The sequence below is a fragment of the Desulfuromonas sp. TF genome, from assembly GCF_000472285.1.
In the GTDB taxonomy this organism is placed as follows: domain Bacteria; phylum Desulfobacterota; class Desulfuromonadia; order Desulfuromonadales; family ATBO01; genus ATBO01.
Map to the genome: position 1 here is coordinate 181167 of NZ_KI421413.1, position 57671 is coordinate 238837.

General features: G+C 59.5%; 53 protein-coding genes and 2 tRNA genes (1 of these 55 only partly in view). 10 read left to right on the top strand and 45 right to left on the bottom strand.

What is annotated here, in order from left to right:
* Together DTF_RS27035 and DTF_RS0103375 are read right to left on the bottom strand one after the other, a co-directional pair.
* The coding region (locus DTF_RS27035) for a YHS domain-containing protein (protein ID WP_035055579.1) at positions 1–884 on the bottom strand (884 nt) is incomplete at its 3' end.
* 22 nt (positions 885–906) lie between these two features.
* Positions 907–2376, bottom strand: a complete 1470-nt coding sequence (locus DTF_RS0103375; protein WP_027714174.1) for a vitamin K epoxide reductase family protein — start codon at positions 2374–2376, stop codon at positions 907–909.
* A gap of 145 nt (positions 2377–2521) precedes the next feature.
* Here DTF_RS0103375 and DTF_RS21685 point away from each other — a divergent pair, with 145 nt between their 5' ends.
* Positions 2522–4378: a glycoside hydrolase family 15 protein gene (locus DTF_RS21685; protein ID WP_051360823.1), complete on the top strand. Its 1857-nt coding sequence runs from the start codon at positions 2522–2524 to the stop codon at positions 4376–4378.
* Between the two features lie 75 nt (positions 4379–4453).
* On the opposite strand, the gene DTF_RS25115 is transcribed toward DTF_RS21685, so the two are convergent.
* Positions 4454–5125, bottom strand: a complete 672-nt coding sequence (locus DTF_RS25115; RefSeq protein WP_027714175.1) for a TIGR04211 family SH3 domain-containing protein — start codon at positions 5123–5125, stop codon at positions 4454–4456.
* A 260-nt stretch (positions 5126–5385) separates the two neighbouring features.
* Here DTF_RS25115 and DTF_RS0103390 point away from each other — a divergent pair, with 260 nt between their 5' ends.
* A complete protein-coding gene (locus DTF_RS0103390; protein WP_027714176.1) occupies positions 5386–5739 on the top strand; it encodes a cupin domain-containing protein in 354 nt (117 codons plus the stop codon).
* Positions 5740–5762: 23 nt separating this feature from the next.
* Here DTF_RS0103390 and DTF_RS0103395 read toward each other — a convergent pair whose 3' ends face one another.
* A complete protein-coding gene (locus tag DTF_RS0103395) occupies positions 5763–7070 on the bottom strand; it encodes an OmpP1/FadL family transporter (protein WP_027714177.1) in 1308 nt (435 codons plus the stop codon).
* Positions 7071–7285: 215 nt separating this feature from the next.
* Here DTF_RS0103395 and DTF_RS25120 point away from each other — a divergent pair, with 215 nt between their 5' ends.
* Positions 7286–9865: an ATP-binding protein gene (locus tag DTF_RS25120; protein ID WP_051360826.1), complete on the top strand. Its 2580-nt coding sequence runs from the start codon at positions 7286–7288 to the stop codon at positions 9863–9865.
* 5 nt (positions 9866–9870) lie between these two features.
* Here the strand turns inward: DTF_RS25120 and DTF_RS0103405 are convergent, their stop codons facing one another.
* From DTF_RS0103405 to DTF_RS0103420, 4 genes are all read right to left on the bottom strand, one after another.
* Positions 9871–10386 (bottom strand): PCYCGC motif-containing (lipo)protein, encoded by a 516-nt coding sequence (locus tag DTF_RS0103405; RefSeq protein ID WP_027714178.1) that lies wholly within the window; start codon positions 10384–10386, stop codon positions 9871–9873.
* A gap of 17 nt (positions 10387–10403) precedes the next feature.
* A complete protein-coding gene (locus tag DTF_RS21700) occupies positions 10404–11450 on the bottom strand; it encodes a cytochrome b N-terminal domain-containing protein (protein WP_051360828.1) in 1047 nt (348 codons plus the stop codon).
* A 61-nt stretch (positions 11451–11511) separates the two neighbouring features.
* Positions 11512–12009, bottom strand: coding sequence for a ubiquinol-cytochrome c reductase iron-sulfur subunit (locus tag DTF_RS25125; RefSeq protein ID WP_193352682.1), 498 nt, complete (start codon positions 12007–12009; stop codon positions 11512–11514).
* Entirely contained in the window at positions 11966–13666 is a 1701-nt protein-coding gene (locus DTF_RS0103420) for a c-type cytochrome (protein ID WP_027714179.1), read from the bottom strand. Before DTF_RS0103420 ends, DTF_RS25125 begins: the two co-directional genes overlap by 44 nt.
* 726 nt (positions 13667–14392) lie before the next feature.
* Here DTF_RS0103420 and DTF_RS0103435 point away from each other — a divergent pair.
* Positions 14393–15019, top strand: a complete 627-nt coding sequence (locus DTF_RS0103435; protein WP_027714180.1) for a class I SAM-dependent methyltransferase — start codon at positions 14393–14395, stop codon at positions 15017–15019.
* 62 nt (positions 15020–15081) lie between these two features.
* Here the strand turns inward: DTF_RS0103435 and DTF_RS0103440 are convergent, their stop codons facing one another.
* From DTF_RS0103440 to DTF_RS21715, 4 genes are all read right to left on the bottom strand, one after another.
* Positions 15082–15594, bottom strand: coding sequence for a hypothetical protein (locus DTF_RS0103440; RefSeq protein WP_027714181.1), 513 nt, complete (start codon positions 15592–15594; stop codon positions 15082–15084).
* A 62-nt stretch (positions 15595–15656) separates the two neighbouring features.
* On the bottom strand, positions 15657–18908 hold the full coding sequence (locus DTF_RS0103445) for an efflux RND transporter permease subunit (protein ID WP_027714182.1): 3252 nt from the start codon (positions 18906–18908) through the stop codon (positions 15657–15659).
* Between the two features lie 53 nt (positions 18909–18961).
* Positions 18962–20461, bottom strand: coding sequence for an efflux RND transporter periplasmic adaptor subunit (locus DTF_RS21710; protein WP_051360832.1), 1500 nt, complete (start codon positions 20459–20461; stop codon positions 18962–18964).
* A 17-nt stretch (positions 20462–20478) separates the two neighbouring features.
* A complete protein-coding gene (locus DTF_RS21715) occupies positions 20479–21780 on the bottom strand; it encodes a TolC family protein (protein ID WP_051360834.1) in 1302 nt (433 codons plus the stop codon).
* Positions 21781–22068: 288 nt separating this feature from the next.
* Here DTF_RS21715 and DTF_RS26815 point away from each other — a divergent pair, with 288 nt between their 5' ends.
* Positions 22069–24162 (top strand): M1 family metallopeptidase, encoded by a 2094-nt coding sequence (locus DTF_RS26815; protein WP_027714183.1) that lies wholly within the window; start codon positions 22069–22071, stop codon positions 24160–24162.
* Between the two features lie 4 nt (positions 24163–24166).
* Complete coding sequence (locus tag DTF_RS0103470; protein WP_027714184.1) at positions 24167–25030, top strand: ChaN family lipoprotein; 864 nt, start codon at positions 24167–24169, stop codon at positions 25028–25030.
* Here the strand turns inward: DTF_RS0103470 and DTF_RS0103475 are convergent, their stop codons facing one another.
* Entirely contained in the window at positions 25031–25681 is a 651-nt protein-coding gene (locus DTF_RS0103475) for a general secretion pathway protein GspB (protein WP_027714185.1), read from the bottom strand.
* Positions 25678–27390, bottom strand: a complete 1713-nt coding sequence (locus DTF_RS25940; RefSeq protein WP_081702776.1) for an ExeA family protein — start codon at positions 27388–27390, stop codon at positions 25678–25680. Before DTF_RS25940 ends, DTF_RS0103475 begins: the two co-directional genes overlap by 4 nt.
* Positions 27391–27601: 211 nt before the next feature.
* Between DTF_RS25940 and glgP the strand changes: the two genes are divergently transcribed.
* Entirely contained in the window at positions 27602–29314 is a 1713-nt protein-coding gene (glgP, locus tag DTF_RS0103485) for an alpha-glucan family phosphorylase (protein WP_027714186.1), read from the top strand.
* A gap of 4 nt (positions 29315–29318) precedes the next feature.
* On the opposite strand, the gene DTF_RS26920 is transcribed toward glgP, so the two are convergent.
* The 5 genes from DTF_RS26920 to DTF_RS0103510 all read right to left on the bottom strand — a co-directional run bounded on the left by DTF_RS26920 (position 29319) and on the right by DTF_RS0103510 (position 32346).
* Complete coding sequence (locus DTF_RS26920) at positions 29319–29492, bottom strand: hypothetical protein (protein WP_193352677.1); 174 nt, start codon at positions 29490–29492, stop codon at positions 29319–29321.
* Positions 29493–29541: 49 nt separating this feature from the next.
* The gene (gene tesB / locus DTF_RS0103495; RefSeq protein WP_027714187.1) at positions 29542–30408 is read right to left on the bottom strand and encodes an acyl-CoA thioesterase II; all 867 of its coding nucleotides are present in this window, start codon (positions 30406–30408) and stop codon (positions 29542–29544) included.
* A 52-nt stretch (positions 30409–30460) separates the two neighbouring features.
* Positions 30461–31279 carry a Rossmann-like domain-containing protein gene (locus DTF_RS0103500; RefSeq protein ID WP_226989142.1) on the bottom strand — a complete coding sequence of 273 codons (819 nt, stop codon included), beginning with the start codon at positions 31277–31279 and terminating at the stop codon, positions 30461–30463.
* Between the two features lie 155 nt (positions 31280–31434).
* The gene (locus DTF_RS0103505; RefSeq protein WP_226989144.1) at positions 31435–31764 is read right to left on the bottom strand and encodes a zinc ribbon domain-containing protein; all 330 of its coding nucleotides are present in this window, start codon (positions 31762–31764) and stop codon (positions 31435–31437) included.
* Between the two features lie 348 nt (positions 31765–32112).
* A complete protein-coding gene (locus tag DTF_RS0103510; protein ID WP_027714190.1) occupies positions 32113–32346 on the bottom strand; it encodes a hypothetical protein in 234 nt (77 codons plus the stop codon).
* A gap of 145 nt (positions 32347–32491) precedes the next feature.
* On the opposite strand from DTF_RS0103510, the gene lexA reads away from it, so the two are divergent.
* The 3 genes from lexA to DTF_RS0103525 all read left to right on the top strand — a co-directional run bounded on the left by lexA (position 32492) and on the right by DTF_RS0103525 (position 37376).
* The gene (lexA, locus tag DTF_RS0103515) at positions 32492–33094 is read left to right on the top strand and encodes a transcriptional repressor LexA (RefSeq protein ID WP_027714191.1); all 603 of its coding nucleotides are present in this window, start codon (positions 32492–32494) and stop codon (positions 33092–33094) included.
* A gap of 15 nt (positions 33095–33109) precedes the next feature.
* Positions 33110–34264: a DNA polymerase IV gene (locus tag DTF_RS0103520; protein WP_226989146.1), complete on the top strand. Its 1155-nt coding sequence runs from the start codon at positions 33110–33112 to the stop codon at positions 34262–34264.
* Positions 34265–34370: 106 nt separating this feature from the next.
* The gene (locus DTF_RS0103525) at positions 34371–37376 is read left to right on the top strand and encodes a DNA polymerase III subunit alpha (protein ID WP_027714193.1); all 3006 of its coding nucleotides are present in this window, start codon (positions 34371–34373) and stop codon (positions 37374–37376) included.
* Between the two features lie 89 nt (positions 37377–37465).
* Here the strand turns inward: DTF_RS0103525 and DTF_RS0103530 are convergent.
* From DTF_RS0103530 to glyA, 26 genes are all read right to left on the bottom strand, one after another.
* Positions 37466–37542: transfer RNA gene (locus tag DTF_RS0103530), tRNA-Arg, on the bottom strand.
* A 63-nt stretch (positions 37543–37605) separates the two neighbouring features.
* Positions 37606–38121 (bottom strand): adenine phosphoribosyltransferase, encoded by a 516-nt coding sequence (locus DTF_RS0103535; RefSeq protein WP_027714194.1) that lies wholly within the window; start codon positions 38119–38121, stop codon positions 37606–37608.
* Between the two features lie 41 nt (positions 38122–38162).
* The gene (locus DTF_RS21725) at positions 38163–39158 is read right to left on the bottom strand and encodes an RNA polymerase sigma factor RpoD/SigA (protein ID WP_035055583.1); all 996 of its coding nucleotides are present in this window, start codon (positions 39156–39158) and stop codon (positions 38163–38165) included.
* A 64-nt stretch (positions 39159–39222) separates the two neighbouring features.
* A complete protein-coding gene (locus tag DTF_RS0103545) occupies positions 39223–39954 on the bottom strand; it encodes a peptidoglycan DD-metalloendopeptidase family protein (RefSeq protein ID WP_051360836.1) in 732 nt (243 codons plus the stop codon).
* A gap of 122 nt (positions 39955–40076) precedes the next feature.
* The gene (locus tag DTF_RS0103550) at positions 40077–40670 is read right to left on the bottom strand and encodes a YqaA family protein (protein ID WP_027714196.1); all 594 of its coding nucleotides are present in this window, start codon (positions 40668–40670) and stop codon (positions 40077–40079) included.
* Complete coding sequence (locus tag DTF_RS0103555) at positions 40667–41323, bottom strand: protein-L-isoaspartate(D-aspartate) O-methyltransferase (RefSeq protein ID WP_027714197.1); 657 nt, start codon at positions 41321–41323, stop codon at positions 40667–40669. The genes DTF_RS0103550 and DTF_RS0103555 overlap by 4 nt, the downstream gene beginning before the upstream one ends.
* Positions 41324–41326: 3 nt before the next feature.
* Positions 41327–42106 carry a 5'/3'-nucleotidase SurE gene (surE, locus tag DTF_RS21730; protein WP_051360838.1) on the bottom strand — a complete coding sequence of 260 codons (780 nt, stop codon included), beginning with the start codon at positions 42104–42106 and terminating at the stop codon, positions 41327–41329.
* Between the two features lie 47 nt (positions 42107–42153).
* Complete coding sequence (locus DTF_RS0103565) at positions 42154–42516, bottom strand: MerR family transcriptional regulator (protein ID WP_027714198.1); 363 nt, start codon at positions 42514–42516, stop codon at positions 42154–42156.
* A 33-nt stretch (positions 42517–42549) separates the two neighbouring features.
* The gene (locus DTF_RS0103570) at positions 42550–42831 is read right to left on the bottom strand and encodes an integration host factor subunit alpha (protein ID WP_027714199.1); all 282 of its coding nucleotides are present in this window, start codon (positions 42829–42831) and stop codon (positions 42550–42552) included.
* An 83-nt stretch (positions 42832–42914) separates the two neighbouring features.
* The gene (gene pheT / locus DTF_RS0103575) at positions 42915–45329 is read right to left on the bottom strand and encodes a phenylalanine--tRNA ligase subunit beta (RefSeq protein WP_027714200.1); all 2415 of its coding nucleotides are present in this window, start codon (positions 45327–45329) and stop codon (positions 42915–42917) included.
* Positions 45330–45389: 60 nt separating this feature from the next.
* Positions 45390–46406 (bottom strand): phenylalanine--tRNA ligase subunit alpha, encoded by a 1017-nt coding sequence (gene pheS / locus DTF_RS0103580; protein ID WP_027714201.1) that lies wholly within the window; start codon positions 46404–46406, stop codon positions 45390–45392.
* Between the two features lie 122 nt (positions 46407–46528).
* A complete protein-coding gene (rplT, locus tag DTF_RS0103585) occupies positions 46529–46885 on the bottom strand; it encodes a 50S ribosomal protein L20 (protein ID WP_027714202.1) in 357 nt (118 codons plus the stop codon).
* Between the two features lie 105 nt (positions 46886–46990).
* Positions 46991–47188, bottom strand: a complete 198-nt coding sequence (gene rpmI / locus DTF_RS0103590) for a 50S ribosomal protein L35 (RefSeq protein ID WP_027714203.1) — start codon at positions 47186–47188, stop codon at positions 46991–46993.
* 77 nt (positions 47189–47265) lie between these two features.
* Positions 47266–47781, bottom strand: coding sequence for a translation initiation factor IF-3 (gene infC / locus DTF_RS0103595; protein WP_027714204.1), 516 nt, complete (start codon positions 47779–47781; stop codon positions 47266–47268).
* An 11-nt stretch (positions 47782–47792) separates the two neighbouring features.
* Positions 47793–49709 carry a threonine--tRNA ligase gene (gene thrS / locus DTF_RS0103600; protein ID WP_027714205.1) on the bottom strand — a complete coding sequence of 639 codons (1917 nt, stop codon included), beginning with the start codon at positions 49707–49709 and terminating at the stop codon, positions 47793–47795.
* 70 nt (positions 49710–49779) lie between these two features.
* Positions 49780–49854 (bottom strand) — tRNA-Val (locus DTF_RS0103605).
* Between the two features lie 155 nt (positions 49855–50009).
* The gene (locus DTF_RS0103610) at positions 50010–51320 is read right to left on the bottom strand and encodes a homoserine dehydrogenase (protein ID WP_027714206.1); all 1311 of its coding nucleotides are present in this window, start codon (positions 51318–51320) and stop codon (positions 50010–50012) included.
* Positions 51321–51361: 41 nt separating this feature from the next.
* Positions 51362–51853, bottom strand: a complete 492-nt coding sequence (locus DTF_RS0103615) for a M17 family peptidase N-terminal domain-containing protein (protein WP_027714207.1) — start codon at positions 51851–51853, stop codon at positions 51362–51364.
* Complete coding sequence (nusB, locus tag DTF_RS0103620; RefSeq protein WP_027714208.1) at positions 51850–52323, bottom strand: transcription antitermination factor NusB; 474 nt, start codon at positions 52321–52323, stop codon at positions 51850–51852. The genes DTF_RS0103615 and nusB overlap by 4 nt, the downstream gene beginning before the upstream one ends.
* A gap of 8 nt (positions 52324–52331) precedes the next feature.
* Positions 52332–52796, bottom strand: coding sequence for a 6,7-dimethyl-8-ribityllumazine synthase (gene ribE / locus DTF_RS0103625; RefSeq protein ID WP_027714209.1), 465 nt, complete (start codon positions 52794–52796; stop codon positions 52332–52334).
* Between the two features lie 30 nt (positions 52797–52826).
* Positions 52827–54032, bottom strand: coding sequence for a bifunctional 3,4-dihydroxy-2-butanone-4-phosphate synthase/GTP cyclohydrolase II (locus DTF_RS0103630; protein ID WP_027714210.1), 1206 nt, complete (start codon positions 54030–54032; stop codon positions 52827–52829).
* 33 nt (positions 54033–54065) lie between these two features.
* The gene (locus DTF_RS0103635) at positions 54066–54716 is read right to left on the bottom strand and encodes a riboflavin synthase (protein ID WP_027714211.1); all 651 of its coding nucleotides are present in this window, start codon (positions 54714–54716) and stop codon (positions 54066–54068) included.
* Positions 54701–55810, bottom strand: coding sequence for a bifunctional diaminohydroxyphosphoribosylaminopyrimidine deaminase/5-amino-6-(5-phosphoribosylamino)uracil reductase RibD (gene ribD / locus DTF_RS0103640; protein ID WP_027714212.1), 1110 nt, complete (start codon positions 55808–55810; stop codon positions 54701–54703). Before ribD ends, DTF_RS0103635 begins: the two co-directional genes overlap by 16 nt.
* Positions 55811–55856: 46 nt before the next feature.
* Complete coding sequence (gene nrdR, locus DTF_RS0103645; RefSeq protein ID WP_027714213.1) at positions 55857–56330, bottom strand: transcriptional regulator NrdR; 474 nt, start codon at positions 56328–56330, stop codon at positions 55857–55859.
* A complete protein-coding gene (locus DTF_RS0103650; protein ID WP_027714214.1) occupies positions 56327–56803 on the bottom strand; it encodes a cytidine/deoxycytidylate deaminase family protein in 477 nt (158 codons plus the stop codon). The genes nrdR and DTF_RS0103650 overlap by 4 nt, the downstream gene beginning before the upstream one ends.
* A protein-coding gene (glyA, locus tag DTF_RS0103655; RefSeq protein WP_027714215.1) for a serine hydroxymethyltransferase crosses the window boundary here: on the bottom strand, positions 56800–57671 show its 3' portion. It continues 379 nt past the right edge of the window; only the last 872 of its 1251 coding nucleotides appear in the window; its start codon lies beyond the right edge, outside the window; it ends in the stop codon at positions 56800–56802. The genes DTF_RS0103650 and glyA overlap by 4 nt, the downstream gene beginning before the upstream one ends.

Consider the following 57671-nt stretch of genomic DNA (forward strand, 5'->3'; position numbering starts at 1 on the left):
TCTTCCACGATGCCGTCCACCGGCACCTTCTCCCCCGGGCGGATGCGCAGCCGGTCCCCCTTACGGACCTCTTCCAGGGGAACGTCTTCCTCGCCGCCGTCTCCTCGAAGGCGTCGGGCGGTTTTCGGCGCCAGGCCGAGCAGGGCGCGGATAGCCGCGCCGGTGCGGCTGCGCGCCCGCAGCTCCAGGACCTGACCGAGAAGAACGAGGGTGACGATCACCGCCGCCGCTTCGAAATAGACCGCCACCTCCCCCGTCTCATCGCGGAAGGAAGGGGGAAAGATTTTCGGGGCGAGGACGGCAACGACGCTGTAGATCCAGGCGACGCCGGTTCCGAGGGCGATCAGGGTGAACATGTTGAGATTGCGGCTGAGCAGGGACTGCCAGCCGCGGACGAAGAAGACCCAGCCGCCCCAGAGGACGACCGGAGTGGCCAGCATGAGCTGAATCCAGGCCGCCGTCCGCGCCGGAATCAGGTGCCCGACCCCCGGGATCATGTGCCCCATGGCGATGACAAAGACGGGAGCGGTAAGGACGACGCTGACGACGAAACGCCGCCGCATGTCCCGGTATTCGTCGCTTTCCTCCTCCCCTGCGGTCGGAAGCAGGGGCTCCAGGTCCATGCCGCAGATGGGGCAGGAGCCCGGCCCCTGCCGCACCACCTCCGGATGCATCGGGCAGGTGTATTCCCTCCCCTGTGCTTCCCTTGTCGTTTCCTCGGCCTCTTGGTCTTTCTCGTCTCGTGACCGCAGGGTGCCCGCCGGGTCTGCAGCGAATTTTCCGCGGCATTTTTCCGAGCAGAAGTAGTACGTCTTTCCCTCCCACTCGGTCGTTGCGGCAGCCTGCTCAGGAGTCACTTCCATTCCGCATACGGGGTCTTTCATCGTTCCATTTCCTTTCGCCGGTTCAGCGCACGAACCGGTCCCAGGCTCCGAAGGATTCCCTGATCTTTCCACGAGGGAGGCTGAGAGCGATCACGGCCAGCCCGACCAGCAGATCATTGATGCGCCCGGCGCTCGAAGCTCCTGTCAGCAGGAAGGGACATGCCCCCACCGCCAGCCCGACCGCTACGTTCAGGTAACGGCCGACCCGGACCGGTTCCCCCATGGCGATCACGGAGATGGTGACGATCAGGGCCCCGGAGATGTGCTCGACGTCGGCCATCGGCTTAATCGCCTCGAAAAGGGCCGGCGCTCCCATCAGCCAGGCGCCCAGGAGGACCGAGACGAGCAGCGTCCAAGGGAAGGTCATCCCCCAGAGCGAAGCCCGGAAGAGCCGCCACGGTTGCTTCGGGAATTCGGCGATGGCCGGTGATCGCTCATCCATTTTCCCCTCGACCGTATCTCCTTTCCAGAAGGTGCGCCAGAACGGTTTCCCCTCCCGCTTCGCCTGGACCATGAACTGGGACATGGCGATCACCTCATCCACCTGCAAAGGGATCATCGGCAGCATGATCGCGGCGGCCAGCAGGCAGAAGGTGCACCAGTACCCGACCATGACGGGCTGTGAGGCAACGAGAAAAATATGAACCAGCCCGAGGGGAATGACGAGGATTCCGAAGAAAGTGACCATCCAGGGCATCGTCCGCCAGCGCCCCTGGCTCCCCATCCATCCCATGAGGAACTCCATGGTGTAGGCCAGGGCTCCGAGCCCGCCGTCAGAGATGGGGAGGGACTCGGACATCTTGGAGGTCAGGATTTTGCGGCTTCCCTCCCCGAAGAAGGGGTCCCAGACGTCGGGGAGGTAGCCGAGCTGAAACGCAGCCAGATAGCGCGAGACCAGCCAACCGGCGAAACCCAGGGAAATCATGATCGATCGCTGCACCCAGGAGGACGGATTGTACGACCAGCCGGGAGGGAGGTCCGGACCCATCTTCATGTAACTGATCATCGCCGGCATGCCCGGGATGAGGATGGTGAGGGCGATGACCAGCGTCCCGACCAGGGTGCCGTTCAGGTAAGCGAAAGCGTTCGGCGCCCAGAAAAGGAGGGGCGCGGCGTTCAGCCAGACGCCGACGCCGCAGGCGAGCCAGAGGGCCAGTGGGCGGCCGGGGATGAGCGCTCTCCAGCCGAGGATGATGAGGAGCAGGCCGCTTGCGAAATCGCTCCAGGTCATGGCTGAGATCCGGGCGGCGTCGGAGAGCCAGAGTTCGCGCCCTCCGGGAGGCGAGACGACGCCGATCCCGTAAGAAAAGGTGAAGGGAGCGACCGCTGTCCAGAAGCCGAGGAGGATCAGGGTCCAATAGACCCAGAGGGTCTTGTGGTGATGGTCGGTCAGCATCTGCTGCCGCTGCTCCGACGACATGCCATGCCCCTCCCTCCCTTTTTCGCCGTGCTGACCCATGGCCATCGGCCGGCTGACTCCCCGCTTCCCCATTCCGCCGTGTCCGCCTTTTTTCTGCCCCACCCTCTGTTCCTCCCTTAACTTTTCATTTCTGATTTGATTCTATAGTGTTGAGCTTCCGATGCAATCGACGTCCGTCGAACCTTGTCAACCTGCCGGTGAAGGTTACTATTTCGTTATGGCGGAAAAACAGAAGCACTACAGCAAAATTGCCGATTACGGCCTCATCGGCAACCTGCATTCGGTGGCTCTGGTCGGGCTCGACGGCTCCATCGACTGGCTGTGCCTCCCCCACCTCGACTCTCCGAGCGTCTTCGGCGCACTCCTCGATTGCCGCCGGGGCGGCCGCTTTGCCGTGAGGCCACGGGAGCCGTGGGAATCGACAGCAACCTACCTCCCCGACACCAATGTCCTGGTGACCCGTTTCCGTACCAGCGGCGGCATCCTGAGAGTCACCGACTTCATGCCCGTCACCGCCGAAAGGGAAGAGATCCCCGACGACCGGCACATGCTTTTCCGTCTCCTTGAGGTGGAGCAAGGGCGGGTGGAGTTCGAGGTCGTCTTCGAACCCCGCTTCGATTACGGACGGGGCGCGACCCGCCTGGAGAGGCGCCCCCAGGGCCTCATCGCAAGGGGAAACGGTGAAAGACTCTCCTTCTCTGCCACGTTGCCGCTTCGGGTTGAAGGTGACCGGGGATATGCGGCCGGCATCCTTGTGGCCGGCGAGGAAGCCTGCCTGCATCTGCGTTTCGCCAGGGAGGACCCGGAAGCCGTTGATCTGGATGAGAGTCGAAGATTGCTCGAGGCGACCGTCCGTTTCTGGCGCGGATGGCTGGGCCGCTGCGAGGCGAAACGTCGGATCGATCCAGGCCCTTACCGGGACCAGGCGATTCGATCCCTCCTCGTCCTCAAGCTTCTCTTCTACGGTCCTACGGGCAGTCTCGCCGCCGCGGCGACCACTTCCCTGCCGGAAGAGATCGGCGGTGTCCGTAACTGGGATTACCGGTTCTGCTGGATCAGGGACGCGGCGATGACAGCGGAGATCTTCTGGAAGATGGGGCACCGGGAGGAACTGAAGGACTACCTAAGCTGGGTGGAGACGGTGATCAGCAGAGGTGACGGAAAAAACCTGGAAATCCTTTATCGCCTCTCGGGGAACGCGGCTACGCGGGAGATGGAACTCATGCACCTGGAGGGCTATATGGGCTCGCGGCCGGTGAGGATCGGCAATGCAGCAACCGGCCAGAAACAGCATGGGATCTATGGGCATCTTATGGCCGGCGCCGAGCTCCTGTCGGCCTCCGGGGAAGAGTTCCCGAAAGAGCTATGGCCTCACATGTGCCGCTACTGTGAGCATGTGGTGGAACACTGGCACGAGACGGACGTTTCCATTTGGGAGATGCGGGGACCGCCGCGGCACCATGTTCATTCAAAGGTCATGTGCTGGACCGCCCTGGACCGGGGGGTGAAGATCGCCCGCCGCCACGGTTTCGACGGCGCACTGGATAAATGGGAAGCGATCCGGGACGAGATCCGGCGCGAGGTCCTGAATCGGGGGTGGAGCGAGGGTCGGCAGGCGTTCGTCCTTGCCTACGACTCCGAAGACCTGGACGCCAGCAACCTCATTATTCCCATTGTCGGTTTTCTCCCCTTCGATGATCCGCGGGTGCTGGCCACCGTCCGGACCGTTCAGCTGGAATTGGGGAAAGACGGCCTTCTCTACCGTTATCGAGTCGACGACGGCCTGCCCGGCTCGGAGGGAAGATTTCTCCTCTGCACCTGCTGGCTCATCATCAATCTGGCCCGGCAGGGACGGGTCGCCGAGGCGGAACTCCTTTTGAAACGGCTGCAGGATACGGGCAACCACCTTGGCCTCTTCAGCGAGCAGTACGACCCTGACCTTCGGCTGCAGCTCGGCAACTTCCCTCAGGCCTTCACCCATCTCGGCTACCTCCAGGCGATCTGCGCCATTCAGGAGGAGAAAAGAACTGGAGAAAAAGGGGGGCCCTCAGAAGCCCAGGAACCCATTTATTGAAGGCCAACCATGTGGATCAACCGCCTGCTGAGTTGAACGGACGGACCCGAATCTAAAGCTTGTTGAAAAATGCTCCTAGTAAAAACCCTTCTTTTTGCGTGAGGTCTTGCCGAGAATCCAACCGGCGAGAAGAACCCCGCCGCCGGCGAGGAACCATTTGACGGCGCCGGTGAAGAGTATGTTCTCATTCTCCTCCCGCAGTTGGTCGACCTCACTCGAAAGCCGGATGCTGAGGGCCTCCAGGCGATCACGTTCGGCTGCCAGTTCCACCACATCGGCCGATTTGGTCTGCAGATCGGCATATTCCGCGCTCACCGTGTCCAGTTTTTTCTGCAGATCGGCTAAGGCGGCGTCTCCTCCGGCGCGTTCCCTGCGGGTGTTCTCCAGTTCGGTCGTCAGTTCCGCCTGCCGGGTCTCCAGCTGTTTCATCTTATCCTGAAGCCGCTCCCGCTCTTTCTCGAGGCGGGCGATAACGATCGGCTTCGGCGTTTCGGTGGTGAGAAACTGCTTCTGCACCCAACCCTCGGTGCCGTCCGGGGTGCGGACGAAGAGGTGACCCTTCTCCCCCTCTTCCAGAATTTCCAGCGGAGTTCCGGCCTTGAGCATTTTCAGTATTTTGTACTGATCGCCCTGCCCGGTGCGCAAGGTGATCATCAACTGGTCCGAGACATATTGGGTAGCCGCCAGTGCTTGAGCGGCAGGGAGGATGAAGAGGCCCAACAACAAAAAAAGTACAGCTTTTCGCATTCTTTCTCCTTCTCTGGATATTTAATGCCGGCCGGATTCGATCGGCCGCTGCGCCGGCATCCCGGGAGCGGAAAGTTCCCTGGGTAAATTCGGATGAGCGCAATTATCCCCAAACATCCACTGAAAAATCAACCAAATTAGTTACAATATGAGATCATCAATCCCCCTGTCCTCGACGTTTCGCGGGCTCGAAAGTCTGGTAGGAAAGCCCGCCTGATTTCGCGGGCCAGGACCTCACCACCAAGCCACGAGGAGGAACTATGGCTGAGTCAACGACCAAATTAACGGTCTCCGGCGGCGACCCTCAGCATCTGGCCGAGATGACCGCTTATCAGCAGGGCTCAGTCGTCAGCCGAACCCTGCTGCAGGACGAAAGCGGCACCCTCACCGTATTCAGCTTTGATGAAGGACAGGCCCTGTCGGAGCACACCGTGCCATTCAATGCCTTTATCCAGGTCCTGGACGGACAAGCCGAAATAACCATCGGCGGCAAGCCCTGCCTGGTGAACGCCGGGGAAATCGTGCTGATGCCCGGAGGTATCTCCCACAAAGTGCACGCGATCAAACGTTTTAAAATGCTCCTGACAATGTTCAAGACCAAAGTCGGCGGATAACAGGACGAGGAAAGGGAGTGTAACTAGAAGCGATAGCCGGCACTCAGCGCCAGCAGGTAGATATCTGCCTGGTATTCCCCGTTCGCCGTGCCCTCCGGCTGCCCGGTCAGGGCCGAGGCCAAGTCGTCGCCAAGTTCATTTTTTTTCCTGCGGTCCTCGTGGTGCTCCAGACCGAAGGCGCCGGAGATGGTCCACGCACCGCAGCGCAGTTCGCTGCCGATCGTGAAGAGATGCGCGTCGGTATCGGGAATGAGCGGTTCGAAGGTGCTGCGGGGCACGGCGTTCTGTCCGTAGAGATACCCGGCGTTCAGGGCAATCGCTTCATTGATCTGGTACCGGCCGCCGAGATTATAGGTCCAGGTGGATTTCCAGTCCCGAGGGATGACCTTTTCGGGCTGGCCGAAGACAGGCGAATCGAACTCTATCCTAAGCTCTTCCGTGGACTCCCAGTCCTCCCAGCGCACCCCGATTTCGATGATCAGCGGATTAACGACCTGAACGGCAACGCCGGCGGTGGCCTGGGCGGGCAATCGGATGTCGGCATCCCCGCCGGTATCCGGAAACAGCCCGGTCAGCAGAGGGTTGACGCCACTGAAGTTCACCTCGCCTTCCACATCCACATCGATATGGCTGCGGAAGGTCGCTCCGATGGAAATACGATCCGTGGCCTTGAAGAGGGCCCCTACGTTGTACCCGGCGCCCCAGCCGTCCCCTTCAAACTTCTGACCAATGTCGTTGAGGAGGCCTGGCAGATCGGGGAGCAAGTCTCCGGACTGTGCATCTGCGATGATGTAGGCCGCGGTCTGATTGACCTTGCTTTCCAGGGTGGCGTCGAGATAGAGCACGTTGAGACCGGCAGCCAGCGAGAAGCGGTCGCTGACCCGGACGGAGATGACCGGGTTGAGGTTCAGGGTGAACACATCGCCCGAAGTCCCCAGGTAGCGCCCCTCGTAATCGTCGCCCCACTCGGTTGAGAGACCGAAAGGGAAGAAGACGCCGAGCCCAGCGGTGACCGTCTCATTCGCCTGGTGAGTGTAGTAGAAGGTTGATGGGAAGTTCCAATCCGATTTGACTTCTTCACTGCCGCCGCTGTCCAGTCTGACCTTGCGGTCGGCGTAGATTCCGGTGGCGCCGATTTCCATCTGCCGGCCGGGCACGTCGTTGAGCAGCGCAGGGTTGAAGTAGAGCGAGGAGGGTCCGGTCGAATGGGCGACAACCGCGTTGGCCTGGCCGAGAGCGGCCGCGTTCTGGGTAAAGACGCCGAAACCGGAGGCCAGCGCCGAAACCGGGAACAAAAGAAAGCAGAAAATGCACCAAATTAATTTTGACATATTTCCTTCCTCAACTGCTTCACGTCCACTCTCCTATAACCACCCAATAAAACAGCGCCAATGTAGCCCAGCCGTGATCATCGGTCAAGTATCCAGGGATTTCACCTCGCAACGAGTGACAATACTCTTTCCTCCAACCGCTTTCCTGTGATAATCTAGCACTTTCACGGCACCTGTAACCAGACGGTATCCGACTGAAATCCAGGCAGGAAACCATGTCTCCTCGTCCCGACCATCGGCTTTACAACAGCCGCGTCATTGATACTTATCTCCGCCTGTTGCGAAAATCCTATCCCCAGGTTGAAATTCCGATTCTGCTCGACTACTCCGGGATGAAACCTTACCAGACAGCCGACCCCGGTCATTGGTTCTCACAGAAGCAGATCGACCGCTTTTATGACAAACTGGTAGAACTGTGCAAGAATCCCGATGTTGCACGCGAGGCGGGGCAATACGCCGCTTCGGCCGATGCACTGGGATCTTTCCGTCAGTACGTTCTGGGCATGTTGGGCCCCTCCAGTGCCTTTGCGTTCATCGGCAAGTCCGCCTCCCGCCTGACCCGTTCGGCTTCGTACACCTCGCGTCGACTCGGTCCCTGTAAAGTCGAGGTAACTGTGCGACCTTACCCCGGCGTAGAGGAGAGAGAATTCCAGTGCGCCAACCGATTGGGGTGGTTCGAGGCGGCGGTGCGACTATTTGATCAAAAAATGGAAAAAATTGAACACCCTCAGTGTCTTTTCCGGGGTGATTCGGTTTGCCGATATGTCATCTCCTGGACGAAGCTTCCTTTCACTTTTTGGAAAAAATTACGGAACATAGGACTTCTCAGCCTCCCTCCGCTCTTTGCGTCCCCCTTCATTTTTTCATCCTTTATTTCTCCCCTTCCCCCTCTTCTGGGAGGGTCGCTGATTGTTTCGCTTCTGGCGCTTTTTGCTGAGATCGAGGATAAGATCAGGCTCAAAAACCAGGTTGACCAGATCCGTCAAGAAACAGATAAAGCTCTGAACAAGATCAACATGAATCATGACAATGCGCTGCTGACCGAAGAGGTTGGCCGCGCCATCAGTCAGGAAACTCACCTGCAATCGATCCTGGAACGCGTGGTGGAGCTGATATCTCAACAGATGAATTTTGACCGGGTGATGGTTTTTCTCCCCAACCGGGAACAAACCTGTCTCGAACTTCGTGCAGAGTATGGCTTTTCCGAAAGCAGTCGGGTCCTGCTCCAGGATCTTTCACTTCCCATCGATCCTTCCCATCGAGAAAGGCTTGTGGCCAAAGCCTTTTGGGAGCAGGAATCGGTCCTGGTGGAGAATCTGGATGAAATGAAAGGGGCCTTTTCCCCCGAGGGGTTCCGCCTGATTAAGGAATTGAGAGCAGAATCCTTTCTTTGTTGCCCCATCGTCTGCAACGGCACGTCTCTGGGGATTCTGGCAGCGGATAAAAATACTGAGAACAACCCCCTTTTACAAACCGACCTGAGTCTGATGGATGGGATTGCCGCCTATATCGGCATCGCCATGAGAAATGCCGATCTCCTGGCGAACATGGAGAGACAGTTGGCGCAGATCCGGGAAAAGGACGAAGAACTCGCCAGACATCGAGAAAATCTAGAGGAACAGGTCAAAGTTCGAACGATTCAGCTTCTGGAGGCTTTACGGGTTGCCGAAGCTGCCAGCAATGCCAAAAGTGAGTTCCTGGCCAACATGAGCCATGAAATTCGCACCCCCATGACCGTTTTCATGGGAGTTGTCGAACACCTTCTTCAGATCGACACAAATCCCGAACGACATCGCATGCTGGAAATGGCGGATCAGTCGGCCCAGCGCCTGCTCTCCCTGATCGACGATATCCTCGACCTGTCCCGGATCGAGGCGAGTGGAATAGAGATCGAGGAAAGGGAATTCGAACCTCGAAAATGCGTTGGCGGTGCGGTGGGCTTGTTCCGCCTCTCCGCCCGGGAGAAGAACCTCCGGCTCGAAATAAAAGTTGCGCCCGACGTCCCTAACAGGGTGCTCGGTGATCCGGACAAGCTGGGGCAGGTGCTGATCAACTTGGTCGGGAATGCCCTCAAATTCACCCATGATGGTGAAATCCTGGTCTCCGTTCGCCCTTGCGGCGGCACCCTGGAGTTCGCGGTGGCCGATACGGGTATCGGCATCCCGCAGGAAAAACAGCATCTGCTTTTTAAGAGTTTCAGCCAGACGGACAACTCTTTTCACCGCCAGTACGGCGGCAGCGGACTGGGACTGGCGATATCCAAAGGGCTGGTGGAACTGATGGGAGGGCAGATAGATGTTCTGAGCCGGCAAGGAGAAGGAAGCATCTTTACCTTCACCCTTCCTTTAAAGGTCGTTTCCGTAAACAAGAGCGCAGAAACACCTGAAATTCCGCCCGTAGATCCTGTCAGGGAAAGTCGTTCAGCCCGCATCCTTTTTGCCGAAGATGATCCCGCAATCCAGGAGTTGGTTAAACTGGTCCTTGTCCGAGGCGGCTGGCAGCCGGAGACCGCAGAGACAGGACGGGAGGCTTTAGAAAAATGGGGGCGGGAAAAATTCGATCTGATCCTGATGGATCTTCAGATGCCCGAGATGGACGGGATCGAGGCGGCCCGCGAGATCCGCAAAAGGGAAGCGGAAGAAGGCGGGAAACGCACCTGCATCATCGGCCTGACCGCTCATGCCAGCCGCGAGATCAAAGAGGAATGCCTGACATCAGGAATGGATCAGGTCCTGACAAAGCCCGTCAAGATAAATGACCTCTTTTCGGCTATCGATGCCGGCCTTTCAGACTGAAATCATCATCCGCCGGTTTGAGCTTCTCCGCCTCTCTGCTTCAGCAGACCCTCAAATTTCCGTTCCATCCCCTTGGTTATTTCCTCATCGCTCGCGCCCGCATTCTTCCACAACAGCGCCAGCATCGCCTGGCCATAGCAGATGTTGCAAGAGACTGCATGGTCGTCGTACTTGCCGCCGGTCTTTCCGTCTTTGACAAAGCAGTCCAGCAGGGTTTTGTGCCCCATGGCATCGCAGAAGCAGTAGCAGGGGATTTTCCGCAACATCTCGGGTTCCTTGACCGCGATCCGGTAACCTGTCTCCACCGGATCGCTGGAGAAGACGAACTTGGGAAACCGGAAGGCGTCCCAGTCCTCTTCGGGATACTTCTTCTCCAGCAGGGCCGAAGCTTCCGCGGTCAGATCCTCCATCTTCAATTGAAGGATGCGGTCGAATTCCTGCTGGTCGACGGCCACGGCCGGGGCTGCAAGGGCTGCGATCAGCAGTGGGAGACAGACGGTCATCAGTAATTTGCGAATCATCGGATGCTCCTGTTCTGTTAGGGTGAGAAAGGCCACACAAGGGCCCAGTTCGGGCCCCTCAGCCAGCGGCCGACGATGATAAGGGTAATCTGGCTGAGGAGAAGGAGGATGAAGAAAATATCCAGCCGGCGGCGGTCGCGAGCGAACCATTGTCCTCCGGAATTCGGGCTGCGGTCTAGCCATGGGACGGAAATCAGGAAAATGGCGATCAGGGCCGGGGCAACGACGCCGCCGAAGAACGCGGAATGGCTGACCATCTCCTGCAGGCCGACGAAGTACCAGGGGGCCTTGGCCGGATTCGGCGGATGCAGGGGGTCGGCCCGCTCGGCCAGAGTCGCGGGGAGGACGAGGGCCAGACCGACCAGGGCGGCGAAGGTCAGCAGGGCGACCGCGCCCTCCGCCCGGTAGAGCCAGGGATCGGTCGGCAGCCGCTCCCTGTCGGCGGCCGGCGGCGCCGCTAGGCCTCCGTCCTTTCGAATGCGCCAGAGATGCAGGGCGGCCAGGACAACGAGGAGCAACGGGACGGCGCCGGCGTGCAGGGCGAAGGAGCGAAGAAGGGTTTCTCCGCTGACCTCGGTGCCGCCGAGCACGAGGCGCTGGGCCTCGGTGCCGACGAGGGGGAAATAGGCCGCGAGGCCGGCGCCGACCTGCGCCGCCCAGTACGAGATCTGGTCCCAGGGAAGGAGATAGCCGGTGAAGTTGGACAGCAGCAGGAGAAACAGCATGGCCAGGCCGTAGAGCCAGTTCAGGCGCCGCCCCCGGTAGGCGCCGGTGAGAAAGACCCGGGCGAGGTGAAGGACCGCCAGGATAACCAGGGCGTTGGCGGCGACAAAGTGGAGATTTCGCACCAGCCCTCCGTAATGGAGGGTGGTGGAGATATGCAGGATGCGCTCGTAAGCCTTCTCCTGATCCGGTACGTAGTAGAGGAACAAAGTGAAGCCGGTCGCCAGCAGCACCCCCAGACAGGTGAGGCTGGCGATTCCCAGCCCGAGGGTGGTCAGGGGATGCACCGTCCTTTGCCTGATTTGCGGCGGATGGAGATGGTGGAGGAAATTGCGTCTCATATCGTCCAGCTTTCAATGCCCGAAGATCAGATTCCAGAGTCCAAAATGAAGCAGGTTGGGATTAGACCTTGGACCCGGGACTCACGACTCGGGGCTGCTTTTCAAGTTCTACCCACATCGGCTCGGCCCGCTTCTCCCCCGTGTGAATCCACACGCGGTCTCCCACTAATCGCACGGCATGCCATGGAAGATCGACCTTGGCCGGACCGCTGAATACTTCTCCCCGCGGACCGAACTCGCTGCCGTGGCAGGGGCAGAAGAAGCCCTGGTCCATGGTGTTCACCAGGCAGCCCAGGTGCGTGCATCTGAGACTGATGCCGGCGAGGCGATCTCCATCGCGGATGACCGCCACCTGCCGCTCCGGAAAGGGGAAGGTCTTCTCGGCGGAGAGTGCGGCGAGGGGCGCAACTTCCGTCCATCGAGCAGAAGAGAATCGTCCGGCCGCCCTCCAGACGTCGGCCAGAATGCCGGCGAAGGCGGCGAAAGTACTGCCGAGCAGGGTGTAAAGCAATCCCCTACGGAGCCATGCGCGGCGCCCTGGGTTCCGCAATTCGTTCATCGAATTCTCCCGAAAAAATCCGAACTCTATCGACGAGCCCCCACAGCTCCGCCGCGGACAGGCGCGAGCCGAAAGACGGCATGGCCGTCCCGGGCACGCCATCGCGGATTGTCAGTGCCAGCCGGGCATCCGGCATGCCGTCGAAATAAGGATGGTTGGTGAGATTGCGCGGGCGCGGCAAGTAACGCAGGTGCTCGGGACCTTTGCCGGTGCCTGTCTTACCATGGCAACGGACGCACAACTTCTCATACAGGTTATCGGCTGCCGCCTTGGTCATCGGAGCAACAGGTCGGCTCGGCGGCGGCGGGATTTCCGTCTTCTCTCCTCTCGGGATGCCGACGAAGGCGGCGAAGACCAGATCGAGAAGCCCTTCGCGTTCCTCGGCATGCAGGAGACGACCGTAAGGGGGCATGCTCGTCCCCGGTATCCCCTTCTCCACGCTGCGCCTCAGCCGCTCGTCCTCCACGCGCCGGAAGAAAGGAGCATTGCCGGTGAAGGCGCGGGGGAAACCGGCCAGGTTCGGCTGGATGACCCCGAAGCCGTCTCCCGCTGCCGCATGACAGCGCTGACAGAGAGCCATATACAGGTGCTTGACGGCCGGCGTCGCCGCACTGTCACCATCCTCGGCCTCGACAGGCTCCGCACCGCCGTGAACATCCTTGACGGGTCCAACGGCCGTGGATGTCAGGAAGGCGATCAGACGTTTCTCCTCCTCGGCGGGCATCGGGACCGTCGGCATCACCGCGCCCGGGATCTTCCGGCCAGGGCTGGCCATGAAGGCTTTCAGATATTCGGTCGAGCGCATATCCCCGATCCAGGTCAGGTCGGGGGCGATGCCGCCGTCCTCCGATCGGAAGCGGTGGCACCCCAGGCACCGCCGTGCGGCCAGGACCTCCCCAGCCGGAGGGATGTCCTCCGGAACCGTGATCTTTACCTCCGGCAGGCGAACCTGCCCAGCCTGGACCTGCATCGGAGTGGCATAGAAGGGGTCCTTCACCCGGCTCTTGAGAAAGAAAGCGATTTCTCTCGCCTGGGTCGCCGAGAGGGGAAAACGCGGCATGATGGAGTTGGGCGGCTCTTTTTTCGGATCGCGTATCGCCTCGACGATTTCGTCCAGGCCGAGCTGATTCCCGACGTCGCTCAGGTCGGGACCGAAGCGGCCGCCCTGATCTCGCCCGGCAATATGGTGGCAGGTGTCGCAGGCGCTGGCCGTGAACCGCTCATATCCACGCCAGGCTTTTTCCGCCCCGGGAAGCGGGCTCGGCGGATGGCAACGAAAACAGCTTCCCGGCAGATCTTTTCCCGCCAGGACCCGGCGCGCCCCCTGTCCCGGCACTCCATGGGAGAGCACCGTGTCCAGGGCCATGCCTTCCCCCAGATGGCATCCGGTGCAGCCAAGTTTTTCCCGGGAATGAGGAGCGATATCCGGATGCGCCGCTCCGGTGCCAGGTCGTCCCCCCTCGACATGGCAGGTGGTGCAGTGCTCATGGACCGGCCGCCCCCCCAGGTTAATGACCATGTCGGCGACCTGATGAACGTGTCCCTGCCGCCAGCCGAAAAAGAGCGCAGTCAGGACGGCTACACCCGCCAGGCAGGCGGCAGCGAGAAAAAGGTGGTTGAGCCAACTGGGCTCCCGGATAGGCGTGCTTTCGGACATATTGGGCCGCTTTTTCATGGTTCGATACTGGAAGCCGGTTGAATCGGGCCTATAAATTCTCCGGTGCGGTTGCGGTGTAAGTTCCACCATCCGAGCGGGAAAGTTGCTCGATCCGACCCTTGCAGTTTACCTTTAATCGACGGTTCATATTCTCAAAAGAGCAGGATTTCCCTTGGGAATCTCGTCGAAAACAAAATAGCCGCACGGAAAGGAACCTTCCGCGCGGCTATCTCAATAGCGACGGGGAAGTCCCGTCAGGTGATCAGTTTCCGCCCGGAGCGTCGAATGCATACCCGCACGCAGGACATTTAATCTCCTGCGTGCTCACCGTCCCCGTCCCCGTCCCCGCACAGGCCGACAACGTCAACGCAACAAAACCGAGCACCAGAAAACGCATTGTCTTTTTCATTCCTCTACCTCCCTTCATTGAATCGGGTGGGATCATTCCACACCTTGAACATAAGAAAATACATATTTTGTGCCAAAAATAAAATCCTTTCATTTTCGGTGAGATACACAATAGCTCGGCAGCGGTTAATTATCAACTGTTGGATTTTCCACATTTAACTGTTGAAATCTCTACAGATTTTCCCCTCCAGTGAGACAATCCGATTGGTTTAGGAGGGGCTCCGCAGCTGTTAACTGGTATTGTGGAAAATATTGACTGAGATAAAGGGAAGGTATAATTCAGAAGCAGATAATGACTTTAAATGATTTGAGGCGCCTGTGAACTTCTACGATAAATACTGCCTGCCGCATCTTGTAAACTGCGCCTGCGGCTTGAAACCGATAGTCAGAATGCGGCAGAAAGTGGTGCCGTTGGCCGAAGGGGAAGTTCTTGAAGTCGGAATGGGCGGGGCGCTCAACCTCCCCTTTTACGATCCTGACAAGGTCGATCTCATCTGGGGCCTGGAGCCGTCGGAGGGAATGCGCAGGCTGGCCCGGAAAAACCTGCGGCGGACCTCGATCGATGTCCGATGGATCGCCCTGCCTGCCGGGGAGATCCCGCTGGAGGACGAAAGTGTGGACACCGTGCTGTTGACCTTCACCCTCTGCAGCATCCCCGACTGGCGTGAGGCCCTGCTGCAGATGCACCGGGTTCTGAAGCCGGAAGGAAGACTCATCTTCTGCGAGCACGGAGCGGCGCCCGACGAGGTCGTACGCCAATGGCAGGAGCGCCTCACCCCCTCTTGGAAACGAATTGCCGGTGGATGCCACCTCGACCGTCCGATACCGGAGTACATCGAAAAGGCGGGGTTCAGGATTGCCCGGATGGAGACAGGCTACTCGCCAGGGGTACCGAAGATCGCAGGGTTCAATTACTGGGGTTCGGCTGCCAAGGATATCGCCTGACCCCATCGTCATGCGTCGAAAAAAACAAGGGCCGCGGTTCCCTGCGGCCCTTGTTTTTTCGATTATTTCACCATGTGCTCGAAATGATACTGGCGCTTCTCGCCGTCCTTGAGCTTGGTGCCGACCATGAATTCATACTTCCCGGCTTTTTCCAGGACGATATCGGCTCCGAAGTGCCCTTCCATCCCCATCAGCTTGACGGGACCCATCTCGTTTCCAGCGGGATCCTTGATCTTCACGGCCACGGTCCCTTCGGTAATCTGCTCACCGGCGGCGTCGACGAAGGCGACCATGAAGTGGTGGGTCTCCTTCATTCCCATTTTGGCCATGGCTTCCTTGACGTCGTTGAGATGGGCCATGGCCTTGACGCCGTCTTGGGTCTGCTCGCCGAGCATGACCATGGCACCATGCATTCCCATGCCGCCATGTTCTCCATGTTTCATTCCCTCCATTTTTCCGTGATCCATCCCTTCCTTTTTCCCGTGGTTTTCATGCTCCATGGCGGCGAAGGCGGCCAGGGGAGCGGCAAGGGCGAACAGGGCTGCGAACAACAGTACGATCGTTTTTCTTTTCATTGTCTTACCTCCGATTCTGTTTTTTTGTCGCGGATGATTCCGCGGTGGATGTTCGATTTTCGTCATGCCTGCGTTTCATGCACTTCTCCCTCTTCTATATCCCCCTCGGCGGTGGGGACGAAGGAGGAGTCCAGTTTACGGCTGCGCCACAGGTAGTAGATGACCGGGTAGACCATCAGTTCCATGATTCCCGAGGTCACCACCCCGCCGACCATCGGCGCGGCGATGCGCTTCATCACGTCCGCGCCGGCGCCGTGGCTCCACATGATGGGGAGCAGGCCGGCGATGATCACCGAGATGGTCATGATCTTGGGGCGGATACGTTTGACCGCCCCGTGGTGGATCGCCTGCCGCAGGTCGCCGCGGGTGAGCATGCGCCCGTTGTCGCCCCACAGCTTGTGGGAAAGATCGAGATAGAGGAGCATGACCACCCCCGTCTCCGCATCCAGCCCGGCCAAGGCGATCACCCCGACCCAGACGGCCACCGAGGTGTTGTAGTCGAGCACATAGAGGAACCAGAAGGCCCCGACCAGGGAGAACGGCACGGCCAAAAGGACGATCCCCGTTTTGATCAGGCTCTTGGTGTTCATGTAGAGAATGACGAAGATGATCAGCACCGTCAGGGGGATGATGACGATGAATCGCTTCTTCGCCTCCTGCATGTATTCGAACTGCCCGCTCCAGACGATGCTGTACCCGGGCGGCAATTCGATGGATTCCGCCACCGCCTCCTGCGCCCGCTTCACGTAGGTGCCGATATCGATGCCCTTGATGTCCACGTAGATCCAGGCGGTGCGTCGGGCGTTTTCGCTCTTGATGCTCGGCGGGCCCTTCTGGATCACGATATCCGCAACCTGGGAGATGGGGATGTGGGTGCCGTTTTTGAGGGGGACGAGAACCCGCTCCAAAGATTGCAGGTCGTTGCGGTAGTCGCGCTTATAGCGGATGTTGACCGGGTAGCGCTCGAGCCCCTCGACGGTGGTGGTGACGTTCATGCCTCCGATGGCCGACTGGATGATGTCCTGCACCTCGCCGACGGTGAGCCCGTAGCGGGCGGCGGCTTCTCGGTCGATGACGAAATCGAGGTAATTGCCGCCGGTGACCCGCTCCGAGTAGGCGGAGAGCGTTCCCGGGACGGTTCGCACCAAGGCTTCGATCTCCTCGCCGATGTCGCTGAGGGTCTTCAGGTCCGGCCCCATGATCTTGATGCCGACGGGGGTCTTGATGCCGGTGGAGAGCATGTCGATGCGGGTCTTGATCGGCATCGTCCAGGCGTTGGTGAGCCCCGGGAACTGTATGGCGTTGTTGAGCCGCTCCTTGAGCTCCTCCACATTGATGGAGCGCTCCTCCGGCCAGAGCCACTCCAGCGGGGCCCGGGCCCATCCGGTCCAGTCCGGCCAGTGCGAGTAGAAGCGCTCCACCGGGATCTTCCGCCACTCCTCTTCGGGCCTGAGCATGATGGTGGTCTCGATCATGGACAGCGGCGCAGGATCGGTGGCCGTCTCGGCGCGGCCGATCTTGCCGAAGACGTGGTGTACCTCGGGGAACTCCTTGATGATTTTGTCGGTCTGCTGCAGCAGCTCCCGTGCCTTGGTGATAGAGATTCCCGGCAGGGTGGTGGGCATGTAGAGCAGGTCCCCTTCGTAGAGGGGCGGCATGAACTCCGAACCCATCTTCGACAGGGGCCAGGCGATGGAGAGGATCAGCAGCAGAGCCACCAGCAGGGTGGCGCTGCGCCACCTGAGGACGAAATCGACCACCGGGTGATAGATCCGGATGAGAAAGCGGTTGATGGGATTCTCGTCCTCGGACTTGATCTTTCCGCGGATGAACCAGACCATCAGCACCGGGACGATGGTGACGGAGAGGATCGCCGCCGCCGCCATGGAATAGGTCTTGGTATAGGCCAGCGGCTTGAACATGCGGCCGGACTGCTCCTGCAGGGCAAAGACGGGAATAAAGGAGACGGTGATCACCAGCAGCGAGTAGAAGAGGGTCGGACCGACCTCCACCGCCGAGTCGCGGATGATCTTCCAGTGGGGCTTTTTCCCCTGATAGCGCTCCAGGTGCTTGTGGGCGTTCTCGATCATGATGATCGCCGCGTCGATCATCGCCCCGATGGCGATGGCGATTCCGCCCAGGCTCATGATGTTGGCGTTTATCCCCTGGGCATTCATGATCACGAAAGCCATGAGGAGGGCCACCGGCAGGGTGAAGATCGCCACCAGTGCGCTCGGCAGGTGGAAGAGGAACAGGGCGGTGACCAGGGCCACCACAATGCTCTCCTCCAGCAGCTTCTCCTTGAGGGTTTCCACCGCTCGCTCGATGAGCCCGGAGCGGTCGTAAACGGTGACGATCTCCACACCCTCGGGAAGCCCGGCCTTGAGCTGTTCCAGTTTCTCCTTGACCCGCTCGATGGTGGCCAGGGCGTTCTCGCCGAAACGCATGACGATGATGCCGCCGGCGACTTCTCCCTGTCCGTTGAGTTCGGCGATGCCGCGGCGCAGCTCCGGTCCGATTTTGACTTCGCCCAGATCGCGCACCAGCACCGGCGTCCCCCGGTTGTCGGTGCCGACGACGACGTTTTCCAGATCCTCCCTTGATTGGATGTACCCCTTGCCGCGGACCATGAACTCGGTCTCGGCCATCTCGATGAGCCGCCCGCCCACATCGTTGTTGCTGCGCTGGATCGCCGCCTTGATCTGTGGGATGGTGAAATGATAGGCAAGCAGCCGCACCGGATCGACGGTTATCTGGTACTGCTTGACGTAGCCGCCGATGCTGGCGACCTCCGAAACTCCTTCCACGGCGGTCAGTTCATAGCGCAAAAACCAGTCCTGAATCGAGCGCAGCTCCTGCAGGTCGGTCCTCCCGTCACTGACCAGGGCATACTCGTACACCCAGCCGACGCCGGTGGCATCGGGTCCCAGGGACGGTGTCACCCCTTTCGGCAGTTTGCCCGAAGCGTAGTTCAGATACTCCAGTACCCGGGAGCGGGCCCAGTAGATGTCCGTCCCCTCCTCGAAGATGATATAGACGAAGGAAAAGCCGAAAAAAGAGTAGCCGCGCACCACCTTGGACCCAGGAACCGCCAGCATCTGGGTGGTCAGGGGATAGGTGACCTGGTCCTCCACCACCTGGGGCGCCTGCCCGGGATATTCGGTGAAGATGATCACCTGCACGTCCGAGAGATCCGGAATGGCGTCGATCGGCGTCTTGAGCAGGCTATAGATTCCCGCGATGATGACGAAGACCGTCAGCAGAGCGAGCATGAACTTGTTTCGTATGGAGATGTCGATCAATTTTTCAAGCATTGCAATCCAATCCTCTGCGACAGGGTGGGCGAGGCGGCGGGTCAGGTACTTTTTTACCTGAACAAATCGTCCAGTTTCTCGTCACCCTTTCCTCCGGCCTCTTCGCCGAAGAGATCGTCAAGGCTTTCACCCTCGTGCCCCTCGTGTGCGGCCGGGGCGGGCTGTTTCGGCTCCATCATCTTGGAGATCGCCTCACGCAGCTGGCTTTCGGAATCGAGCATGAACTGGGCGGAGGTCACCACCCACTCGCCAGGCAAGAGTCCTTCCTCGACCTGGATATAACCCTTTTCGCCCCGCAGTCCGGTGCGAATCTGCCGGGGTTCGAACTTGCCGTCGCCGAGAGCGACGAAGACGGTACTTGACTCACCGGTATCCATGACCGCCTCGCTGGGGATCGCCAGCACATCCTTAACCGTCTGGGCATCGATGAGCACGTTGACATACATGTCCGGTTTCAAGGTGTACTCTGGATTATCCAGAACGATGCGGGCCTTGACGGTGCGGGTCTTCGCCTCCAGGTAAGGATAGATCTGATCGATCTTTCCCCGGATCGGCTCCCCTCCGTAAGGAAGTTCCACTCTGGCTTCCTGCCCCACCTTGACCCAGGGCAGTTCATATTCGTAGATGTCGGCATAGATCCAGACGTTAGAGATGTCCGAGATCCTGAACAGCTCCATACCCGCCTGGATGCGCTGCCCCTCATTGGCCATCTTCAGGGTCACGATGCCGTCGTAGGGGGCATAGAGCGTCATGGACTTCTTCACCTCTCCGGTCTTCCGAAGCCTTTCGATCTGCCGGTTGGAGATGTCCCAGTAGTTCAGGCGCTTGCGGGAGGACTCAAGAAGGCGCTCCGCTCCCTCGGCGATCTCGGGAAAGGGGCTCTTCTCCAGCCTGGACTTGTTGTTCAGGGCCAGCAGATACTCTTCCTGCGCGGCGACAAGCTCGGGGCTGTAGATGGAGAGGAGTGGCTGACCTTTTTTGATGAACTGTCCGGTTTCATTGACATGGAGAGTCTCGATCCATCCGCCGATCTTGGCATTGATCGAAAATTGTCTGGGCTCCTCGTACCCGACCAGGCCGACGGTGCGCACCGTCCGTTTGAGATCGCGCCGAACCGCCTCGGCTGTGCGGACTCCCATGTTCTGCTGGGTCACCGGGTCGATCCGGATGACCGAACCGCCGGGCGCCTCATCCTCGTAGACGGGAACGAGATCCATCCCCATGGGGGATTTGCCCGGCTCGTCGCGGATGTAGGTCGGATCCATCGGCGCCACCCAGTACTTGATTTTGCGCTCGCCTCCGGCTTGGGCAGTTTTTGCGGCTCCACCGACGGATTTCAACGGAGTCAGGTTCATTCCGCAGATGGGGCAGGTCCCCGGTTCGTCCTGGATAACGAAGGGATGCATGCCGCAGGTGTACTGCGCGGCTTCTGCCGGGGCGGCAGCCGTGGTCTCGGAATCCTCCGGAGAAGGAAATTTCTGCAGGGAAAGGGCTCCCACCACGGCCATGAGAATAACAATGAGCACCAGAAAGAATTTTTCACGTCGGGTCATCACAGATACTCTTCGGATTACGGGTTTACGGGGTTGGAATCGGCGGACGGACCCGCAATTCCCACTCCGGACTCAGCCTCGAGCCGGGCCAGGCTTTTTTGGTAATCGGCCTGCACCCGGTAGTATTCCAGGTTGTACCGATACAAGGTCATCAGGCTGTCCAGGAGGGAGAGAAAATCGACCGATCCGACCTGGTAGGCGCTCACCGATGCCTGGTAGGACTGTCCGGCCTGGGGGACGATCCCGGATTCATACAGCCGAAGCAGGTCGCGGTTCTTCTCCATCTGCGCATAGCCGTCGGCGATGTTGAACTCGACCGTGTTGCGAAAATCGTCGTACTGACGCAGGGCCATGCGGACTCCCGACTCGGCCTCGGCCACGGCCGCATGCCTTTTCTGCCGGTAGACGGGGAGATTCACGCTGAACTCGAGGCCTACGAAATCGGTGCCGTCGTCGTTGCGGTTTTTCTCCCGGAACGTATAGGCGGCTCCGACGTTGAAGTCAGGGTAAAAGTTTCTTTTCGCCAGCTGTTTTTCGACCCGGTACCGCTCCACCAGCGATTCGTAGGCGGCATACAGGGGTCGCCGGGAGCGGGATTGTTCCAGCAGCGCGTCGAGGGATAGGGTCACTGGCGGAGTCTCCAGTTCAGTCGGTGTCTCCAGGGGGGAGCCCGTGGGACGGGCAAGGAGGCGGTTGAGGTTTTCCAGAGCGGTGCGGCGCTGCTGCCGCAGGGTGAAGAGCCGGTCCATGAGTTTTGAACGCTCCACCTGGGCCTTGAGAACGTCCTGCTGCAGACCCTGCCCCACCTCGTAACGAGTTTCCGTCAACCGGGTAAAATCGTCGAGAAGAGCCATGTTCTTCTCAGTCACCTCGATCCCCCGGTTGTAATAGTAAAGGTTGTACCACCCCTCCCTGACCATGCGACCTAATTGCAGACGGGCATCGTCGTAAGCAGCACGGTACCACTCGGCCTGCTCCCCGGCGATCTCTCCGCGCAAGGCCAGCTTGCCGGGGAAGGGAAACTTCTGGCTCACCTTGAAAATCCGGCCGGTCATGGGCGTCTCATCGGCGGCCAGGGAATCGACCGGGAAATTGTTGAACACGATGCCGGCAACGGGATCCTCGAGCGCCTCGACCTGGGATATCTTCTCGGCATTCATTTCCCAGCGGGCCCGGGCGGCCTGCAGGTCGGGATTGTTGGCCAGGGCCTCCTCCACCAGAGCGTCGAGAACGGCCGGAGTGTTCTCCGCTGCGGCAGGAGCAATGCCTGTGAAAAAGAGGGCGAGGGCAAGGCACCAGCGTCCGAGTGAAAATTTCATCTGACAACTCCAAAAATGTGGGAACGACTCATTAATTTGTCCTCCCATTTGATCAAGAATAACGTTACCGATAAAAACAGAATACACGGATCATGCCTAAACGAAAACATGCGGCGAACTCCATACTTAGACGAACTCGACCTCCAAGACCTCCAGAGACTGTGGAATATCCCACAGACGACTCCAAGAATATTCTGCACTTATGTCTACAGGGGCCGTACCTCCAACACCATCGCATAACAACCACTCCATCATAAATCCTTTTTCCTTTCAGGTATAATAGGGGGCATGAAAAATCTGTTGGCTCCCATCCTATTTTCCCTGATTCTCCTGCTGCCCTGGCAAGGGCCGCCGCTTCCCTGCGCGCTCGGCGATACGGGACCGGCCATCCTTCGTCATGACCTGCATGCGATCCTGATCCCTGGCGAAAAAACACTGCAGGTGACCGACACCCTGACCCTCGCCCCTGCCGGCGAGTCGAGGATTGTCCTATTCCTCGCCGCCGCGTCCCGGATTGAGCGGGTGCTGATCGAAGGGCAGCCGGCCTCTTATCGTTTCTCAGGGGACCGGCTTACCATCAACCTTCCCCATCCGACGCCGGAGGAGGCCGCCCTGCTCGTCGAGTACCGAGCCGTCTTCGACGATGTTGTTCCGGACCAGCCCCTGCACAGCGAGGATCCCACCTACGGCGTCGCCGCCGCCATCACTCCCCGGGGGACTTTCCTCTCCGGCTCCGCCGGCTGGTATCCGCATATCCCCGGCTGCACAGCCCGGTACCGCGTTCGCCTGGAGGCTCCCCGGGGGATGGAAGGGGTCACCTCGGGCCGCCTGCTCGAACGGGGCGAGGAGGATGGCAGGAGCTTTTCGGTGTGGGAGACGTCCTCTCCCCTTCCCTCCCTCACCCTTGCCGCCGGGCCTTATCAGGTCAGCCGCGAGATGGCCGGGAATATACCGGTGTACACCTTTTTCAGCCATGAAAACTCCGCTCTTGCAGCAACTTACCTCAATGCCGCTAAAGAATACCTTGAACTCTATCGAGATCTGTTCGGACCCTATCCGTATGAAAAATTCGCCGTCGTGGAAAATTTCTTCCCGACCGGCTACGGGTTTCCCTCCTGGACCCTTCTCGGAAGCACCGTGGTTCGTCTCCCCTTCATTGTGGAGACGAGCCTCGGGCACGAGATCGCCCATTCCTGGTGGGGCACCGGCGTCCGGGTCGATTATTCCGGAGGGAACTGGTCGGAAGGACTGACGACCTATGTGGCCGATCATCTGTACAAGGAGCGTTCTTCGGCCAAGGAGGGGCGCGAGTACCGGCAGAAGATACTGCGCGATTACGCCGCCCTGGTCTCATCGGCCGACGACTTCCCGCTTTCCGCTTTCACGGGCCGATCAAGCGCCTCAGACCAGGCGGTCGGATACGGCAAGGCGGCGATGGTCTTTCACATGCTCCGCAGGCAGGTCGGAGATGAAAACTTCTGGACCGGGCTGCGCAAGGCGGCTCAGGAGAACATGTTCCGGGAGGTATCCTGGAGCGAGCTGATCGATGCCGTCGGTGATTCGGCGGGACAGGACCTCTCCGGATTTTCCCGCCAGTGGGTGCAGCGCGAAGGCGCCCCGGTTCTGCGCCTGGAAGAGGTGAAGTCTCGGCGCAGCGGAGATCAATGGGTGGTCACAGGGCGTCTGCGGCAGGAGAAGCCGTTCTTCCGACTCTCTGTGCCGCTGCGCCTTGAAATGGAGGATGATTCCGAGGAATCATCGGTCGATCTGCACGGGGAGTCCTCCCCTTTTAATATTACGGCAGAGGCAGAGCCCCGCCGCCTGACCGCCGATCCCGGGGTCGATCTCTTTCGTCGGCTCGATCTGGCGGAGATCCCGCCGACGGTGAACGGCATCCGCGGCTCGAAGAACCTCCTTGTGGTGGTGTCCCGGGCCATTTCGAAGGAGACAGCGACCGCCGCCGCAACCCTGCTGGAGGCCATGCGGCAGAAAGGGGCTCGCCTGGTTCCGGAGAAGAAGGTCCGAAAGATCGATCTGACCGGCCATGACCTTCTCTTCCTCGGTTTCCCCGCCGATCCGGAGCTGCTGCCGCCCTTGCCGGAGACACTGAGGTGTACCGGGGAGGCCTGCACGGTCATGGACGAGCGATTCTCCGGCCCCGGGACAGCCCTCTTCGCCGCCTTCGCCCACCCCGCGGGCCCGGACCGGGCGGCGGCGGTCTTCGCTCCCTTTTCCGCCGAAGCCGCGCATGCGGCGGTCCGGAAGATCCCCCATTACGGCAAGTACAGCTATCTCGTCTTCGATTCAGGGAAAAATCGACTCAAGGGGATCTGGCCCGCCGACGAATCCCCCCTCATTCATCATTTTGCGAAAGAGAGATGAAACCATGAAGCGCATTCGGATTGTCTCCTTCACCATATTGCTGATCGTCGGACTCCATCTGTGGAACACCGCCCCCGCCGACGCCCATATCCTGGCTGTTGCCGATGGGAAAGTCGTCTCTCTCGAAGAAGTGATCGATGACCTGAAGGGGGTCCGTCTGGTTTTCATGGGAGAACTCCATGACCATCCGGGCCACCACATGGCTCAACTGCAGGTTATCCGAGCGCTCCACGACGCGGGAGTTCCCGTAGCCATCGGGCTGGAGATGTTCCGAACCGACAGCCAGAAGGCGCTTGATATGTGGGTGGAGGGCAGGATCTCTGAGAGGAGATTTTTAAGGACATATTTCGACAACTGGAGCATGTGGCCCGAGTACCGGGAGATCTTTCATGAAGCGAGGGGAAGGAAGATCCCCATGGTGGGGCTGAACATTTCCCGGAAGATCACCCAGCAGGTCGCCCGCAGCGGATTCGCATCCCTCTCGCCGAAGGAGGTGGGACAGCTGCCGGGGAAGGTGCGCTGCGATGTCGACCAGGAATACAAAGAGTACATACGCCGGGTTCTCGGCGGCCACGCACACAACAACTCCACCTTCGACAACTTCTGCGAGGCGCAACTGCTCTGGGACACGGTCATGGCTGACGCCCTGCTCGGCTTTCTCGCAACGCACCCGGAACACACCGTCGTGGTGCTGACCGGAAGCGGCCACGCATGGAAATACGGCATTCCTGAGCAGATCAGGCGGGAAGCCGAGGTCCCTTACCGGGTGCTGCTGCCGGAAATCCCCGGCCGGGTTGAGGCCGGGAGCATTACCGCGGCGGAGACCGACTATCTCATGCTGGGGCTGGAGGAGGCGCCGCTGCATTAGTTATCTAGCTGAGACGGGCCCGTCCAGCAGCACATCAAAACTCCGGCCGGAGTAATTGAAGCGCACCCGGTCTTCGGAGATCTCCACGACCCTGGCCCCCGCAATCACCGTTCCCTCCATGACGGGCAAATCGTTGATCACCGCAAGCCGGCTTTCCCGATCCTCTTGAAAGGCGATTCCAGTCAGCGTGAGAGCCGGCAGGGGGTCGACGATTTCTTTCACAACGGGACTCGGGGCGGGCGCCGTCTTCATCGGCTCCGGGGCGGCCTTCGGCTCTGCGGACAAGACCGGCCCGACAGGGATTTTCGTCGGAGATTTCCTTGCGGCGGCCGTCGGTTGCGCAGGAGCGCTGACAGCCTGGAGGGGGTTCTTCTGCTCGGAGGAAGAAACCGCGGGGGCTCTGTGTGCCGGCGGCATTTCGTGAATCGCCTGAGTCTGCGGCGGCTCCGGAAATTCGGTCTTCCCCATCAGAATATAGCCGGCCAGGGCGAAAGCGAGGACGAGGACCGCGACGGACGCGAAGGTCATCCAGGGGAAGGTCTTTCGCCGGGGCCCGCTTTTCAGGATATCCCGGGCGATATCGGTTGTGCCTTCCCGGCTGCGGGATTTCTCCTCCTCCAACTTTCGCAGGGCTTTCAGTATCGAACTCACTCTTCTCCTCCCGGCCGGGGGGCGCCCATGGTCGGCGATGACTCCTCGGCGACTTCCTGATACAGAGCGATCAGGGTCTGCGGCCCCACCTTGCCGTCGGCGATGAGTCCCCGCTCGGCCTGGAACTGCTTCACGGCCTCAATCGTGGCGGCATCATACCGGCCGCTCGCCTGCCGTTCATAGACCCCCGCCGCCTTCAGCAGCCCCTGCAGGCGGCTGATCTCCTCACCGGCGTCTCCCGGAAACGTCTTCGAGGGGAGATCCCTGTAATTCTTCCATACCAGGTAAGCGCGCCCTCCCCAGAGGAGACGGAGCGATTCCAGCTCCAGCCATTCGCCCTCCTCCGGAGCGGGAGCGATACGGGCCCTTCCCCCTTCCACCCGGGTAAGGGCCAGGTACCGGTGCCCCGATTCGCCGGGAAGGGAGATCTGCAGCAGAGCCGGGGTATCGAGGTGAACCAGTTCTTCCAGAGTGCCCCGGAAGCCGGAGAGCCGGAGGCTTCGCGAGTCGCAGGCTTTCTGCAGCCCGAAGGGGACGTCCAGACCGCTTTCGACAAGCTCAGTCTCGACTTTCCAGAGAGCGGCCAGAGTATTAAAAGCCCTGGCGGATACCACTCGTTCATCGGTTTCGGCAAGTTTCCGGCACAGGAGATCGGGATCCAACGGCGAATGCGGTTCGGGAGAGCTTTCGGGCGCGGGCGCGGCCACGACCGCGGGAGGCGAGGAGGAAGGAGAAGGAGGCTCCGGCAGGAGAGCCAGATATCCGCCCAGGACCGGAACGGCCAGGGAGACGAAGACGGCAATCGATCTGGGCACCGCAGCCAGGGTGTCGCCCAAAAAAGGGATGGCGAGAAGCAGGCAGCCCAGCACCGCCGCCAGCCGCCGAAGGCCGGTATTTTTAGAGGACTGCCGCCTCAGCTCCCGAATGGCGGAGGAGACCGTCGCAGCTGAAACTTCCCTGGCATCATCGGCGTAGGCGCTCAGCAGGGCGCGGTCGCAGACGATGTTGATCAGCCGGGGCAGGCCTCCCGAATAGCGGAAGATCTTCTTCACCGCCCCGGGCGTGAAGAGGGTTCCTTTCCCCCCCGCCACCTCGAGCCGGTGGCGGATATAGGCTCGGGCATCCTCGAAATCCATGGATCGCAGATGGTAGCGAACCGTAATCCGCTGGTTCAACTGCCGCAACTCGGGACGCGAGAGTTTTTTTTCGAGTTCCGGCTGGCCGACCAGCACGATCTGGATCAGCTTGTCCGTCTCCGTCTCCAGATTGGAAAGCAGGCGAATCTGTTCCAGAATTCCCGGCTCCAGGTTCTGTGCTTCATCGATGACCAGCACCACGGTTCGGCCGGCGGTGTTTTCCTGCAGGAGGAAGAAGTTGAGCGCCGACAGCATCTCATCGATGGTCGCTCCGGCGCAGGGGATGCCGAACTCGTGATGGATGCTGCGCAGAAGTTCGGGAGCGGAAAGGCTGGGGTTGAAGATGAAGGCCAGACGGTAGGCGTCGTCTCCGAGCTGGCTCAACAGGGTCCGCAGCACCGTGGTTTTGCCGGTTCCGACCTCCCCCGTCACCTCGATGAAACCGCAATGGCTGCGAATGCCGTAGAGCAGGTGGGCAAAAACCTCCTTATGATTCTTGCTCAAGAAGATGAAGCGCGGATTTGGGGTGATAGAGAAGGGCTTTTCCTTGAAACCAAAAAATTCGCGATACATGAAGCGCGCCATCCTCTCGACAGGCAGAACCGAAAAGCATTCTTTAAATGTTCCACAGATTCGGCACAAAGTCCAGTCCCCGGTCCAAATCCCGGACCTTCGACCGTGGACCGGAGCCTTGGTCCAACGATCCTGGACCTACCCATCGGCAGAATAGCTGGTATCCTTTAGATTTTAAAAATCAAATCATAGAGAAGAGGTGCGCGAATCCATGAGCGACTGGAAAGAGTTCACCCGGGAAAACAAAATCGCCTACTTTTCGATGGAAATCGGACTGACGGCCGAAATCCCCACCTACAGCGGAGGTCTCGGCATCCTGGCGGGCGACACCATCAAGAGCGCGGCGGACCTGAGATTGCCCATGGTCGCCATCACCCTCGCCTACCGGAAGGGATACTTCTCGCAGAAAATCGGGCCCGACGGATGGCAGGAAGAATATCCCGTCGAGTGGAAACCCGAATCGCTCATGGAGCTTTTGCCGAACAAGACCCTGGTTACCATCGAGGCCCGAGATGTCAAGATTCAGGCGTGGTTGTACCGGGTAAAAAGCCCCACCGGCGGAGAGGTGCCGGTCCTCTTTCTGGATACCGACATCCCCGGCAATGCCGATGAGGACCGTCATCTCACAGATCAGCTGTACGGCGGAGACCGGGCATACCGCCTGAAGCAGGAAATGATCCTCGGCATAGGCGGCGCCCGCATTCTCGATGTTCTCGGGTTCTCCGTCCGCAAATACCACATGAACGAAGGTCACGCCAGCCTGTTGACCCTGGAACTTCTCGACCGTACGCGCCGGCCGGTGGAGGACACGTGGGATGAAAGATTCCTCTGGGACACCAACTGGGTGGCGCAGCGTTGCGTTTTCACCACCCATACGCCGGTTGAGGCGGGGCATGACCACTTCTCCTACGAACTGGTCCAGCAAGTCCTGGGCGAAATGATCCCTATCGCCATGCTGAAGGATCTGGCCGGCAAGGACGAGTTGAACATGACCATGCTGGCCCTGAGGCTGAGCCGGTTCGTCAACGGGGTGGCCAAGAAGCACGGCGAGATATCCCGCACGCTGTTCCCCGGCTTCGAGATCCATGCCATCACCAACGGCATTCACCCCTTTACCTGGGCCTCCCCCTATTTCGTCCATCTTTACGACCAATATCTTCCCGGCTGGGCCAACGAGCCCGAACTGCTGGTGCGGGTCGACAATATCCCCGACGAGGAGATATGGGACGCCCATTACGGAGCCAAGTCCTACCTGTTTCAGTACATCGAAGAAGACACCGGGGTGAAGCTCGATTCCGGCATCCTGACTCTCGGTTTCGCCCGGCGGGCCACGGCCTACAAACGGGGGGACCTGATTTTCAGCGACATCGAGCGCCTGCTCAAGATCGGCGAGGGAAGGCTTCAGCTGGTTTTCGCCGGCAAATCACATCCGAAGGACATCACCGGGAAAAAACTCATCCAGAAGATCGTCAGCCATATCGCCCCCCTCCGGGACAAGATCAAAGTCGTCTACCTTGAGAACTACAACATGGATGTGGCCTGTCGGGTCATCCCCGGCGTCGATCTGTGGCTGAACAATCCCCTGCGCCCCCTGGAAGCCTCGGGAACCAGCGGAATGAAGGCGGCCCTCAACGGAGTGCCCAACTTCAGCGTCCTGGACGGTTGGTGGATCGAGGGGCACATCGAAGGAATCACAGGCTGGTCCATCGGACCTCCGCCGACAGAGTCGTCGCTCGACGCGAATCGTTCGGGAGAGGATGTCGTCGACCTGTACAACAAGCTGGAGCACATCATAATCCCCCTTTACTACGACAACCGACCGGGATGGATCAAGGTGATGAAGAACGCCATCGGCAAGAATGCCTACTACTTCAATACCCACGTGATGATGCGGCGATATGTGACGGAGGCTTATCTGCGGTGATCTGTCAATGGTACTCCTGATCCGGCCCCGGTCCCGGTTTCATCATGGCAATGATCAGCAGCGCAAAGGGGCCGATCAGCAGGCCGATGACGACCCAGAACACGACATTTCTGTTCTTGCCCTTGGCCAGAGAAGCGGCGGCCGCTCCGAATATGAGCCAGGCGATGAAAAATTCCATGAAGTCTCCTTTTAAAAGGGTTTTATAGGCCCGATAAGTCCGGTTGGACCTATAAAGCTTTTCTCAGGCGGATCAGCCCTTCCTGCGCCACCGAGGCGACCAGTCGACCGTCACGGGTAAAGATGCTGCCCCGTCCGAGGCCTCGTCCGGCACTGGCGCTGGGGCTGTCCATGGCATAGAGGAGCCAGTCGTCCATGCGGAAAGAGCGGTGGAACCACATGGCGTGGTCAAGACTGAGGGCCTGTACCTCGGGATTGAAAAAGGAGAGTCCGTGAGGGTACAGGGCCGTGCCGAGCAGGGTGAAGTCGGAGGCGTAGGCGAGCATCGCCTGGTGAAGCGCCGGATCGTCCGGGAGCGCTCCGACGGTGCGCAGCCATACCTGCCGCTGCGGAGGGCGGCGCTCGGGATTTAAGAGGTCCCGCGGCCGCACCGGGCGCAGTTCGATGGGACGCTCGGCCGTCAGCGCGTCTCGGCGATTTTCGGGCAGCTGGTCCGCTATCTGCCGGTACAGCTCGGAGCCCGAAGGCAGCCCCTCCGGACCCGGGACATCGGGCATGGCCGCATGGTGGTCCAGCCCCTCCTCGTCGACCTGGAAGGAGACCGCCATGTTGAAGATCGCCCGCCCGTGCTGCACGGCCACCACCCTCCGGGTGGCGAAGCTGCGCCCGTCGCGGATCCGTTCGACCTCGTAGACGATCGGGGCCTGCGGGTCGCCGGCGAGCAGAAAATAGGCATGCAGCGAATGGGCTCGGCGGCCCTCAACGGTGGCATCCGCGGCCAGCAGCGCCTGACCGAGGACCTGCCCGCCGAAGACGGATTTGCCACCCACCGACCGGCTCTCGCCGCGGAATCGGTCATTCCCCAAAGGTTCGAGGGTGAGATGGTCGAGCAGGTCCTTCAGGAGATTATCTTTCATCGGAGTGTCCTTGTTTAGTTTTTCAATATAGGTCCTACAAGTCCTATTGGACCTATGCTTTGAGAGGTGCCCCCTCATACCGTTCAGCCTGAAAGCACAGCTTCTGAGTCGCTGCTCCCCATCGCTTCCGTTCCGCTATCAGCTGCAACAGAAGCATTCCATCATGGATAAAGCGACCACCCAACACGTGAACACCCCGCGCAAACAGGGGGTCGGGAAAATATCCGGCCGTCGGCCCCAACAACGAGATGTGTTCGGCAGCATTGCACTGTTGCAACACATCGTCAAGGGTATCGTTCAGAAGAGTCGTACCGGTGCAAAGCACTTTATTGCAGGTATTCAACTCGGTGACGTCGAGAGTCACATGCAGATTCGGGTAGCGCTCGACCAACTGCTCGTTTTTTTCCACGATGACGAGTTCCGCCTGACTGTTGCGCATATATTTCAGCAGCGGAGGAAAAAAACCGACCATCCCCACGCGGTCGCCATCCTCGATATTCATCAGTCCGAGGGAGTCTGTCGCGGCGCCGGGCGTGCAGTTTGCGATACGCATTACATGCTGACAGATGGCGTTGATGGCAGCGAGCCCCAGCATGTTTTGCAGGGGGTCGGCCCCGCTGAAACTTTCCGCATACTGCTCGGGGCGGACGCCGACAAACGATTGAGGCTTTAAAGCCCGGTAGTCCTCTGCACCGCTGTCTGGCAGCAGCACATAGCTGATCCCCCCTGCCCCGCCTTCGAGCGCCATGGCCATGAACTCGCAGTCCTTGGGTTGGCCGCCTTCATAAAAGGGCGGGAAGACGATGCCGGCGATCTTCGGGATTTGAAAGCGTGAGGCGAGCCCCAGTGCCATATCCCGTACTTCAGTCATGATCCTCATCGTTTGTAACTCCTTGATTTCGGATACTGCTTCAGTGCCGCTTCCTCATCCATCCGGGCACGGCATGTACAAAGACAACCAATAATTCCCAGCCGACGGATTATCGGGCAGCTAGCTGCCCCCCTTCCAGAGCTGAGCCCGCCAATTTACAGCGAATCAAGCAGCTTGTAATACTCCTGGAGAGTGCGGAGGGACTCCATCGTGGTCAGGTACAAGAACCAGCTGAGAAGAAGGATTCCGATCGTGAGTCCGACTTTCCACACCAGCGCAGTTTTTGGCCGCCACCAGAGCAAAGGCAGCGCCAGAGGACCCACGCAGGCGAGTGCGATGACAATGGAGGATGTCCGGAAATGCCAGGGAAGCTTTTCTTCTGCAAGGCGGGGGCGTTTGGAGACATCCAGGAACTCACCGCAGTGTTTACACTTTATGGCGGCGTCCTGGATTTCTTCAGCGCAGCAGGGGCAGCTTTTCATCATTCAGCTCTCTTGTTAAAACGAATGAAGAACATGGCAGACTCCATCGTCTATGTCCCCTCGTAATTATCGGCCGCTGAGAAATCAGCCTTGGGCCATTCTTTTCAGATGTCGAACGAGATGAGATCCTCAAGCAAGTGTGTCTTTCCCGATTGCGTTCTCAAGATGATAATAAAAAACCGCCCCGTCCCACAGGGCGGCAAGCGGTTTCATCGATTATTACTAGATCCTCCGGTAAACAAACATCCGACCCTCCCGGATATCACAAAAAAGAATGTCCCAAGATACCGGCAGGGTCGCGGAATGTCAATGTTCAAAGGCGGGCCAAAGTCCCTGTCCAGCTCTCCAAACCTACTGAAGCAACGAGCGCTTCTCGATCTCCTCCTTCCGGCGCTCGTATTCATCCTGGGAAATCTTCCCGGCCTCGCGTTCCTCTTTCAGATCCTCCATAGCCTTGTCCGCCTGCCACTCGTACGCGGCGCCCGCCCCAACCGCTCCGACGGCCGCCCCGCCAGCCACTTCCTTGCTGCACCCCGTGAGCGCCAGACTCAGACTCAGGGCCACCAGAATCAGCAGTTTATACATAAGGTTTTCTCCTTTCTTTGTCTTATTTTTCAGCCTCTTAACTATTATAAATATCCCGATTTAATGCGAAGTCAATGGCCCAAGGTCTCCTCTTGACTTACGCAAAACTTACGCATATGCTTTCTTATCACTGACGGAGGATGCCATGAGCCCCATCACGCCCAAACAGAAGAAAATTCTTGAATTCATTCGTTCCCACGCCGAACGCGAGGGGTATCCCCCCTCTCAGCAGGAGATCGCCCGGGCCTTCGGGTTCCGCTCCCTGGGGACGGTTCAGAACTACCTGGTGCGCCTTGAGCGCGAGGGGCTGCTGAGCCGGCAGTGGAACGCCCGGCGCGGCATGCGGGTACTGCGCCCCGAAGGGCGGGGGCTGGAGCTCCCGCTGGCCGGGACCGTTGCCGCCGGTCGGCCGATCGAGGCGGTGGAGACCCCGGACACCATCGAGGTGCCCGCGTCCATGGTCGGCGCCGGGGAGAACTTCGTCCTGCGCGTGCAAGGCGATTCGATGGTGGGCGACGGCATCCTGGACGGGGACTTCGTCGTGGTGCGCAAGCAGGCCGCGGCCGAAAACGGCCAGACCGTGGTCGCCCTCATCCGGGGCGAGGCCACGGTCAAGCGCCTCCAGCGCAAGGGAGGACGGATCGAGCTGCACCCGGCCAACCCGGCCATGCAGCCGATCATGGTGGAGGGGGAGGAGAGCTTTCGCATCGAAGGGGTGGTGGTGGGGGTCATCCGCCACTGCCTGTAGATCATGGAACGCGATGTGCTGCATCTCTATATCCCCGCTTTCCCCATCGCCCTGGCGCGGGTGGGGGACGCCTCCCTGCGCGGGCGCCCGGCGGCCGTCGCTCCCGGCCATTCGGACCGGGCGCTGCTTCAGTGCATCTCCAAAGAGGCCGCGGCGGATGGGGTCTGCGAGGGGATGCCGGTCTACCGGGCCCGCCGCCTCTGCCCCGACCTGACCCTCCTTTCCCCCGACCCCGAACTGCTCGCCAAAGGGACGCGCTCCCTCCTGGAGATTTCCAGCGCCTACAGTCCGGTGACGGAGCCCTCCGCCGGGGGGCGGCTTTTTCTCGACCTCACCGGCTGCCGCCGCCTGCTGGGAGGGGGGAGAGACGCGGCGGCGCGCCTGGAGAGGGAGATCGCCGCGCGGCTGCGCCTGCAGGGGGCGGTGGGGGTCGCCGGCAACAAGCTGGTGTCGCGCATCGCCTCGGGGTACCTGGATAAGCCGGGGGTCTGCGACGTGCTGCGGGGGGCCGAGCGCACCTTCATCGCCCCGATGCCGGTCTCGGTTCTCCCCGGCATCGGCGCCGCCCGGGAGTCGGTTCTGATGCGGGATCTCAACCTGCGCCGCGTCGAAGAGGTCGCCGGCCTCTCCGTGGCCCAACTGCGCCTCGCCTTCGGCCCCTTCGCCCCCGTGCTGCACCAGCGGGCCTGCGGAATCGACCCCTCTCCCGTGCAGCCGCCGCGGCGCACCCCGGAGATCGCCGAGGAAGCCTTTCCGGAGGCGGAGGAAAACGACGACCGGATTCTGCTGGCCGCGCTGTGCCGCCTGGCGGAGGGGTGCGGCCTGCGCCTGCGCCGCCTCGGAAAGGAGACCGGCCGTCTTGCCCTCACCCTGACCTATGCCGATGGCGTTGTCGAGCGGGGGACGGCCGCCCTTCCCTTTCCCCTCTGCCGCGACCTCCCCTTGCTTGCTGCCGTCGAGAGGCTGTTCTACCGGACCTGCAGGCGCCGCGTGCGCCTCAAAGGGATGCGCCTTGTCTGCGATCGTCTCGCCTGCGGGAACCGGCAGATGGACCTGTTCTCCCCGGCCGGCGAGCCGGTGGCCCATCAGGAGGCGCTGCAGGAGGCGCTGGACCGGCTGCGGACCGCATACGGCAGGGACACTGTGCGCTGGGGGCGCAGCTTCGGATAAAAAACTTAAAAATTTTATCCGCAGATTAACGCAGATTCAGGCCTTAAGCCAAAACCAGAAGTTTATCTACGTAAATCTGCGTAATCTGTGGAAAAGAAGATTTTTGATGAACTTCACCCATCTCCACGTCCACTCCTCCTTCTCCCCCCAATGGGGAGTGCGCCCGGTGGAGGATCTCTGCGCCGCTGCCCGCGCCCAGGGAGCCGGACGGCTCGCCCTCACCGATCGCAACGGCCTCTACGGCATCCCCCGTTTCCTGGATGTCGCCCGGGCCGCGGGACTGGCGCCGATCATCGGGGCGGAAGCGGTCGCCGGCACGAATCGGGCGGTCCTCCTGGCGCGCGACGAGGAGGGGTACGCCGATCTCTGCCGCCTTCTCTCCGATCTGCACTGCCGCCGCGACTTCGATCTTCCCCGCGCCCTGGCGGAGCGCCGGCGCGGGCTGATCGTTCTCACCGACGACCCCGCCGTCCTGACACCCCTGCGCCGGAACTCCCGGGAGAGGCTCTTCGTCGAGCTCTCCCCCGGCCACGGGATGCACCACGCGCTGGCCCTGGCAAAGGAGATGGACCTCCCTCCCGTGGCCACTGCCCGGGCGACGCTCCTCGAACCGGAGGATTTCGAGCTCCACCGGGTGTTGCGCGCCATTGCGCTGAATACCAAACTCTCCCGCCTGCGGCCGGAGGAGACCGCCCGCGAGGGGGACCTGCTGCTGTCGCCGCAGCAGGTCGCCGACTTTTTCCCCCACTGCCCCGAGGCCCTGGAGAACGCCGCCCGCATCGCCGATGCCTGCCGGACCGACTGGGAGTTTTCCGCGACCATCTTCCCGGCCTTCCGGGGCAAGTCGGACCAGGAGGCCAGCGTCGAACTGGAGGAGCGGGCCCGGGAAGGGGTACGGCGGCGCTACGGCGGAATCGACGACCGGGCCGAGGAGAGGCTGCAAAAAGAGCTGGCGATCATCACAGAGAAGGGCTTCGCCCATTACTTCCTGGTGGTGGAGGAGATCGCCCGGCAGTCGCCGCGCACCTGCGGCAGGGGGAGCGCCGCAGCCTCCCTGGTCGCCTACGCCCTGGGAATCACCCACGTCGATCCCCTGCGCCACAACCTCTTCTTCGAACGCTTCCTCAATTCCGGCCGGGTCGACCCCCCCGACATCGACATTGATTTTCCCTGGGACGAGCGCGACGCCGTCCTCGATTTCGCCTTCGCCCGCTACGGCTCGCGGCGGGCGGCAATGGTGGCCAATCAGGTGGGGTTCAAGGGACGGGCGGCGGTGCGCGAGGTGGCCAAGGTCTTCGGGATGCCCGAGAACGAGATCAAATCCGTCACCTACCGCATCTCCGGCTACTGGAAGGCGGATCAGACCTCCGCCGCGGTCGGGCGCCACCCTCTCTTCCGGGGGGAGGATCTGGGCGAAGACTGGCAGAAGATCCTGCGCCTGGCCGGACGTCTGAACGGTCAGCTTCGCCATCTCTCCCTGCACTGCGGCGGCCTGGTGGTCGTTCCCAACGAGATCCGCCGCTACGTGCCGGTGGAGATTTCGGCCAAGGGGCTGCCGATGATCCAGTGGGAAAAGGACCAAGCCGAGGCCGCCGGACTGGTCAAGATCGACATCCTCGGCAACCGATCCCTGGCTGTGATCCGCGACGCCCTGGAGGCGGTCGAAAAAAACACCGGCCGAAGGATCGACTACGCCTCCTGGCGGCCGCTGGAGGACGCCAAGACCTGCCGCCTGCTGCGCTCCGGCGAGACGATGGGGTGCTTCTATATCGAGTCGCCGGCGACCCGGCAGCTCCTGAAGAAGATGTGGTCGGGCTATCCGGACGGGTATGGGGGCGACCTCTTCGAGCTCCTGGTTATGGCCTCATCCATCATCCGCCCCGCGGCCAACGCCTTCATCCGCGAGTTCGTCGCCCGTCTGCGGGGCAAAACCTGGCGGCCGCTGCACCCGCTGCTGGCGGATGTGCTCGCCGAGACCTACGGCATCGCCATCTACCAGGAGCAGATCACCCAGATGGCCATGGCACTGGCCGGCTTCTCCGCCTACGAGGGGGACCAGCTGCGCAAGATCATCAGCAAGAAGCACAAGGAGAAGAAGCTCGCCGACTACCGGCAGAGATTCATGGCCGGAGGAGGACAAAAAGGGGTTCCGGAAGAGGTCCTGGCGAGGGTGTGGGAGCAGATTCTCTCCTTTGCCGGATACTCCTTCTGCAAGCCCCATTCGGCCTCCTACGCCCTGGTGAGCAGCAAGTCGGCCTGGCTCAAGGCCAACTACCCCGCCGAATTCACGGCGGCGGTCATCTCCAACCAGGGGGGCTACTACTCCGCCCTCGCCTACGTCTCCGAGGCCCGCCGCATGGGGCTGAAGGTGCTGCCGCCGGACATCAATAAAAGCGATTATCCCTACACCGGCGCCGGGGATTCGCTGCGCGTCGGCCTGATGCAGCTCCAGGGACTCGCCCGCAAGGCCGCCGATATGCTTCTAGAGGAGCGCCGCAAAAGGGGGGACTACGGGAGCTTTCAGGATTTCCTGCGCCGGGTTCCCATCGACCCGGCCGACGCCATGCTGCTGGTCAAGGGGGGATGTTTCGACGCCCTGGAGGGGCGGCAAAGGCGGCCGGCCCTGCTGTGGGAGCTGCTGGCGGCCCGGAGGCGGTTCGACCAGGGGGGAAGCGGCCTTCTCTTCGACGAGGGCGCCGCCGACCTCCCCTCCCCGCCTCCTTACGACGATGCGGCGGTCCTGCGTCAGGAGGTGGAAACCTCGGGGATGCTCCTCTCCTGCCATCCCCTGCTGCTCCACCGCCGGGAGATGGATCGGGCCAGACCGGTGCGGGGCGACGAGATGCACGGCTGGGCGGGACGCTACGTCACCATGATCGGCTGGTGGGTGACGGCCAAGACGGTGCAGGACAAGGACGGACGCCCGATGGAGTTCGTCTCCTTCGAGGATACGAGCGCCATCTTCGACGCGACCTTCTTTCCCAAGGCCTATGAGCGCTTCTGCCGGAAGCTGACCCGGCACCGCCCCTATGTGCTGAAAGGAAAGGTGGAGATGGAGTTCGGAGTGGCGACCCTCACCGTCGAATGGGTCGATTTTCTGCCGGGTGAATGAAGTGCGTTTCGGAGAACGGCTGCCTCCTGCCCCTTCAGGGGATAAAAAACAACAAGGGCCTGCCGTCTCTGGCAGGCCCTTGATTTATTTGGCGGCCCCGGCGCGATTCGAACGCACGACCTACCGCTTAGGAGGCGGTTGCTCTATCCTGCTGAGCTACGGGGCCGGAGGGGGAGATATGTATATCCCATGAATCGGATTTTTACAAGGGGTATAAAGTGCCTGAACTTCAGAACTTCAGCAGGCTGAAGACCTTCCCCTCGGGCAGGCGCTTGCGACCTTCCAGAAATTCAAGTTCCGCCATGAAGGCGCACTCCACGACCTCCGCTCCCAGGTCGTTGATGAGATCGACCACCGCCGCCATTGTCCCTCCGGTGGCCAGCAGGTCGTCGGCGACGATGACCCGGTCGCCGGGGCGAAAAGCATCCTCGTGAATTTCAAGAGTGTCGGTGCCGTATTCGAGATCGTAGGATTTGCGACGTGTTTTATAGGGGAGTTTGCCGGGCTTGCGCACCAGAGTGACGCCGGTGCCGAGCTTGTAGGCCAGAGCTGAGCCGAGAACAAAGCCGCGGGCTTCAACTCCCACCACCTGATCAATTCTTTGCCCGAGATAGCGATGAGCTATGAGATCGACCATCCGGTGGAAACTCCTGGCATCGGACAGAAGTGTCGTAATGTCTTTGAAAACAATCCCCTTCTTGGGGAAATCGGGAATATCCCGAATAATATTCTTCAATTCTTCCAAAACTGTTTCCTCCAGAATCCGGGCCGGGCTGTAGAGCCCCTTTACGATCTGCCGCCTTCCCGCGGGATTTCCCGGAAGGCATCCTTCTCTTCCATGATCTTGCGCAACTTGTCCAGACTTTTCGCCTCTATCTGCCGGATACGCTCCCTGGTCACTCCGAAACGTCTGCCGATGGTGTCAAGGGTCTGGGGTTCACGGTCATCCAGGCCGAAACGCAGGGTGAGAATTTCGCGCTCATTTTCGCTAAGCGATTCCAGCCATTCAGAGACATGAGCGAACTTGTCCAGCCCTTCGATCAGGGTGGAAGGGTCGAGGGCGTTTGCGTCCTCGATCGTGTCGATGAGGCTGTAATCGCTGTTTTCCCCCATGGGATGTTCGATGGAATATGTTTTTTTGACCAGGACCATGAGACGGCGAACGTAGGCGGGTTCAACCCCCATCGCCTCGGCCACGTCGTCGACCAGCGGCTCGCCTTTGGACTTGTGCACCAGTTCTCGGCTGATTTTGATCAACTTGTTGATATCGTCGGAAACATGGACAGGAAGACGAATCGTGCGGCTCTGATTGACCAGAGCTCTCTCGATCGACTGCCGGATCCACCAGGTCGCGTAAGTGGAGAAGCGGCATTCCTTGCTGAGCTTGAATCTTTCCACCGCCTTGATGAGGCCCATGTTCCCTTCCTCAATCAGATCGAGAAAAGGCAGTCCGCGATTCATGTAGCGTTTGGCGATCTTGACCACCAGACGAAGGTTCGACTCGATCATGCGCGCCCTCGCCGCCATGTCTCCCGTGGCGATACGTCGGGCCAGATCTCTTTCCTGTTCGGCGGTCAGGAGCGTGGTCTTCTGAATTTCTTTCAGATAGAGTTTGATCGCGTCATCCGAATGGGTGTCGTAATCAGCCTCCCGTTCCTTTTCCTCCTCTTCTTCGGCATCCTCGTCGGTATCGGCATCGGTCTCGGCCAGATCGTCGGCGCTGAGGTCGAGCTCATTTTCGTCGAAATCAATGTCATCGTAATCGCTAAGAAAGTCATCCATACGCGGGAGTCCCTCCGCTGGGGTTGGAAGATAATGACCCCTGAAGTCTAAGAGATAGGGGGAATCAAGGCAAGTAAAAAATCGGATCGACAGCCTCCTTGCCGTGGCGGATTTCAAAATGCAGCCGCGGACTGGAGTCTCCGGGAGGTGCTCCGGAAAGGGCGATGCGCTCCGATTTGCCGACAAAAGCGCCGGCCTCCACCAGATTTTTCTCGTTAAAACCGTAAACGGTGAAAAAAGAATCCTCGTGTTTGAGGATAATGAGATTCCCATAACCGCTGATCCCGTTGCCGCTATAAATGACCTTTCCGGCAGCGGCGGATAAAACAGGGGTCCCGCGCCGGGCGGCAATCTCAATTCCCTTGGTCGGAGTCGCGGATTTCGAGGTGAACTTCTTGAGAATGTCCCCCTGAAGCGGCCAGGCAAATTTACCCCGGTAGGAAACCTGAGGATTGGATTTGCTGGCATTGGATACGGATGGTTTTGCGGCCGTCGGAGCGGAAGGCGGGATGGTCTTCGTCGACGGCGGTGGGGGTGCGGCGGTTTTGGCTTTCGGCTCGGATGGTATCGTTTTCGTTCGTTCGACGCCGGGGATGTAGAGCTTCTGGCCAACCGCAAGCCGTGTAGGATCGCTGATGCCGTTGAGTCGTGCCAGGTACTGTTCGTCGACACCGTAGGTCCGGCCGATCCGATACAGGGTCTGACCTTCCTGGACTACATGATAGACGCCCCTTGGTGGCGGGCAACCAGCTAAAAAGGCGGCAAGGACGATCGTGGCCAGAATCCGAAGAGCCATAAAGCGTTCCTGTCGGAGAAAAATGAATCAGGATATGCGCGGCAGTTGTACGGTAACGGAATTCATGCCCGTCCGTCAATCCATCTCGGCGCTTCGGCCCGTATAGTCCGACAGGAACCCAGTCAGAAAAGATATTTTACAACCACGAATCCGCCGATGAGCAGGGCCATGAATACGATGGTCAGGATATTGAAATACTTCTCGAAGAATTCCCTCATCGCAGGTCCCCAGCGATGAATGATCCAGGCGACCAGGAAAAATCTCAGGCTTCGACCGATGGCCGATGCCAGGAGAAATACGGCAAAATTGACTTTGAAGACGCCTGCCCCGATGGTGATGACCTTATAAGGTATGGGCGTAAAACCGGCTGTGAAAACGACCCAGAAGTCATAGGTGATGAAAAGCTGTTGAACCCGATCGAAAACCTGTTCCGTGAAGCCTGGAACATAAAGGTAGAAGAAGTTGTCCACGGCCTGCCATAAACCGACGCCGATGCCGTATCCGGCCATTCCCCCGAGAACCGAACCGATGGAAGCAATCAGGGCGAAGTGAAAAGAACGCAGGGGCACGGAAATGCAGAGAGCCAGGAGAAGAACATCCGGTGGGATCGGGAAAAAGGAAGATTCGGCAAAGGCAAGTAAAAAAAGCGCCAGGCCGCCATAAGGGGTGACAGCCCAGTGCAGAACCCAGTCATAGAGACGTCTGAGCAGGTTCACGCCTTTCCCTCCTCCTCCGACCAGCCGTGTCTGCCCAGAAGTGGAACGAAACGGCAGTCGGCCAGCTCTTCTTCCATGCAGCCGCTGTCGGAGCAGGTGAATCGCTTGAGGACCTGTCCTCCCCGGCTTCCCACCGGAATGACCAGCCGCCCATCCGGCGCCAGTTGGGCGAAATACTCATCGGGAACGGAAGGCGCTCCGGCGGTGACCATGATGGCGTCGAAGGGAGCTTCCTCCGCCCATCCCGTAGTGCCGTCGCTGACCTTGATGTTGACATTGTGACACCCCAGGGAGTTCAGGACCCGGCGCGCCCGGCGGGCCAGATCGGGGATTCGCTCAACAGTGTAGACCCGCGACGCAATCCGGGAGAGGATGGCGGACTGATAACCGGAGCCCGTACCGATTTCGAGCACCCTCTCCCCTCCCTTGAGCCGGAGGGCCTGGGTCATCAGACCGACGATATAGGGCTGGGATATGGTCTGTTTATCACCGATGGGGAGGGGAAAGTCGCTGTAGGCCTGACTCTGAAAAGCTTCTTCGACGAAAAGGTGACGGGGGGTCTGGAGCATGGCTTCGAGAACAAGGGGGTCACTGACTCCCCGGGCCTTGACTTGACGTTCGACCATGATGCGCCGGGCGATGGAAAAATCCATGGGCTATTCTTCCCCGCCCTGCTTCATGAGGGAATTCCCAATTTTCTCCAGGCTCCAGGCTGTCAGGTCATCAAAGGAGCGATAATTTGTCAGATCGATATGCAGGGGAGTGACCGAAATGTACTGGTCGTGCACGGCATGAAAGTCGGTCCCCTCAACGTTCTGGAATCCAAGTTCACCGCCTCCGAGCCAGTAGTATTTCCGCCCCCGAGGGTCGACGTTTTCCACGACGACATCTCCGTACATCCTTTTTCCCTGTCGCGTCAGACGGACGCCACGCGGCGTGCCGGCGGGAATATTGACGTTGAGAAAAGTATCGGGCGGCAGACCGCGCCGCAGGACCTCTTCCGCAAGAGTGGCTGCGAAACGGGCCGCTATCTCAAAATTGGCCGCTGTGAAGGGACCTGATTCCAGCGAAATCGCAAAAGCGGGAACACCCATGAGGGTCGATTCGAGAGCCGCCGCCACCGTTCCGGAATAGGTGATATCATCGCCGAGGTTGCCCCCCCGGTTGATGCCGGAGACGACAAGCTGGGGCCGCTCGGGAAACAATCCGTGAATCCCCAGGTTTACGCAATCGGTGGGAGTTCCGTCCACGGCGAAAAAACCCGGACGAATTTCCTCCGCTCTCAAGGGAGAGTGAAGGGTCATGGAATGTCCGGCGGCGCTTCGTTCCCGGTCGGGAGCCACCACGATGACTCGCCCGATCTCTGCAAGTTTCTCGGCAAGGACACCGATACCGGGAGTATGGATGCCGTCGTCATTGGTGACAAGAATCAGCAAGGAGGCCTCGAAAAGGAAAGGTGGTGAGAAGGACAGGACCTGTTGCTTCAGGGAAGGGTTTCGAGAGACTTCCGGAGCCTGAGAAGGTCATCGTGCAACTCGGCCAGAAGGATTTGTTCATGGTTGGGGGTCAAAGAAAGCGCGAGCTGATCTTCTGCTTCCACAGATGATTCACGGAGTTTCTTCCTCGCACCGGCGATAGTGAACCCCTGCTTGTACAGAAGGTCCTTAAGTCGCATCACCAGCTCGATATCCTTGCGGCTAAACAGGCGTTGCTTCGTGCGACTCTTGACCGGCCGAAAGGAGCCGAACTCAGACTCCCAGTAGCGAAGCACATGCGGCTTCACCCCCGTCAACTCAGAGACTTCACCGATTTTAAAGTAAAGTTTATCCGGGATCTGGACATCCATGGTTCACGCGAACCTGATGAAATCGAGGGCTGCCTACTCCTCGTCATTAATGGCGGCCTTCAAGACCTGACTCGGCTTGAAGGTAAGAATGCGGCGCGAGGTGATTTCTATTTCCTCGCCCGTCTGGGGATTGCGGCCACGCCTGGTGGCCTTTTCCTTCACCACGAAGTTGCCAAAACCGGCGATTTTGATCTTTTCACCCTCTTCCAGGGTGGATTTGATCAGGTCGAAGACCGTCTCGACAATTTCAGCGGATTCCTTTTTGGAAAAACCGGTTTTCAGATAAACATTCTCGATAAGGTCCGCCTTGGTCATACCACCTCCGCATAAAATGAACACAGGTCCTTGAATTTACAGGTTTTTATATCACATGAATTTTGGAATGGCAACCAATTTTTTTAGCGGGTTTCAGCACCGAGTTTTTCCACGAGCGCCTGCACCATTTTGCCGTGCACCAGATTGATTTCTTCGTCGGTCAAGGTCTTCTCCGGACTGCGATAACGGATCCTGACAGCCAGACTTTTCTTCCCCTCCGGAATCCCTTGCCCGCGGTAAAGGTCGAACAAAACCACATCTTCCACATAACGGCCCTTAATGTCGGCAAGGACATCAAAGACCTGCCGGGCGACAATCTCTTCATCAAGAAGAAAGGCGCTGTCCCGGTAGACATCAGGAAAGCGGGAAAGAGGCTTGAAACCGCTGAAAGCCACTGAGGCGGCTAACAGCTCCTCGAAGTCGAGGTCGAAAGCATAAAGGGGGGTATCGATATCGTATGCTTCCAGAACATTGGGGTGGATTTCTCCCAAGGTGCCAAGGATCCGATCTCCCTGGAGCAGGGTACACGATTTTCCGGGGTGGAGAAAAGATTCGCTTCGCCCGGCGTCCCAGACAACGTCTGAAATCCGGAAGGAATCAAGGAGATTTTCCACGGTCCCCTTCAGGTCGAAGAAGTCGACTGCCTGCTGGTCCTGGGCCCATCCTTCTGGCTCCCGGCGACCGCACCTCACCGCGGTAAGACGCAATCCTTCTCGGGGCAGTTCCTCCTGGTCGATCGGATGAAAAACCGGGCGCAACTCGAACAGGGCCAGGTCGCGACTACGGTAAGCCAGATTGCGGGCCGCCGTCTCCAGCACACTGGGCACCAGGCTGGTGCGCATGACCGCCTGCTCCTCGGTGAGGGGATTTAGAATCGGCACGGTGCGCCGGCGGTAATCGTCCGCATCCAGGCGGAGGCGGTCCCAGGCGGCTGAGGCAATGAAGGAATAATTGACTATTTCGGAAAATCCTGCAGTCACCATGGCATTTCGAGCACAGGTCACCTGCCGCTGATGTCCTGTCGGCCGATGGCAGATGGCGCGTCCCACGGGCATGGTGGAAGGAATCCGGTCATATCCGTTGAGCCGTGCGACCTCTTCGATGAGATCGATTTCACGCTCCAGGTCGGGACGGAAGGTGGGCACCGAAACATAAAGCGCTTCATCGATCCGATCGCCGGCCGGTTCGACATCGAGACCGATGGAACGCAGCAGGCGCTGAATCTCCAGGGTTTCAAGCTTGAGCCCGAGAATGTCGTTGGTGCGGCGGGTAGTGATGGTCACCTTTCTTTCCGACACCGTCCGGGGATAAACGTCAATACAGCCCTTCGCGACAGTGCCGCCGGCAACCTCCTGAATCAGGGCCGTCGCCCGGTTGAGCGCCACCGGAACCATGTTGACGTCGGCGCCTCGTTCGAACCGGTGAGACGATTCAGTGTGGATGCCGAGCCGCTTGCCGGTACGGCGGATGGAGGTGGGATTGAAGTAGGCGCTCTCCAGGAGGATATCGACGGTGTCGGGCTGCACTTCGGAGTTTTCGCCACCCATGATGCCTGCAAGGGCGACCGGCCCCTCCGCATCGCATATCACCAGATCCTCACGGCCGAGCAGGCGCTTCTGGCTGTCCAAGGTGGAGAATTCAGTCCCCTCGGAGGCTCTTTTTACCACGATTCGCCGGCCCCGCAGGAGGTTGAAATCAAAGGCATGCAGAGGGTGACCGAGTTCCATGAGGACATAATTGGTGACATCGACCACATTATTGATCGAGCGCATTCCCACGGATTCGAGACGACGCACCAGCCATTCGGGAGAGGGTCCGATGGTCACCCCCTGGATCAGGCGAGCGGCATAGCGGGGGCAAAATTCCGGCTCTTCGACGACAACGGAGGTCGCCTCCCCGATCGGCGGTCCATCCTCCCTTGGGCTCACCCGAGGAAGCTTTACCGGAGACCCCACCATGGCGGCAACTTCGCGAGCCACCCCGAGGATGCTCAGGCAGTCCGGGCGGTTGGGGGTGAGGCCGAGTTCGTAGCGTACATCCTTCAGGCCGAGAGCCTCAAAAACAGGGAGTCCCGGGGAAAGACCTTCAGGAAGAATCAGAATTCCCTCCGAGTCTTCAGCGAATCCGAGTTCCTTCTCTGAACAGAGCATCCCCATCGAAAGCTGGCCACGGATTTTGGACTTCTTGATCTTGAAATCACCCGGAAGGACGCTGCCGACCTGAGCCAGGGCAACCAGATCTCCGGCACGATGGTTCTTCGCTCCACAGACGACCTGAACGGTATCACCGCCAGTTTCGACCTGACAGAGGGTCAGGCGATCGGCATCGGGATGTGGATCGACCGAGACCAGACGCGCGACGATGACGCTGTCCAGCCCTTCACCGAGCTTTTCCATGGCGTCGACTTCCAGCCCTGCCATGGTCAGGCGGTGGGAAAGATCTTCCGGAGCAAGGTCGAAATCGACAAATTCCTTGAGCCAGCGTTGGGTAACGATCATAAATCCAGATCCTCTATCAGCAGAAAGGCCTCAACAGCCTGCAGGCTAGTTGTTTTTCCTTCAGAATTGTCTCAGGAAACGAAGGTCGTTTTCGAAAAACAGACGCAGATCGCTGACCCCGTATTTGAGCATGGCGAGGCGTTCGAGGCCGACTCCGAAGGCGAAACCGCTGTACACTTCGGGGTCGTAGTTGACCGACTTGAAGACCTCTGGATCGATCATGCCGCTGCCGAGGATTTCCAGCCACCCGGACTGCTTGCAGACCCTGCATCCCGTGCCGCCGCAGATGACACATTGTATATCCACTTCGGCGCTCGGCTCAGTGAAGGGGAAAAAGGAAGGACGGAAACGGATTCCTACCTTTTCACTGAAAAACTGGGTCACAAAGGCGGTGAGAATGCCCTTGAGGTCGCCAAAGGTTACATGCTTGTCCACCAGGAACCCCTCGACCTGATGAAACATCGGACTGTGAGTCAGGTCGGAATCCCGGCGATATACGGTGCCGGGAGCGATGACCCTTACCGGCGGCGCATGCCGGAGCATGGTTCGAATCTGCACGGGCGAGGTGTGCGTTCGAAGAACCACGTCCTCCGTTATGTAAAAAGTATCCTGCATGTCCCGGGCGGGATGGTCTTTGGGAATGTTGAGAGCTTCGAAATTATAGAAATCCTTTTCAACTTCGGGGCCCTCAGCGACGCCGAAACCCAGCGCGGCGAAGATCTCAACAACCTCCTCGGTGACAAGGGTGATCGGATGCTTCGAGCCGGCAAAGACGCGCCGCCCGGGAAGCGTGATGTCAATGCGTTCCCTGGCGAGACGGCGGGAAATCTCCGCTTCGCGGACAACAGCGAGGCGGCTGTCGAACAGATTCTCTAATTCTTCCTTGACGCGGTTGGCCAGAGCGCCGATCACCGGACGTTCCTCCGCGGAGAGCTGACCCATTCCCTTCATGAGGCCGGTCAGTTCCCCTTTTTTTCCGAGAAACCGAACCCTTACTTCCTGCAGCGCGGCTTCGCTGTCGGTCTGTGCCATGGCTGCGGTCGCCGTGCGCGACATCTCTTCCAGTCTGTCCTTCATGAGTATCCCGAATCGTCGGTTAAAAAACAGCATGGAAGCCGTCGGGCTTCCATGCACTGCGGTGAATCTCGCACAAAAAAAGAGATGAGGAGGGGCCCTCATCTCTTTTTGTTTCTGAGATCTTACTGAAGCCGGGCCTTGGCCTTGTCGACAATGGCGCTGAATCCGCCGGGATCGACGACGGCCACTTGAGCCAGGATCTTTCGATCCAATCCGATTTCGGCTTTTTTCAGGCCATGAACCAGACGGCTGTAGGAGAGCCCGTTTTCCCGGGCGGCGGCATTGATCCTTGCGATCCAGAGAGCCCGGAAATCCCTCTTCTTGACCTTGCGGTCGCGATAAGCGTAATTCAGGGCCCGGTCTACCGCTTCCGTCGCACTGCGGAAAAGTTTGCCGCGTGCCCCCCTGTACCCTTTGGCCAGTTTGAGAACCTTGTTTCTTCTGCGTCTCGCTTTGAATCCTCTTTTTGCTCTCGGCATGTGTTACTCCTTCTGATGTTAAATATGCGGATGGATTCCGCAGCCGGATCTGAAGGGGGAGACATTTTCCCCTCAGTTCACGGACTTGAGCCGAGCCGGATGAACCTACATGTAGGGAATCAAACGGCTGATGTTCTTTTCATCCACCTTGGCCACAAGGGTTCCCTGGCGAAGATCACGCTTGCGCTTGGTAGTTTTCTTGGTCAGGATGTGACTGGTGAACGCCTTATTACGGCGAACTTTGCCGGTGCCGGTCTTGCGAAAACGCTTGGCGGCGCCGCGATTAGTTTTTATTTTGGGCATGACCCATCTCCTTCGTTTTAAATGCACCGCCAAGGCAGAATCCAAGACGGTTACAGACAGCTACCGGTTACAGACAGCTACTTCTTCAGCGGGCCGACGACCATGGTCATGAAGCGTCCGGACATGCTGGGGAATGACTCGACAACCCCGAGATCCTTGACCTCTTCTGCCATCCGCTGAAGAAGTCTGCGGCCAAACTCGGGGTGGGTTACCTCGCGGCCACGGAACATCACCGTCATCTTGACCTTGTTGCCCTCTTCAAGGAAGCGGCGGGCATTCCTGAGCTTGACCTGGAAATCGTGCTCCTCTGTTTTGGGGCGCATCTTGACTTCCTTGAGCTCGACCCGGGCTGTTTTTTTCTTGGCTTCGGCAGCCCGCTTGCTCTGTTGATACTTGAACTTGCCGTAATCCATGATCCGGCAAACGGGCGGAACCGCATTGGGTGAAACTTCGACGAGATCGAGACCGCGCTCTGCGGCGGCAGCTAACGCCTCGTTCAGCCCCATGACTCCGAGCTGCCCCCCCTCGTCATCGACGACCCGGACTTCGCGGGCTCGAATAGCGCGATTAATGTTGGTCTCTTGCTTAGCTATGGTGCCACCTCCTAGTGGTATTGCCTGCACTCGTCCTGGATGAACCGAACGAAATCGGCAGGGGTCATCGGCTCAAGGTTCTTTCCGGAGCGATGGCGCGGAGCAACGGTTCCGTCTTCCATCTCCCGGTCGCCGATCACCAGCATATAAGGAATCTTCTCGACCTGGGCCTCGCGAATTTTGAAACCGAGTTTTTCGTTGCGAAGGTCCTGCTGGACACGGACTCCTTCGGCGCGCAATTCCTTGAAGACTCGTTCGGCATATTCGGCCTGATTATCGGTCACATTGACAACGATAGCCTGAATCGGAGAGATCCAAAGAGGAAAATTCCCTGCGTAATGTTCGATCAGAACACCAATGAAGCGTTCAATGGCACCGAGAATGACCCGATGAACCATGACGGGACGGTGTTTTTCTCCGTCGCTGCCTATATAAGTGAGATCAAAACGCTCAGGCAGGGTAAAATCGCACTGGATTGTAGCACACTGCCATCTCCTGTCAAGGGCGTCCTTGAGCTTGATGTCGATCTTTGGCCCGTAAAAAGCGCCGTCGCCTTCGTTGATCTCGAAAGGCAGACCGGAATCCTTGAGAGTGTTCAACAGGGCGTCCGTCGCGCGCTTCCAATCCTCATCGCTGCCGATCGATTTCTCGGGTCGGGTGGAAATCTCCATCTCGTATTCGAAGCCGAAAATCCCCATGACTTCCCGTACGAACTGAAGTACCCCCTTGATCTCAGCATCGAGCTGATCCGGAGTGCAGAGGATATGGGCATCGTCCTGGGTAAATCCACGTACCCTCAGAAGTCCGTGGAGCACGCCGGACTTCTCGTGGCGATGAACGGTCCCCAATTCGAAATAGCGCAGCGGCAGGTCGCGATAGGAGCGGATCCGGGATTTGTAGATCAGCATATGGGCGAGGCAGTTCATCGGCTTGATGCCGTAGCTCTGCTCTTCGACCTCGGTGAAGTACATGTTCTCGCGGTAGTTCTCGTAATGCCCTGAAGTTTTCCACAGATCCGTACGCAGGATCTGCGGCCCCATGACGATGTCGTAACCCCTCTTGAGGTGTTCGCGGCGCTCGAAGTCCTCGAGGATGGTGCGCAGCAGAGCGCCTTTGGGATGCCAGATCACCAGTCCAGCCCCGGCTTCCTCGCTGAAGGAGAAAAGGTCGAGCTCTTTCCCCAGTTTGCGATGATCGCGCTTTTTGGCTTCTTCGAGTTTTTGAAGATAGCCCTTCAGTTCCTTTTTATCCGGGAAGGCCGTCGCGTAGATGCGCTGCAGCATGGCGTTCTTTTCATCGCCGCGCCAGTAGGCGCCGGCCACGCTGGTGAGCTTGAACGCCTTGAGCAGGCCCGTGGACGGCAGGTGCGGACCACGGCACAGATCGAGGAAGTCCCCCTGCCGGTAAACGGAGACCGTTTGGTTGGGGAGGTCCTGAATGAGCTGCACCTTGAAGTCTTCCCCCATATCCCGGAACAGGGCGATGGCCCTATCCCGACTCATCTCCTGGCGTTCGATAGGAAGATCGGCCCGGGCCAGCTCTTCCATCTTTTTTTCGATGAGATCGAACTCTTCGGGGGTGAATTTATGTTTTTCGCTGTAAAAATCGTAGTAGAAGCCGTTTTCGATCGCCGGACCGATGGTGACCTGAACATCCTTTCCGAACAGCCCCTTGACAGCGTGAGCCATCAGGTGAGCCGCCGAATGACGGTAAACGTCAAGCCCTTCCCGGGTGGAGAGAGTGACGAGCTCAAGGCGGGCGTCGTTCTCGATCGGCTTTGTGCCGTCCACCAACTCCCCGTCGAGTCTGGCCGCCACGGTCTGGCGCGCAAGCCGCTCGCCAATGGAGCGGGCCACCTCGAGGGGAGTCGTCCCTTTGGGATATTCCTTCAGGGAGCCGTCCGGCAGTTCAACGTGGACCAGGGTCATCATTTACTCCGCGAATGAAAAGAGGCATCCGGGGATGCCTCCATCAATAATAACGGTTGTCGGATAATTTTGGTAGGCACGGGCGGGATTGAACCGCCGACCCCTACCGTGTCAAGGTAGTGCTCTCCCACTGAGCTACGTGCCTACAACCGTAACGCGGTGTAACTTGTATCAAAAGCCCACGAGTGATGTCAAGCACTTTTACTGGAAAATCAATTTTTTTGCAGCCGTCCCTCCGTCTATTTTCCACCCACCCCGACGGCAACGGGTTGAAAGGACCACACCCTCCAGGGGAAGCCTTTACAGCAGTTCGCTCTCGATCCGGATGAGGCGGCTCTTTTCCCTCACCATATCCAGAGCGTCGATCTCATCCAGGGCCGAGCGGACGCTGACCTCTTTCGCCTCATGGGTCATCAGGACGATGGGAACCGCCTCTTCTTCATGCCGCTCTGGCTGGATCATGGAAGCGATGCTGATGTCGTGTCGACCGAGAACTCCGGCGATCTGCGCCAGGACTCCTGGCTTGTCCACCGTAGTGAAACGCAGGTAATACTGGCTGACGATCTCGTCCATGGGCTTGATGGAAAGACGGCCGATGTGTTCGGGGCAGTAAGCCATGGCCGGCGTGCGGACCGCAGCTCCGGATCGCAGATTGCGGGCGATGGCCATGACATCTCCCATGACCGCGCTGGCGGTGGCATTCATTCCGGCTCCAGCGCCGTAAAGCATGACCGGCCCGACGAAGTCACCCACCAGGCGCACTGCATTGAAGGCACCGTCGACATCGGCCAGGGGATAATGGAGGGGGATCATGGTGGGATGAACCCGGGCCTCGATGCGTCCTCCGTCTTCCTTGCTGATGGCCAGGAGCTTGATCTTGTAGCCGAAATCCTTGGCGAACCGGATATCCGCGGCGGAAATGCCGCTGATCCCCTCCGTATAGATTTCCTCGAATTTGACTCTGGTTCCGAAACAGAGTGAAATGAGAAGAGCCAGCTTGTGAGCCGTATCGATCCCTTCGATATCGAAGGTGGGATCGGCCTCGGCAAATCCCAGAGACTGAGCGTCCTTGAGAACAACGGAAAAATCATCCCCGTCGTTGGACATGCGTGAGAGAATGTAGTTGCATGTGCCGTTGAGAATGGCAAAGATGCTCCCGAAGCGATTGGCGCAGAGATTCTCCTTGATGGAGGATATGACCGGGATGCCACCGCCTACCGCCGCTTCGAAAAAGACATCCACCCTCTTCTCGGCAGCGGCGGCGTAAATCTCCTCGCCGTGCAGGGCGAGCAGAGCCTTGTTGGCGGTGACCACATGCTTCCCCTGCTCGATGGCCTTGAGCACAAAGGTGCGGGCCGGCTCATACCCTCCGATCAATTCGATGACGACATCGATGTCGGGTGCGGAAACCACATCTTCGGCCCGGGTAGTGAGCAAGTCGGCATCGACGGAAACGCCTCGATCCGTGGTGATATCCAGATCGGCGATACGAGCGAGGACCAGGCGAGCTCCGAGACGCTCCTCGATAAGCCGGGCATTATCCTGAAATATCTTTACGACGCCGGTACCGATCGTACCGAATCCGAGCAGGCCAATCCTGATTTCTTTCATGTCATCCCCTTGCTTAAAGGTATCGGGTCAATTGTATTGATTCATTTCGGGACCTGGCGAGAGCACCTTCTGAATTCGGCATTCTGAGCGAAGAAGGTGAGTCGGCAATCGGGTCGACGGCCCTCCATTGCCTTGAGAGCTGCCGTCATCATCTCCCCGAGGTCCGATTTTTCCATACCCGCCAGGGAATCCAGGCAAAAGGTGATCCGGTTGAGCCCAGCATCGCGGCATGTATACAGAAAATGCCGAAACAACCCCTCAACGGTTTCCCGTCCGAGACCTTTGCGGCTTCCTCCGCCGATGAAAAGAACCCAGTCCGCGGCCAGTTTTCCGTTGTTGAGCACCAGAACGTGTTCTCCCGCCCTACCCCGAGCCTTTCCTTTGAGCAGCAGATCGGTCAGCAGACCATTCAGACGCCAGTCCAGCAGGGCGGCAGGTCCGAGAAGGGGACGCTCGTCTTCGAAAAAGAGCGCAGCCACCGCATCTCCGTCAATCCGGTCAGCCGGGAAATCGAGAACCTGGAAACTGCTCATTGGGTCAATTGTGTGCGGGTACGGGAGACCTTGTCGAGGATGCCGTTGATAAAGGCGGGCGTATCCTTTGTGCCGAAGCGCTTGCCGATTTCAATGGCTTCATTGATCACCACGCTGGAAGGGACTTCCGTCTGATAGAGAAGTTCGAAGACGGCCATCCGCAAAAGGGACAGATCGACCCGAGCCATTCGGTCGAGAGCCCAGTTGGTGGAATGTTCTTCGATGGCCGCATCGATTTTCTCCAGGTGCTCTGCCACTCCCAGAACCAGCCCATCGGCAAAACGGCGCACCTCGGCGGGAATTGGCCGGTCGACCTCATCGCAGGGCTCGCCGAGGATATCCTCTTTGAAGCGGAAGCTCCGCCAGAAATCTTCCAGAACCTCGTCGATCGTCTCGGCATTCTGGTCCTGCAGTCCATAGATGATTTTGAGGGCCAACTCCCGCCCCCGGCGCCTTGTACCTTTGCTCATGGGGTTTCCTACAGGGCCTTGCAGAGGTTGACCATTTCGATGGCGGTGACGGCGGCTTCGAACCCCTTGTTCCCAGCTTTGCTTCCGGCCCGTTCGACGGCCTGCTCGATATTGTCGGTGGTCAGCACCCCGAAAGCGACGGGAATTCCAGCTTCAAGGCTCACGGAGGCGATACCCTTGGAGACTTCCGAACTGACATAATCGAAGTGTGGAGTCGCCCCCCGGATGACGGCTCCGAGGCAGATGACGGCGTCAAAGCGCCCAGACTCAACCATCTTTTTGGCGATCAGGGGAATTTCAAAAGCTCCCGGCACACGAACGAGCTGGATATCCTTCTCATCGGCGCCGTGCCGCACCAGCGCGTCCAGAGCCCCCTCCACCAGTCGATCGCAGATGAAGCTGTTGAACCGACTGACGGCCAGACCGAACTTGAGCCCTTTTGCGTCCAGTTTTCCTTCGATGGTCTTGGTCATTTGGAATCCCTCCCGGATTCAAGGCAAAAACTACAGGTTCTCGAGCAGATGCCCCATCTTTTCGCGCTTGGTCTTGAGATATTTGATGTTGCACTGGTTGGCTTCGATTTCGATGGACACCCGCTCCGTGATCTCCAGCCCATATCCCTGAAGGCCGACGATCTTTTTGGGATTGTTCGTCATCAAACGGATTTGGCGTACGCCAAGCTCGGCAAGGATCTGGGCCCCGATGCCGTAGTCGCGAAGGTCTGCCTGAAAGCCGAGCACCTCGTTGGCCTCAACGGTGTCATGACCGCAATCCTGGAGGGCGTAGGCCTTGAGCTTGTTGACCAGTCCGATCCCTCGCCCCTCCTGACGCATGTAAAGAATGACCCCGGAACCGGCCTCGGCGATCTGGCACATCGCGGCATGGAGCTGATCCCCGCAATCGCAGCGCTGGGAGCCGAAGACGTCTCCGGTCAGGCATTCGGAATGAACCCGTACGAGAACCGGCTTTTCGGGATCGATCTCGCCTTTGACCAGAGCCAGATGCTGTGCGTTGTCCACGTCGTTTTCATAGGCAATGGCCCTGAAATCGCCGCCAAAGGGAGTGGGCAGAACGGTTTCGGCTGCCCGCCGCACCAGCAGTTCCTTACGCATGCGGTAGGCCACCAGGTCGGCAATGGAGATGGTCTTCAGGCCGTGCTTTTCGCCAAATTTCATCAACTGCGGCATCCGGGCCATGGTGCCGTCGTCGTTCATGATTTCGCAGATGACCCCGGCCGGTTTCAATCCCGCAAGCCGGGACAGGTCGACCGATCCTTCGGTCTGCCCGGCCCGCACCAGCACCCCGCCCTTCTTCGCCCGCAGGGGGAAGACATGACCGGGGCGGGCCAGATCTTTCGCCGTGGTGTCGTCGGCCAGTGCGACCTGAATCGTCCGCGAGCGGTCTGCGGCCGAAATCCCGGTGGTGACACCCCTTCGTGCTTCAATGGAAATGGTGAAGGCTGTACCGAAAGAGGAGGAATTTTCCCTGACCATCAGAGGAAGATCGAGAAAATCGGCGCGCTCCTCGGTGAGCGACAGGCAGATCAGTCCCCGTCCTTCCTTGGCCATGAAATTGATCGCTTCCGGGGTGATCAGTTCAGCGGCCATGGCGAGATCCCCTTCATTCTCACGGTCCTCGTCGTCGACCAGGATGACCATTTTCCCCTGGCGGATGTCTTCCAGCGCTGCTTCTATCTTGGCAATCGGCATTATAATCGCGTCCTTTCGTGACCCATGACTATGTCACAGAAATCCATGCTTGGCAAGAAAATCGAGGCTCAAGGGCCTCTTCTCGGGGCCCTGTTCGCGGCCTCCCATCAGCCGTTCCACATATTTGCCGATGATGTCCACTTCAATGTTCACCCGGGCGCCCACGCTCTTTTCCTTCAGCGTGGTCATCTCCAGGGTATGGGGTATGACCGCGACCGAAAAAGTCTGGTCTGAAACGGCATTGACCGTCAGACTGATCCCGTCGATGGCCACCGACCCCTTCTCCACCAGGTACCGGTCGACGGCTTCCGGGAGGGCGAAGGTGAAGCGAATGGCGTTGGCATCCCGTCTCCGTTCAGTAATGGTTGCGAGGGCATCGACATGGCCGCTGACCAGGTGGCCGCCGAGGCGGTCCGAGAGCCGCAGCGCCCGCTCCAGGTTGACTCTGGCTCCGGGGGCGAGCCCTCCCAGACTCGTACGATCGAGGGTTTCGGGTGATACGTCCGCGGAAAAAACCCCTCCGCCGAAGGAAACCACCGTCAGGCAGATGCCGTTGACGGCAATGCTCTCACCGAGTTGCAGCTCGGACATGGGAATGCCCGTGGCTACAGTGAGCCGGATGCTTTCGGCTCCCTGGCGGAATTCGCGGACCGTTCCGAGGTCTTCGATCAGGCCGGTGAACATTTTCCAACCTCCCCTTCGATCAGAACATCATCGGCAAACCGTCTGACAAAGATGTCGCTGAGCCGCAGAGCATCGGCGATTCGTGTCGCACCCCGGCCGGCAAAAAGCCCCTTGCCGTCATCCCCGCCGATCAGAACCGGCGCGATGAAGATCATCACCCGGTCGATCAGTCCGGCTTGCAGAAGGGAAGAGCCGAGTTCACTCCCCCCCTCCAGCAGCACGCTCTGAATTCCCCGCGCTCCCAGTTCCGTCATCAGCTCTGCCGGGTCGACGCGACCGTTCTTTTCACTTATCTGTAGAACTTCGACACCCCTTTCCTCAAGGCGGGCGACTTTGTCCGGCGGCGCAGCCCGGGTCGTGGCAATGAGAGTGGCTGCCTCCGAAGGCACGGACAAAACCGTCGCCTTCTCGGAAATGCGCAGCCTGGAGTCGACCACGATGCGCAGGGGATCCCGTCCACCGTCCGGGAGACGGGTGGTAAGGCGGGGGTTGTCATCCAGGACGGTGCCGATACCCACCATGACGGCGTCAACTCGGTCGCGAAGGCGATGGACATGCTCCCGGCTGCCGGGACCGGAAATCCACTTGGAATCGCCGGATGAAGTGGCGGTCTTTCCGTCCAGGGTCATGGCGGATTTGAGGATAACGAAAGGAAGACCGGTGGTGATGTGTTTAGCGAAAGGGGCGATCAGGCGCCGGCATTCGGATTCCAGGATTCCGACCTGCACCGGTATCCCGGCCCCCTGAAGGCCGGTGATCCCCTGCCCCTCCACCAGCGGGTTGGGGTCCCGGGTTCCGATGAATACCCTTCTGATTCCTGCGCCGATAACCGCCTCGACGCAGGGGCCGGTCCTGCCCTGGTGGGAACAGGGCTCGAGGGTGACGTAAAGGTCCGCGCCGCGCGCCTTTTCCCCAGCCTGGCGCAGGGCGAAGATTTCGGCATGGGGCTGACCGGCCTGTGGATGGAAACCTTCGCCGACGATGGCCCCGTCACGCACGACGACCGCTCCGACGGGAGGATTGGGGCGGGTGCGTCCCTCGGCTCTTCTTCCCAGCTCCAGAGCCCGGACCATGTAATCTTCTGTTAACCGCATCACATCTTTTGCCATGGCATTGCGAGACGGAACCGGCCGAACCGGTTCAGGGCCGCCCCTTCCCCTCATCCTTGGCCAGTATTTCCTTGAGCTCGGCCATGAACTCGTTGATGTCTTTAAACTGACGATATACTGAAGCAAAACGTACGTAGGCGACCTCATCGATATCGTGCAGGGCCTCCATCACCGCCTTGCCGATCCTGCTCGCCTCAATTTCCTTTTCACCGCTCTCCTGAAGCGTGACTTCAAGGCGGTCGACCATTTTTTCAATGGTGGCGATGGACACCGGCCGTTTTTCACAGGCCCGCTGCATGCCGGAAATAATCTTCTGGCGGTCGAAGGGTTCCCTGCGTCCGTCTTTTTTCACCACCAGGGGAAGAGTTTCCTCCACCCTCTCATACGTGGTGAAGCGACGCTCGCAGTCCACGCACTCCCGGCGGCGCCTGATATTGTTTCCTTCCCTGCCCAGGCGGGAATCGATCACCTTTGTATCGGCAAAACCACAGAAGGGGCACTTCATGGCGCGTTCTCCGCGTTCAGGGTCGACTGGTCACCAAAGGAGCAGACCTCAATGGACGACTCGCCGAGCATCTCAAGGGAAAGCTCATCCGGATATCCTTCGAGATAGACGATCCTCCGGACTCCCGAATTGATAATCATTTTAGAGCAGATGATGCAGGGAGAGTTGGTGCAGTAGAGAGTCGCTTCGGCTATGTTGACGCCGTGTTTAGCCGCCTGGATGATGGCGTTCTGTTCGGCATGAAGTCCCCGGCATAATTCATGGCGTTCCCCTGAAGGGACATTCAGCTTCTGCCGCAGGCAGCCGACCTCGCTGCAATGCGTTATACCCGAGGGAGTCCCGTTGTAGCCGGTAGCCAGAATGTTCTTGTCCTTAACCAGCACGGCGCCTACCTGACGGCGCAGGCAGGTCGAGCGCCTGGCCACCAGGCGGGCGATATCCATGAAATATTCTTCCCAGGAAGGTCGGTTCATTTCAGACGATGTGCATACAGGGGGAATTTACGGCAAAGCTCCTTCACCTCGTTGCGGATGAGGGCCAATTCCGCTTCGTTGCCGACGTTCTGAAGAGCCCGGCCGATCCACGTGGCCACCGTCTCCATCTCTTCTTCCTTAAGGCCGCGGCTGGTGGTTGCAGGTGTGCCGATACGGAAACCGCTGGTCACAAAAGGCGAACGGGTGTCGAAAGGGACCGCATTCTTGTTCACCGTTATTCCTGCCATCTCCAGGGTCTCTTCCGCCATCTTCCCGGTGATTTCACTCCCCGAAAGGTCGACAAGCATGAGGTGATTATCCGTACCTCCGGAAACCAGATTGAAGCCCCGCCGCATCAGTCCGTCAGCCAGTGCTCTGGCGTTCTTTACCACCTGGAGGGCGTAACCCTTGAATTCGGGTTCCAGTGCTTCCTTGAAAGCCACAGCCTTGGCGGCGATGACGTGCATCAGCGGTCCGCCCTGAATGCCGGGAAAGATGTTGCTGTTCAGCTTTTTAGCGAACTCTTCGCGGCACAGAATCATCCCGCCGCGGGGGCCTCTCAAGGTTTTATGGGTGGTCGTGGTAACGAATTCCGCGTGTGGGACCGGACTGGGGTGAACTCCCGCCGCTACCAGGCCGGCGATGTGCGCCATGTCGACCATCACCATGGCGCCAACCTTGTCGGCGATGCGCCGGAAGGCTTCGAAATCGATGGTGCGCGGATAGGCGCTGGCTCCGACCACGATCAGCTTGGGCTTGTGTTCCTCGGCAAGACGCTCCGCCTCTTCGTAATCGATGATTCCGGTTTCCTTTTTCACCCCGTAAGGGAGGATGTTGAAGAGTTTGCCAGAGAAATTGACGGGAGATC

Coding starts and splice junctions, on each gene's coding strand:
- DTF_RS0103375 (WP_027714174.1), bottom strand. CDS start 2,376: ATGGGGAAGCGGGGAGTCAGCCGGCCGATGGCCATGGGTCAGCACGGC.
- DTF_RS21685 (WP_051360823.1), top strand. CDS start 2,522: ATGGCGGAAAAACAGAAGCACTACAGCAAAATTGCCGATTACGGCCTC.
- DTF_RS25115 (WP_027714175.1), bottom strand. CDS start 5,125: ATGCGAAAAGCTGTACTTTTTTTGTTGTTGGGCCTCTTCATCCTCCCT.
- DTF_RS0103390 (WP_027714176.1), top strand. CDS start 5,386: ATGGCTGAGTCAACGACCAAATTAACGGTCTCCGGCGGCGACCCTCAG.
- DTF_RS0103395 (WP_027714177.1), bottom strand. CDS start 7,070: ATGTCAAAATTAATTTGGTGCATTTTCTGCTTTCTTTTGTTCCCGGTT.
- DTF_RS25120 (WP_051360826.1), top strand. CDS start 7,286: ATGTCTCCTCGTCCCGACCATCGGCTTTACAACAGCCGCGTCATTGAT.
- DTF_RS0103405 (WP_027714178.1), bottom strand. CDS start 10,386: ATGATTCGCAAATTACTGATGACCGTCTGTCTCCCACTGCTGATCGCA.
- DTF_RS21700 (WP_051360828.1), bottom strand. CDS start 11,450: ATGAGACGCAATTTCCTCCACCATCTCCATCCGCCGCAAATCAGGCAA.
- DTF_RS25125 (WP_193352682.1), bottom strand. CDS start 12,009: ATGAACGAATTGCGGAACCCAGGGCGCCGCGCATGGCTCCGTAGGGGA.
- DTF_RS0103420 (WP_027714179.1), bottom strand. CDS start 13,666: ATGTCCGAAAGCACGCCTATCCGGGAGCCCAGTTGGCTCAACCACCTT.
- DTF_RS0103440 (WP_027714181.1), bottom strand. CDS start 15,594: ATGAAAAGAAAAACGATCGTACTGTTGTTCGCAGCCCTGTTCGCCCTT.
- DTF_RS0103445 (WP_027714182.1), bottom strand. CDS start 18,908: ATGCTTGAAAAATTGATCGACATCTCCATACGAAACAAGTTCATGCTC.
- DTF_RS21710 (WP_051360832.1), bottom strand. CDS start 20,461: ATGACCCGACGTGAAAAATTCTTTCTGGTGCTCATTGTTATTCTCATG.
- DTF_RS21715 (WP_051360834.1), bottom strand. CDS start 21,780: ATGAAATTTTCACTCGGACGCTGGTGCCTTGCCCTCGCCCTCTTTTTC.
- DTF_RS26815 (WP_027714183.1), top strand. CDS start 22,069: ATGAAAAATCTGTTGGCTCCCATCCTATTTTCCCTGATTCTCCTGCTG.
- DTF_RS0103470 (WP_027714184.1), top strand. CDS start 24,167: ATGAAGCGCATTCGGATTGTCTCCTTCACCATATTGCTGATCGTCGGA.
- DTF_RS25940 (WP_081702776.1), bottom strand. CDS start 27,390: ATGTATCGCGAATTTTTTGGTTTCAAGGAAAAGCCCTTCTCTATCACC.
- glgP (WP_027714186.1), top strand. CDS start 27,602: ATGAGCGACTGGAAAGAGTTCACCCGGGAAAACAAAATCGCCTACTTT.
- DTF_RS26920 (WP_193352677.1), bottom strand. CDS start 29,492: ATGGAATTTTTCATCGCCTGGCTCATATTCGGAGCGGCCGCCGCTTCT.
- tesB (WP_027714187.1), bottom strand. CDS start 30,408: ATGAAAGATAATCTCCTGAAGGACCTGCTCGACCATCTCACCCTCGAA.
- DTF_RS0103500 (WP_226989142.1), bottom strand. CDS start 31,279: ATGACTGAAGTACGGGATATGGCACTGGGGCTCGCCTCACGCTTTCAA.
- DTF_RS0103505 (WP_226989144.1), bottom strand. CDS start 31,764: ATGATGAAAAGCTGCCCCTGCTGCGCTGAAGAAATCCAGGACGCCGCC.
- DTF_RS0103510 (WP_027714190.1), bottom strand. CDS start 32,346: ATGTATAAACTGCTGATTCTGGTGGCCCTGAGTCTGAGTCTGGCGCTC.
- lexA (WP_027714191.1), top strand. CDS start 32,492: ATGAGCCCCATCACGCCCAAACAGAAGAAAATTCTTGAATTCATTCGT.
- DTF_RS0103525 (WP_027714193.1), top strand. CDS start 34,371: ATGAACTTCACCCATCTCCACGTCCACTCCTCCTTCTCCCCCCAATGG.
- DTF_RS21725 (WP_035055583.1), bottom strand. CDS start 39,158: ATGGATGACTTTCTTAGCGATTACGATGACATTGATTTCGACGAAAAT.
- DTF_RS0103545 (WP_051360836.1), bottom strand. CDS start 39,954: ATGGCTCTTCGGATTCTGGCCACGATCGTCCTTGCCGCCTTTTTAGCT.
- DTF_RS0103555 (WP_027714197.1), bottom strand. CDS start 41,323: ATGGATTTTTCCATCGCCCGGCGCATCATGGTCGAACGTCAAGTCAAG.
- DTF_RS0103565 (WP_027714198.1), bottom strand. CDS start 42,516: ATGGATGTCCAGATCCCGGATAAACTTTACTTTAAAATCGGTGAAGTC.
- DTF_RS0103570 (WP_027714199.1), bottom strand. CDS start 42,831: ATGACCAAGGCGGACCTTATCGAGAATGTTTATCTGAAAACCGGTTTT.
- pheT (WP_027714200.1), bottom strand. CDS start 45,329: ATGATCGTTACCCAACGCTGGCTCAAGGAATTTGTCGATTTCGACCTT.
- pheS (WP_027714201.1), bottom strand. CDS start 46,406: ATGAAGGACAGACTGGAAGAGATGTCGCGCACGGCGACCGCAGCCATG.
- rplT (WP_027714202.1), bottom strand. CDS start 46,885: ATGCCGAGAGCAAAAAGAGGATTCAAAGCGAGACGCAGAAGAAACAAG.
- rpmI (WP_027714203.1), bottom strand. CDS start 47,188: ATGCCCAAAATAAAAACTAATCGCGGCGCCGCCAAGCGTTTTCGCAAG.
- thrS (WP_027714205.1), bottom strand. CDS start 49,709: ATGACCCTGGTCCACGTTGAACTGCCGGACGGCTCCCTGAAGGAATAT.
- DTF_RS0103610 (WP_027714206.1), bottom strand. CDS start 51,320: ATGAAAGAAATCAGGATTGGCCTGCTCGGATTCGGTACGATCGGTACC.
- DTF_RS0103615 (WP_027714207.1), bottom strand. CDS start 51,853: ATGAGCAGTTTCCAGGTTCTCGATTTCCCGGCTGACCGGATTGACGGA.
- nusB (WP_027714208.1), bottom strand. CDS start 52,323: ATGAGCAAAGGTACAAGGCGCCGGGGGCGGGAGTTGGCCCTCAAAATC.
- ribE (WP_027714209.1), bottom strand. CDS start 52,796: ATGACCAAGACCATCGAAGGAAAACTGGACGCAAAAGGGCTCAAGTTC.
- DTF_RS0103630 (WP_027714210.1), bottom strand. CDS start 54,032: ATGCCGATTGCCAAGATAGAAGCAGCGCTGGAAGACATCCGCCAGGGG.
- DTF_RS0103635 (WP_027714211.1), bottom strand. CDS start 54,716: ATGTTCACCGGCCTGATCGAAGACCTCGGAACGGTCCGCGAATTCCGC.
- ribD (WP_027714212.1), bottom strand. CDS start 55,810: ATGCGGTTAACAGAAGATTACATGGTCCGGGCTCTGGAGCTGGGAAGA.
- nrdR (WP_027714213.1), bottom strand. CDS start 56,330: ATGAAGTGCCCCTTCTGTGGTTTTGCCGATACAAAGGTGATCGATTCC.
- DTF_RS0103650 (WP_027714214.1), bottom strand. CDS start 56,803: ATGAACCGACCTTCCTGGGAAGAATATTTCATGGATATCGCCCGCCTG.